This is a genomic window from Pacificispira spongiicola (assembly GCF_012926505.1).
Taxonomy (GTDB): Bacteria; Pseudomonadota; Alphaproteobacteria; order UBA8366; family Aestuariispiraceae; genus Pacificispira; species Pacificispira spongiicola.
In genome coordinates, this window is the sequence record NZ_JABBNT010000002.1 from 458,848 (window position 1) to 515,692 (window position 56,845).

At 61.2% G+C, this 56,845-nt stretch carries 54 protein-coding genes (1 of these 54 cut by a window edge); 25 read left to right on the forward strand and 29 right to left on the reverse strand.

What is annotated here, in order from left to right; translation table 11 throughout:
- Positions 1 to 98 precede the first annotated feature (98 nt).
- The 3 genes from HH303_RS07425 to HH303_RS07435 all read left to right on the forward strand — a co-directional run bounded on the left by HH303_RS07425 (position 99) and on the right by HH303_RS07435 (position 4,065).
- Positions 99 to 431 (forward strand): GcrA family cell cycle regulator, encoded by a 333-nt coding sequence (locus HH303_RS07425; RefSeq protein WP_169624595.1) that lies wholly within the window; start codon positions 99 to 101, stop codon positions 429 to 431.
- A gap of 60 nt (positions 432 to 491) precedes the next feature.
- Positions 492 to 1,616, forward strand: a complete 1,125-nt coding sequence (locus HH303_RS07430; protein ID WP_169624596.1) for an AI-2E family transporter — start codon at positions 492 to 494, stop codon at positions 1,614 to 1,616.
- Between the two features lie 586 nt (positions 1,617 to 2,202).
- The gene (locus HH303_RS07435; RefSeq protein ID WP_169625081.1) at positions 2,203 to 4,065 is read left to right on the forward strand and encodes a ribonucleoside-diphosphate reductase subunit alpha; all 1,863 of its coding nucleotides are present in this window, start codon (positions 2,203 to 2,205) and stop codon (positions 4,063 to 4,065) included.
- Between the two features lie 88 nt (positions 4,066 to 4,153).
- Here the strand turns inward: HH303_RS07435 and HH303_RS20265 are convergent, their stop codons facing one another.
- The 4 genes from HH303_RS20265 to rocF all read right to left on the reverse strand — a co-directional run bounded on the left by HH303_RS20265 (position 4,154) and on the right by rocF (position 8,625).
- A complete protein-coding gene (locus HH303_RS20265; RefSeq protein ID WP_169624597.1) occupies positions 4,154 to 5,464 on the reverse strand; it encodes a sensor histidine kinase in 1,311 nt (436 codons plus the stop codon).
- A 257-nt stretch (positions 5,465 to 5,721) separates the two neighbouring features.
- Positions 5,722 to 6,312 (reverse strand): D-sedoheptulose-7-phosphate isomerase, encoded by a 591-nt coding sequence (locus HH303_RS07445; RefSeq protein ID WP_169624598.1) that lies wholly within the window; start codon positions 6,310 to 6,312, stop codon positions 5,722 to 5,724.
- Positions 6,313 to 6,444: 132 nt separating this feature from the next.
- On the reverse strand, positions 6,445 to 7,650 hold the full coding sequence (gene rocD, locus HH303_RS07450; RefSeq protein WP_169624599.1) for an ornithine--oxo-acid transaminase: 1,206 nt from the start codon (positions 7,648 to 7,650) through the stop codon (positions 6,445 to 6,447).
- Between the two features lie 15 nt (positions 7,651 to 7,665).
- Positions 7,666 to 8,625 carry an arginase gene (rocF, locus tag HH303_RS07455; protein ID WP_169624600.1) on the reverse strand — a complete coding sequence of 320 codons (960 nt, stop codon included), beginning with the start codon at positions 8,623 to 8,625 and terminating at the stop codon, positions 7,666 to 7,668.
- 117 nt (positions 8,626 to 8,742) lie between these two features.
- Here rocF and HH303_RS07460 point away from each other — a divergent pair, with 117 nt between their 5' ends.
- Positions 8,743 to 9,213, forward strand: a complete 471-nt coding sequence (locus HH303_RS07460; RefSeq protein ID WP_169624601.1) for an Lrp/AsnC family transcriptional regulator — start codon at positions 8,743 to 8,745, stop codon at positions 9,211 to 9,213.
- Here the strand turns inward: HH303_RS07460 and HH303_RS07465 are convergent.
- Positions 9,210 to 10,379 carry a trans-sulfuration enzyme family protein gene (locus HH303_RS07465; RefSeq protein WP_169624602.1) on the reverse strand — a complete coding sequence of 390 codons (1,170 nt, stop codon included), beginning with the start codon at positions 10,377 to 10,379 and terminating at the stop codon, positions 9,210 to 9,212. The two genes, HH303_RS07460 and HH303_RS07465, sit on opposite strands and share 4 nt — an antisense overlap.
- A gap of 92 nt (positions 10,380 to 10,471) precedes the next feature.
- Here HH303_RS07465 and HH303_RS07470 point away from each other — a divergent pair, with 92 nt between their 5' ends.
- The 3 genes from HH303_RS07470 (at position 10,472) to HH303_RS07480 (ending at position 11,520) form a co-directional block, all read left to right on the forward strand.
- Positions 10,472 to 10,780, forward strand: coding sequence for a DUF1330 domain-containing protein (locus tag HH303_RS07470; RefSeq protein WP_169624603.1), 309 nt, complete (start codon positions 10,472 to 10,474; stop codon positions 10,778 to 10,780).
- A 36-nt stretch (positions 10,781 to 10,816) separates the two neighbouring features.
- Complete coding sequence (locus HH303_RS07475; RefSeq protein WP_169624604.1) at positions 10,817 to 11,014, forward strand: hypothetical protein; 198 nt, start codon at positions 10,817 to 10,819, stop codon at positions 11,012 to 11,014.
- 83 nt (positions 11,015 to 11,097) lie between these two features.
- Positions 11,098 to 11,520, forward strand: a complete 423-nt coding sequence (locus HH303_RS07480; RefSeq protein ID WP_169624605.1) for a hypothetical protein — start codon at positions 11,098 to 11,100, stop codon at positions 11,518 to 11,520.
- A gap of 21 nt (positions 11,521 to 11,541) precedes the next feature.
- Here the strand turns inward: HH303_RS07480 and paaN are convergent, their stop codons facing one another.
- Positions 11,542 to 13,227, reverse strand: coding sequence for a phenylacetic acid degradation protein PaaN (paaN, locus tag HH303_RS07485; RefSeq protein ID WP_169624606.1), 1,686 nt, complete (start codon positions 13,225 to 13,227; stop codon positions 11,542 to 11,544).
- A gap of 147 nt (positions 13,228 to 13,374) precedes the next feature.
- Here paaN and paaG point away from each other — a divergent pair, with 147 nt between their 5' ends.
- From paaG to aat, 10 genes are all read left to right on the forward strand, one after another.
- Positions 13,375 to 14,187: a 2-(1,2-epoxy-1,2-dihydrophenyl)acetyl-CoA isomerase PaaG gene (gene paaG / locus HH303_RS07490; protein WP_169624607.1), complete on the forward strand. Its 813-nt coding sequence runs from the start codon at positions 13,375 to 13,377 to the stop codon at positions 14,185 to 14,187.
- Between the two features lie 6 nt (positions 14,188 to 14,193).
- A complete protein-coding gene (gene paaI, locus HH303_RS07495) occupies positions 14,194 to 14,655 on the forward strand; it encodes a hydroxyphenylacetyl-CoA thioesterase PaaI (protein WP_319637340.1) in 462 nt (153 codons plus the stop codon).
- Between the two features lie 12 nt (positions 14,656 to 14,667).
- Complete coding sequence (gene pcaF, locus HH303_RS07500; protein WP_169624608.1) at positions 14,668 to 15,873, forward strand: 3-oxoadipyl-CoA thiolase; 1,206 nt, start codon at positions 14,668 to 14,670, stop codon at positions 15,871 to 15,873.
- 100 nt (positions 15,874 to 15,973) lie between these two features.
- A complete protein-coding gene (gene paaK, locus HH303_RS07505) occupies positions 15,974 to 17,269 on the forward strand; it encodes a phenylacetate--CoA ligase PaaK (RefSeq protein ID WP_169624609.1) in 1,296 nt (431 codons plus the stop codon).
- Positions 17,250 to 18,188 (forward strand): PaaX family transcriptional regulator, encoded by a 939-nt coding sequence (locus HH303_RS07510; protein ID WP_169624610.1) that lies wholly within the window; start codon positions 17,250 to 17,252, stop codon positions 18,186 to 18,188. The genes paaK and HH303_RS07510 overlap by 20 nt, the downstream gene beginning before the upstream one ends.
- Positions 18,185 to 18,928: a class I SAM-dependent methyltransferase gene (locus HH303_RS07515; protein ID WP_169624611.1), complete on the forward strand. Its 744-nt coding sequence runs from the start codon at positions 18,185 to 18,187 to the stop codon at positions 18,926 to 18,928. Before HH303_RS07510 ends, HH303_RS07515 begins: the two co-directional genes overlap by 4 nt.
- A 53-nt stretch (positions 18,929 to 18,981) precedes the next feature.
- A complete protein-coding gene (gene aroQ / locus HH303_RS07520) occupies positions 18,982 to 19,425 on the forward strand; it encodes a type II 3-dehydroquinate dehydratase (protein WP_169624612.1) in 444 nt (147 codons plus the stop codon).
- 94 nt (positions 19,426 to 19,519) lie between these two features.
- Entirely contained in the window at positions 19,520 to 19,975 is a 456-nt protein-coding gene (gene accB, locus HH303_RS07525) for an acetyl-CoA carboxylase biotin carboxyl carrier protein (protein ID WP_169624613.1), read from the forward strand.
- Positions 19,976 to 20,000: 25 nt separating this feature from the next.
- Positions 20,001 to 21,341: an acetyl-CoA carboxylase biotin carboxylase subunit gene (gene accC / locus HH303_RS07530; RefSeq protein ID WP_169624614.1), complete on the forward strand. Its 1,341-nt coding sequence runs from the start codon at positions 20,001 to 20,003 to the stop codon at positions 21,339 to 21,341.
- A gap of 72 nt (positions 21,342 to 21,413) precedes the next feature.
- Positions 21,414 to 22,061, forward strand: coding sequence for a leucyl/phenylalanyl-tRNA--protein transferase (gene aat, locus HH303_RS07535; protein WP_169624615.1), 648 nt, complete (start codon positions 21,414 to 21,416; stop codon positions 22,059 to 22,061).
- A 21-nt stretch (positions 22,062 to 22,082) separates the two neighbouring features.
- On the opposite strand, the gene HH303_RS07540 is transcribed toward aat, so the two are convergent.
- Both HH303_RS07540 and HH303_RS07545 read right to left on the reverse strand, forming a co-directional pair.
- Positions 22,083 to 22,733: an HAD family hydrolase gene (locus HH303_RS07540; RefSeq protein ID WP_169624616.1), complete on the reverse strand. Its 651-nt coding sequence runs from the start codon at positions 22,731 to 22,733 to the stop codon at positions 22,083 to 22,085.
- Complete coding sequence (locus HH303_RS07545; RefSeq protein WP_169624617.1) at positions 22,730 to 24,412, reverse strand: NAD+ synthase; 1,683 nt, start codon at positions 24,410 to 24,412, stop codon at positions 22,730 to 22,732. Before HH303_RS07545 ends, HH303_RS07540 begins: the two co-directional genes overlap by 4 nt.
- 163 nt (positions 24,413 to 24,575) lie before the next feature.
- Here HH303_RS07545 and HH303_RS07550 point away from each other — a divergent pair, with 163 nt between their 5' ends.
- Positions 24,576 to 25,403: a hypothetical protein gene (locus HH303_RS07550; RefSeq protein ID WP_169624618.1), complete on the forward strand. Its 828-nt coding sequence runs from the start codon at positions 24,576 to 24,578 to the stop codon at positions 25,401 to 25,403.
- A gap of 12 nt (positions 25,404 to 25,415) precedes the next feature.
- Here the strand turns inward: HH303_RS07550 and HH303_RS07555 are convergent, their stop codons facing one another.
- Complete coding sequence (locus tag HH303_RS07555) at positions 25,416 to 26,513, reverse strand: CobW family GTP-binding protein (RefSeq protein ID WP_169624619.1); 1,098 nt, start codon at positions 26,511 to 26,513, stop codon at positions 25,416 to 25,418.
- A gap of 90 nt (positions 26,514 to 26,603) precedes the next feature.
- Between HH303_RS07555 and HH303_RS07560 the strand changes: the two genes are divergently transcribed.
- From HH303_RS07560 to HH303_RS07570, 3 genes are all read left to right on the forward strand, one after another.
- Positions 26,604 to 28,013: an amidase gene (locus HH303_RS07560; RefSeq protein WP_169624620.1), complete on the forward strand. Its 1,410-nt coding sequence runs from the start codon at positions 26,604 to 26,606 to the stop codon at positions 28,011 to 28,013.
- 87 nt (positions 28,014 to 28,100) lie between these two features.
- On the forward strand, positions 28,101 to 28,568 hold the full coding sequence (locus HH303_RS07565; protein WP_169624621.1) for a MaoC family dehydratase: 468 nt from the start codon (positions 28,101 to 28,103) through the stop codon (positions 28,566 to 28,568).
- Positions 28,569 to 28,578: 10 nt separating this feature from the next.
- On the forward strand, positions 28,579 to 29,529 hold the full coding sequence (locus HH303_RS07570) for a bifunctional riboflavin kinase/FAD synthetase (RefSeq protein ID WP_169624622.1): 951 nt from the start codon (positions 28,579 to 28,581) through the stop codon (positions 29,527 to 29,529).
- Positions 29,530 to 29,538: 9 nt separating this feature from the next.
- On the opposite strand, the gene HH303_RS07575 is transcribed toward HH303_RS07570, so the two are convergent.
- The gene (locus HH303_RS07575; RefSeq protein WP_169624623.1) at positions 29,539 to 29,787 is read right to left on the reverse strand and encodes a DUF6356 family protein; all 249 of its coding nucleotides are present in this window, start codon (positions 29,785 to 29,787) and stop codon (positions 29,539 to 29,541) included.
- A gap of 151 nt (positions 29,788 to 29,938) precedes the next feature.
- Between HH303_RS07575 and HH303_RS07580 the strand changes: the two genes are divergently transcribed.
- Both HH303_RS07580 and HH303_RS07585 read left to right on the forward strand, forming a co-directional pair.
- Complete coding sequence (locus tag HH303_RS07580; protein WP_169624624.1) at positions 29,939 to 30,397, forward strand: Lrp/AsnC family transcriptional regulator; 459 nt, start codon at positions 29,939 to 29,941, stop codon at positions 30,395 to 30,397.
- Positions 30,398 to 30,443: 46 nt separating this feature from the next.
- Positions 30,444 to 31,106 carry a dienelactone hydrolase family protein gene (locus tag HH303_RS07585; RefSeq protein WP_169624625.1) on the forward strand — a complete coding sequence of 221 codons (663 nt, stop codon included), beginning with the start codon at positions 30,444 to 30,446 and terminating at the stop codon, positions 31,104 to 31,106.
- Between the two features lie 84 nt (positions 31,107 to 31,190).
- On the opposite strand, the gene nikR is transcribed toward HH303_RS07585, so the two are convergent.
- Positions 31,191 to 31,619 carry a nickel-responsive transcriptional regulator NikR gene (nikR, locus tag HH303_RS07590; RefSeq protein ID WP_169624626.1) on the reverse strand — a complete coding sequence of 143 codons (429 nt, stop codon included), beginning with the start codon at positions 31,617 to 31,619 and terminating at the stop codon, positions 31,191 to 31,193.
- 94 nt (positions 31,620 to 31,713) lie between these two features.
- Between nikR and HH303_RS07595 the strand changes: the two genes are divergently transcribed.
- Positions 31,714 to 32,298, forward strand: a complete 585-nt coding sequence (locus tag HH303_RS07595) for a HupE/UreJ family protein (protein WP_169624627.1) — start codon at positions 31,714 to 31,716, stop codon at positions 32,296 to 32,298.
- Between the two features lie 119 nt (positions 32,299 to 32,417).
- Positions 32,418 to 33,215, forward strand: coding sequence for an N-formylglutamate deformylase (gene hutG, locus HH303_RS07600; RefSeq protein WP_169624628.1), 798 nt, complete (start codon positions 32,418 to 32,420; stop codon positions 33,213 to 33,215).
- Positions 33,216 to 33,221: 6 nt separating this feature from the next.
- Here hutG and tssA read toward each other — a convergent pair whose 3' ends face one another.
- From tssA to tssB, 18 genes are all read right to left on the reverse strand, one after another.
- A complete protein-coding gene (gene tssA, locus HH303_RS07605) occupies positions 33,222 to 34,397 on the reverse strand; it encodes a type VI secretion system protein TssA (protein WP_169624629.1) in 1,176 nt (391 codons plus the stop codon).
- Positions 34,398 to 34,410: 13 nt separating this feature from the next.
- A complete protein-coding gene (locus tag HH303_RS07610) occupies positions 34,411 to 38,547 on the reverse strand; it encodes a type VI secretion protein IcmF/TssM N-terminal domain-containing protein (RefSeq protein ID WP_169624630.1) in 4,137 nt (1,378 codons plus the stop codon).
- Positions 38,548 to 38,550: 3 nt separating this feature from the next.
- On the reverse strand, positions 38,551 to 39,507 hold the full coding sequence (locus HH303_RS07615) for a DotU family type IV/VI secretion system protein (RefSeq protein WP_169624631.1): 957 nt from the start codon (positions 39,505 to 39,507) through the stop codon (positions 38,551 to 38,553).
- A 9-nt stretch (positions 39,508 to 39,516) separates the two neighbouring features.
- Positions 39,517 to 40,869, reverse strand: a complete 1,353-nt coding sequence (gene tssK / locus HH303_RS07620) for a type VI secretion system baseplate subunit TssK (protein WP_169624632.1) — start codon at positions 40,867 to 40,869, stop codon at positions 39,517 to 39,519.
- Positions 40,870 to 40,999: 130 nt separating this feature from the next.
- Positions 41,000 to 41,497, reverse strand: coding sequence for a hypothetical protein (locus HH303_RS07625; protein ID WP_169624633.1), 498 nt, complete (start codon positions 41,495 to 41,497; stop codon positions 41,000 to 41,002).
- Positions 41,498 to 41,502: 5 nt separating this feature from the next.
- A complete protein-coding gene (locus tag HH303_RS07630; RefSeq protein WP_169624634.1) occupies positions 41,503 to 42,585 on the reverse strand; it encodes an SPOR domain-containing protein in 1,083 nt (360 codons plus the stop codon).
- Between the two features lie 294 nt (positions 42,586 to 42,879).
- A complete protein-coding gene (locus HH303_RS07635) occupies positions 42,880 to 43,173 on the reverse strand; it encodes a PAAR domain-containing protein (RefSeq protein ID WP_169624635.1) in 294 nt (97 codons plus the stop codon).
- Positions 43,174 to 43,221: 48 nt separating this feature from the next.
- Positions 43,222 to 44,109, reverse strand: a complete 888-nt coding sequence (locus tag HH303_RS07640) for a toxin-antitoxin system YwqK family antitoxin (RefSeq protein ID WP_169624636.1) — start codon at positions 44,107 to 44,109, stop codon at positions 43,222 to 43,224.
- A gap of 4 nt (positions 44,110 to 44,113) precedes the next feature.
- Complete coding sequence (locus tag HH303_RS07645) at positions 44,114 to 46,297, reverse strand: type VI secretion system Vgr family protein (RefSeq protein WP_169624637.1); 2,184 nt, start codon at positions 46,295 to 46,297, stop codon at positions 44,114 to 44,116.
- Positions 46,290 to 48,956, reverse strand: coding sequence for a type VI secretion system ATPase TssH (tssH, locus tag HH303_RS07650; protein WP_169624638.1), 2,667 nt, complete (start codon positions 48,954 to 48,956; stop codon positions 46,290 to 46,292). Before tssH ends, HH303_RS07645 begins: the two co-directional genes overlap by 8 nt.
- An 86-nt stretch (positions 48,957 to 49,042) precedes the next feature.
- Complete coding sequence (locus HH303_RS07655; protein ID WP_169624639.1) at positions 49,043 to 50,368, reverse strand: NAD(P)/FAD-dependent oxidoreductase; 1,326 nt, start codon at positions 50,366 to 50,368, stop codon at positions 49,043 to 49,045.
- An 82-nt stretch (positions 50,369 to 50,450) separates the two neighbouring features.
- Positions 50,451 to 51,509 carry a type VI secretion system baseplate subunit TssG gene (gene tssG, locus HH303_RS07660; RefSeq protein ID WP_169624640.1) on the reverse strand — a complete coding sequence of 353 codons (1,059 nt, stop codon included), beginning with the start codon at positions 51,507 to 51,509 and terminating at the stop codon, positions 50,451 to 50,453.
- On the reverse strand, positions 51,473 to 53,287 hold the full coding sequence (gene tssF / locus HH303_RS07665) for a type VI secretion system baseplate subunit TssF (protein ID WP_169624641.1): 1,815 nt from the start codon (positions 53,285 to 53,287) through the stop codon (positions 51,473 to 51,475). Before tssF ends, tssG begins: the two co-directional genes overlap by 37 nt.
- A 6-nt stretch (positions 53,288 to 53,293) precedes the next feature.
- Positions 53,294 to 53,767: a type VI secretion system baseplate subunit TssE gene (gene tssE, locus HH303_RS07670; protein WP_169624642.1), complete on the reverse strand. Its 474-nt coding sequence runs from the start codon at positions 53,765 to 53,767 to the stop codon at positions 53,294 to 53,296.
- Positions 53,768 to 53,784: 17 nt separating this feature from the next.
- Positions 53,785 to 54,345, reverse strand: a complete 561-nt coding sequence (locus tag HH303_RS07675; RefSeq protein ID WP_169624643.1) for a hypothetical protein — start codon at positions 54,343 to 54,345, stop codon at positions 53,785 to 53,787.
- 33 nt (positions 54,346 to 54,378) lie between these two features.
- Positions 54,379 to 54,870 carry an Hcp family type VI secretion system effector gene (locus HH303_RS07680; RefSeq protein ID WP_169624644.1) on the reverse strand — a complete coding sequence of 164 codons (492 nt, stop codon included), beginning with the start codon at positions 54,868 to 54,870 and terminating at the stop codon, positions 54,379 to 54,381.
- A 68-nt stretch (positions 54,871 to 54,938) separates the two neighbouring features.
- Entirely contained in the window at positions 54,939 to 56,390 is a 1,452-nt protein-coding gene (tssC, locus tag HH303_RS07685) for a type VI secretion system contractile sheath large subunit (RefSeq protein WP_169624645.1), read from the reverse strand.
- A gap of 108 nt (positions 56,391 to 56,498) precedes the next feature.
- Positions 56,499 to 56,845, reverse strand: partial view of a type VI secretion system contractile sheath small subunit gene (gene tssB, locus HH303_RS07690; protein ID WP_169624646.1) — the 3' portion only. 178 nt of this gene lie beyond the right edge of the window; the window shows 347 of its 525 coding nt (coding positions 179–525); its start codon lies off the right edge, out of view — the gene reads right to left on this strand; it ends in the stop codon at positions 56,499 to 56,501.

Here is a 56,845-nt window from a genome sequence, read left to right on the forward strand (position 1 = left end):
ACAGGGGAACTGCATCCAAACCGAAGTGCGGGACGAGACCAACCCCCGACTCTGCCGGACCGAACCGGCTGCGGGGAAAGAGCAGGAAGAGGTCGGCAATGGACTGGACGGATGAGCGGGTCGCCCTACTCAAGGGAATGTGGACCAACGGATACACGGCTCGGCAGATTGCCGAGAAACTCGGCGGGGTCACCCGCAACGCCGTCATCGGCAAGGCCCATCGTCTCGGCCTGTCGTCCCGGCCGACGCAGGTGAAGCGCCACACGCCGCTGCCGATCCCCCATGTGGTCGAACGGCATTGCCAATGGCCGATCGGTCATCCCGGCACGGACGAGTTCCACTTCTGCGGCAAGAATGCGGTGCCGGGTAAGCCCTACTGCGAATCCCACTGCAACGTCGCCTATCGTCGGAAAGACGATAACGCCGCCTAAGCCGAACCATTCGGTTCGACACCGACGGCGCGCCGACGCGGTTGATGGAGGAAACGCCCCATGTCCGATACGAATGGTGCAGGGTCTTCCGACACGCGCGGCGCCGCCGCCCGGCGGAGTGGCAACCTTAGGGTCGTCACCGTCTTCGCCGGTTTCGCGCTGACCGCTCTATTCATCTATCTGATGGTAATCGCGGAAGCGATCCTTCTGCCCTTCGCCATCGCTGTCTTCTTCGTCATCCTGCTGGATTCGTTGAGCGAGAGAATCTGCCGCATCAAGATCGGCGGACATTCGCTTCCCGGATGGGTCGGCATGACGATCGCGGTTCTTATCCTGATCCTAGCCTTTGTCGCGCTTGCCAACCTGATCCGCAGCAATATCGCCGCGGTCAGCGCCGCTCTGCCCGGCTATGAAGAAAATTTCAAAGGCTATCTGGACCGCATCCTGGCCCTGGTCGGCGCGCAGGAATTGCCCAGCATTCGCGACCTCGCCAACCAGATCGACATGCGCAACACGCTGGGCAGCATGGTATCCGCCTTGGCGTCGGTAACCGGCAATACGATGACGGTGATCTTCTATATCGTCTTCATCCTGCTGGAACAGGTGACCTTCGGCCGCAAGGTCGATGCCTTGTTCAAAAACTCGGAAGACAGCCGCCGCGCAAAGGAGATGATCGCGCGGATTTCGAACGACATTCAGAAATATATCGGCCTGAAGACCTTCGTCAGCGCGATCACCGGGACCCTGTCCTATATCGTCATGTCGCTGGTCGGTGTCGACTTCGCCGCGTTCTGGGCTGTGCTGATTTTCATACTGAATTTCATTCCCTATATCGGCTCCCTCGTCGGGGTCGCCTTTCCGGCCGTTCTGACCCTGGTTCAGTTCGGTACGCCGATTCCCTTCATCATCACGACGGTCGTTCTGGCCAGCGTCCAACTGGCCGTCGGCAATGTGATCGAACCGCGCCTGATGGGCCGGTCCTTGAACCTCAGCCCCCTGGTTATCCTACTGTCTCTGGCTGTTTTCGGACAGATATGGGGCGTGGCCGGCATGGTCCTGTCCATGCCCTTCATGGTGATCGCGATGATCGTCTGTGCCGGGTTCGAGGCAACCCGTCCGATTGCCGTACTGCTGTCCGCGACAGGCAATATCGACGGATCGGAAGAGACATCGGACAAGCAATAGGCCGTGACGCCGAGGCCCCCTGCGGCCCCTAGCGAAGTCAAGTAAAAACAGGCCGATTCGTCTTCCCCAAAGCCATTTTTTACTTTTGACAGCGACTCCAGCTTCGCTATATCTTGTGCTTCGCAGCGATGGTGATCGATATCTAGTGGGTGTACATGAAAATGTACCGTGAACATTCGATCCCCAGCCTGTGGATAACGGGGATACAGACATTCGCATGCGGATGCTGACAGCGGGACACGGGACTTCCCCCGGCATGGCGCCAAACGGGCGCCGGGCGGTTTGGAAATCCCAGATGTGGATAACCCCGGGACAACCCCGAAACTGGGGCGAAATTCGAGGGGCGTGACGAAGAGACGATCGCCGGGTCGATATGCCATGACGAGATCGCGAACGATCCGAAGGCATACAGGCGACGCTGAGACATGGGGGTAAGTAGACAGTGCCGGACGGAACCATGAACACAGCGCAAGAAGACAATCTGCGCCAAAAGGAAATTGCCCGCGAAGCCGCCGCCAAATGGCTGGACGACGCCAAGGTCAATCGCGCCGCGACGGCTGAGGACGCCGTTGCCGAAGAGGCGGAGATGGACGCGGAGCTACGCGACCTCAAACAGAACGACCATGGCATCCGCGTCCATGTCGACCGAAGCCGCGACGCGCTGTTGACGGAATTCGGCAAGGCGACGCTGACCGACCGTTATCTGATGCCGGGCGAAAGCTACCAGGACATGTTTGCGCGCGTGGCAATGCATTACGCCGACGACTCCGCCCATGCCCAGCGCCTCTATGACTATATCTCCAAGCTTTGGTTCATGCCCGCGACGCCGGTTCTGTCCAATGGCGGGACGAAGCGCGGTCTGCCGATCAGCTGCTTCCTGAACGAAAGCAACGACAGCCTGGAAGGCATTGTCGGTCTGTGGAACGAGAATGTCTGGCTGGCGGCGCGTGGCGGCGGGATCGGCAGCTATTGGGGCAACCTGCGTTCCATCGGCGAAACGGTCGGCGGGAACGGCAAGACATCCGGCGTCGTGCCCTTCATTCGCGTCATGGATTCGCTCACCCTGGCGATCAGCCAGGGGTCCCTGCGGCGTGGCTCGGCGGCGGTCTATCTGCCGATCTGGCACCCGGAAGTCGAGGAGTTCATCGAAATCCGCCGACCGACCGGCGGTGATCCGAACCGCAAGGCGTTGAACCTGCACCACGGGATCGTCATCACCGACGATTTCATGCGCGCGGTGGAAAACGACGAAGAATGGAAACTGGTTTCGCCGAAAGACCGGGCGACGATCCGCAAGGTCCGCGCCCGCGACCTGTGGATCCGCATCCTGACGGCGCGTATCGAAACCGGCGAACCCTACATCCTCTACGGCGATCATGTGAACCGGAACCTCCCGGAACATCAGAAGCTCGCCGGTCTGACGGTAAAGACGTCCAACCTGTGCTCCGAAATCACGCTGCCGACCGGCATCGACCATCACGGAGAGCAGCGTACGGCGGTCTGCTGCCTGTCCTCCCTCAATCTGGAAAAATATCTGGAATGGGAAAAGAACGAAGGCTTCGTGCCCGACGTCATGCGTTTCCTGGACAATGTACTGCAGGACTTCATCGACAACGCGCCGGACGATTTCGCCCGCGCGCGATATTCGGCCATGCGCGAACGCTCCGTCGGCCTCGGTACGATGGGTTTCCATTCCTTCCTGCAAGCCATGATGATTCCGATGGAAGGGGTCATGGCGAAGGTATGGAACACGCGCATGTTCAAGCACATCCGTGCCCAGGCCGATAAGGCCTCCCGCGATTTGGCGGAAGAGCGCGGCGCCTGCCCGGACGCCGCCGAATTCGGCATCATGGAACGCTTTTCCAACAAGATGGCGATTGCGCCGACGGCATCCATTTCCATCATCTGCGGCGGTACGTCGCCCGGAATCGAACCGATCGCGGCCAACAGCTTCACCCATAAGACGTTGAGCGGTTCGTTCACCGTCCGGAACCGGCACCTGAAGGCGTTGCTGGCGGAAAAAGGCCAGGATAACGACGACACGTGGTCCTCGATCTCCGTCAACGAGGGATCGGTTCAACATCTAGACTTCCTCTCCCAGGAAGAAAAAGATGTCTTCAAGACGGCGTTCGAAATCGACCAGCGCTGGCTGATCGACCATGCCGGCGACCGCACCCCCTTCATCTGCCAGGCGCAGTCGCTGAACGTCTTCCTGCCGGCCGATATCCACAAGCGTGACCTGCACCAGTTGCACTTCCGCGCCTGGAAACAGGGCGTGAAGAGCCTGTATTACTGCAGGTCCAAGTCGATCCAACGCGCGGAAGCGGACAGCACCGTTCGGATTTCCGCCTCCGGTTCCGTCACGGTCCCCTTTGCCGGGCGCGTCAATTCCGGCGACCTGCCGAAGGCGGTTCAGCCTGACTATGAGGAATGCCTGAGCTGCCAGTAACGCTCAGGCCTACCAATCCAAACAGAAACCCCGCGCCAGCCGCGGGGTTTTCTTTTTCTACTTGGCGACAGGATTCGCGGCGATACATTCAGCGTTTCGGAAAGGCGGCCTTCACCGTTGTTCCCTCACCGACTTGGCTGTTGATGGAAATAGTACCGCCGTGCAACTCGATCAGGCGCTTGGAAATGCTGAGCCCCAGACCGTTGCCCCGTTCACCGCCATCCGGCACCTGCTTTCCGGATACAAAGGGATCGAACACCGTCGCCATACGGTCGCTGGAAATCCCCGCGCCGGTATCGATCACTTTGAAACCGACGGTGCCGTCACCCAATTCCCCAAGAATAACCCGGACTTTCCCGCCATTCGGTGTGAACCGCAGGGCGTTCGCGATCAAATTGATCATGATCTGTTTCAGCTTGGTCTCGTCGCCTAGAATCCAAGCGCCGGCCCCAAGCGTTTCAATGCGCAGATCGATCTCCTTCTCAACAGCCAGCCCACCAAGGATATCGATACAACTGTCGGCGACCGCGCGCAGGTCTACCCGCCGACTGTCCATCCGCTCAAATCCCGCATCGCTGCGGCTGATATCCAGAATACTGCCGGCCAGTTCATTCAGGTACCGGGCGCTGCGCGAGATCGTCGCCGCATAGTCCTTGTAGCGCGGGTCCCCAAGCGGGCCCCAGATTTCAGCCTCGATCGACTCCGAAAAGCCGGTGATCGCATTCAGTGGAGCGCGCAGGTCGTGTCCCAGCATCGCAAAGCTGTCGGATTTCAGCTTTTCGGCCAGCAGCGCGTCATTCCTGGCCTGTTCCAGACGTTCCGCCAGGGCCTGCTTTTCATAGCCCAACCGTGTTTCCGCCAATCGGGACTTCGCCGTAACATGCCCCCATGCCCAAACGACGATAAAATACACGCAGCCCATGCCCGCGACGGCCCAATATTCCGGCGGGTCGTAAAGAAGGAACCCCGAAATCGCGCCGATCCCGACCGGAATCGAATAAAGCCGAAAGGCGACGATATCGCTGGTAAGCGTAAACACTGCCCCCGCGAGCATGCCGCACGTCGCGAGACCGATGACCATCAACTGATCCTGCGGAACCAGCCCGGATACCGTCGACAACCCAAGACTGCACCACAGGATACCGCTGAACAGGACACTGCCCCGAAGCAGAATGTCACACAGCCTGTTGTCGCCAGGCTCCTCCGGGGCAATAAAATATCGGGCTGCGAGGCGCCTGACGATCGTCGCCCCCCCCATTGCCGCCAACCATGCCAGGATAACCGGCGCGGGAAAGACGCCCCAAACCGATATCGCCACGAATCCGGCCACCGCGACATTCGCCACTGCCGGAAGCGACGACCCATGCAACGATTGTCTCAGTTTGTATTGTACCCTCACTTCAAGATTTTCCTGATCCAGGTTCCGAATGGAACCCGGTCCAAAATCTGTCGTGTCTTGGGGGTCAGTCGTCATTAACCACGTGCTTCCGGCGGGCTGTCCCAGATAGATACGAAACCTAGCGTAGCAGTCCAATGTCCGGGAACGGAGTCTATTTTCTAAAAAACGTACATTTGAACCATCTGAAATAATAATCGCAAAACGAGTATTTCATAGTGCAAGGACACCGCCGAGGCGATAAGCAGCAGATTGTTATGTTAAGGGGACGGCACCAAACCCAGATCGATTTCCAACGCCCCGCACAGCATTTGCCCGATCAGGATGTGCATCTCCTGAATTCGGGCCGTGGTTTCGGAAGGAACGACGATCATAGGATTCGCAAGCCCTTTAAGATCGCCGCCGTCCCGACCGGTCAACGCCGCCGCGACAAGGCCGTTATTCCGAGCCGTTTCAAGCGCACGGGTCACATTTGGGCTTTTCCCTGAGGTCGTAATACCGAAGGCAATATCGCCTTCCCGACCAAGCGCTTCAATCTGACGGGAAAAAAGATGTTCAAAACCGAGATCGTTGCCCGCGGCGGTCAGGGTTGATGTATCCGTCGTCAGGGCGATCGCCGCAATGGGCTTGCGGCTGCGGCAATAGCGAACGGTCAGTTCCGTCGCCAGGTGTTGCGCGTCGCCGGCGCTGCCGCCGTTCCCAAAGAAAAGGATCTTACCACCGCGCCGAATGCAGTCGGCCCAAGCGCGGCGCATTTTTTCAATATCGTCACGACATGCGGTACGGGTCCTTTCGAGGACCGCAGCATGTTCGGAAAATTCATCGTCGAAATAAGTAACCGGAAGCGTCATGGCGCGCAGACTACGCCGACGCCACAAGCCGTACAAGCGCCTAATGGATAGACACAATCTGGCCCATATACGGACGTGCGATCGACCGAAATCCGGTGCGTTCCGAGCAAACCATACACCCCGAAACGGCGGTTAGCGCACCAGGACCTGTTCTATCCGTTCCAGCGCCCAATCGACCTGATCGCGGGTGATGATCAACGGCGGCGCGAAGCGAATCGTATGCTCATGCGTTTCCTTGGCCAGCAGGCCCTTTTCCTTCAGGCTCTGGCAATATTGGCGTGCCCCGCCCGCTTCCGGGTGGAACTCCACCGCGAGCATCAGGCCGCGCCCGCGGACCTCCTTGATCGCGTTGTTCCGGATCGATTCCAGGCCCTGCTTGAAATACGCGCCCTGGTCGGCGGAATTTTCGATCATGCCTTCCTCAACCAGAACCTTCATCGCTTCCCGCGCAATCGCGCAGGCCAGCGGGTTGCCACCGAATGTGCTGCCATGCTGCCCCGGTTGCAGAACGCCCAGAACCTCCGAATTCGAGAGCACAGCCGAAATCGGATAGAACCCGCCGGAAAGCGCCTTCCCGACCAGGGTCAAGTCGGCCTCAATGCCCTCGTGTTCTTCAGCCAAAAGTTTCCCGGTCCGCCCCAGGCCGGTTTGAATTTCATCCAGGATCAGAACGACGTTGTTGCGCGTGCAGATGTCCCGCGCGGCGCGCAGATAGCCTTCCGGCGGGATCACGACACCGGCCTCCCCCTGGATCGGTTCGACCAGGAAGCCGACCGTATTCGGGGTAATCGCGTCTTCCAGCGCTTGCGCATCGCCGAAGGGCACGACCTTGAAGCCCGGTGCGAAGGGGCCGAAATTCCGGCGTGCCTCCGGGTCCGTGGAGAAACCGACGATGGTCAGCGTGCGGCCATGGAAATTGTCGGAACAGACGATGATTTCCGCCTTGTCCGCCGGGACGCCCTTCACCTCGTAGCCCCATTTGCGCACGCATTTGATCGCGCTTTCCACGGCCTCCGCGCCGCTGTTCATCGGCAGCACCTTGTGGGAATTCGTCAGTGCGCAGATTTCTTCGTAAAACGGCGCCAGTTGATCGTTGCGGAAGGCCCGCGACGTCAGCGGCAGGCGCGACGCCTGTTCCACCATCGCCTTCAGGATGCGCGGATGGCAATGCCCCTGATTGACGGCCGAATAGGCGGACAGGCAATCCAGATATTTGTTCCCGTCGACATCCCAGACGTGAACGCCTTCCCCTTTCGACAGGACGACGTCCAGCGGCTTGTAGTTATGCGCGCCGAGTTCGTGTTCGACGGAGATGAAGTCGGTGGGGATCGCGTTCATGAGGGTCACTTTCTGTCAAAGCGCCGCGTCGTGGCGGCTGAGAATCTGTTGGCCAAACAGGCTTTCGACCAAATCGACGGTCAGGTCGGCCGTCGCGTTGCGAATGTCGTAGGCCGGGTTCAATTCCATCAGGTCGAGAGACCGCATCAACCCGCTGTCATGGATCATTTCCATACAGAGCTGCGCCTCCCGGTATGTCGGGCCGCCGGGAACCGTCGTCCCCACGCCGGGCGCGATGGACGGGTCCAGGAAATCCACGTCGAAGCTGACATGAACGTGCCCGCCCAGACCTTTCAGCAGATACAGCGCCTCTTCCATCGTATGGCGCATGCCGTTTTCGTCGATGCGGCGCATGTCGTGCACTTCCATGCCGGAGGACACGACCAAGCGCTTTTCGACCGCATCGACGGAGCGAATACCGATCTGAACCACGCGTTCCGGGTCCAAAAAGGGCGTGGCAGGCCCCAGATCGACCAGACCTTTCGGGCCGTGTCCCGTCGCGACCGCCAACGGCATGCCGTGGATATTGCCGGACGGCGAGACCTCTGCCGTGTTGTAATCCGCATGCGCGTCCAGCCAGAGGACGGAATAGGCCTCTCCCCGCGCCGCACAATATTGCGCCAGACCGGCCAGCGATCCGATGGCGAGGCAGTGATCGCCGCCCAACAGAATCGGGAACTTGTCGTCCTCCAGGATGCCCCGCACCCCGTCCCGGACGGAAGTACACCATTCGACGACCTCAGGCAGGTGACGGTAACCGTCGACCGGCGGCTGGTCCGGATTGACCGGTCCGTTCAGATTGCCGCGATCCTCGACCGAGTAGCCCAGGCGTTCCAACGCCTGCTTCAATCCGGCGACACGCAGCGCCTCCGGCCCCATGGACCCGCCGCGATGACCCGCCCCGATATCCGTCGGCGCCCCGATCAGCGCCAGACTGGGTTTCCTGACGACAGATTCTTTTGCCAGATTATCCATGCTTCTTTAATCTTCCTTCCCGGATTTCCGAGAATATGCCAGAGAACGCCCGAAATTTCCCATTTTTCTAGGGGCTTTCTTCAGCAGATTCTGCTGCACACAAAAGGTACCCAAACCATGAGCCTAGACCGGACCGATCTAAAGATCGTCACCGCCGTGCACCGTGATGGGCGGATCACCAATCAGGCCCTTTCGGATACGGTCGGGCTGTCCCCCAGCCCCTGCCTGCAACGGTTTCGTCGGCTGGAACGGGAGGGCCTAATCGGTCCGTTCCGCGCCGATGTCGATCTCGACCGCCTGTGCCCCAATGTCATGGTGCTGACGACGGTCAGCCTGGACGCGGCGGATCATGCGGACTATCGCGCCTTCGAAGCGCAAGTCGACGCGATCCCCGAAATCGTCCAATGCTTCAAGGTCAGCGGCGATTTCGACTATATGCTCTGGTTCGTCTGCCGCAGCGTCGCAGATTACCACGAAATCAGCGAAAAGCAGATCGAGGATGGGGTGGTAAAGGTCCGTATCTCCAGCCATGTCGTGCTGGACAGAACGAAAGATTTCGACGGCTTCCCGCTGGAGAAACTGCTTTAAACCGCCGCCAAAGCCCGATCCAGATCCTGGATCAGGTCGTCCACCGCCTCGATACCGACGGAAATCCGGATCAAATTGTCCGGCGTTTCCGTGACGATGTCGCCTTCCGATGTCTTGCGATGTTCGATCAGGCTTTCCACGCCGCCCAGCGAGGTGGCGGGTTTCAGCACGCGGCAGGCCAGGACCAGACGGATCGCGCTGTCCCGGTCACCCGCCGGTTGAAAGGACAACATGCCGCCGAAGCCGCCCAGCATCTGTTTCGACGCGACCGCATGGCCCGGATCGCCCGGCAGCCCGGGATAGCGGACGCGATCGACCTTGGGGTGTCCGGCCAGGAACTCCGCGACCTTCATCGCGGATTGGCATTGCCGTTCGACGCGCACGAACAAGGTGCGCATACCGCGGGTCAGCAGGAATGCCTCCATCGCGCCCAGAACCGGCCCGGCGAAGGTCCGATGTTCCCGAATGCGCCGCCACAATGGTGTGTCTTCCCGTGCGGCGACCATACCGGCCAGAACGTCGGAATGCCCGCCCAGATATTTGGTCGCCGCATGAACGACGAGATCGGCCCCCAGCGTCAGCGGCTTGGTCAGGACCGGCGTCGCGCAGGTCGAATCGACAGCCAGTTGCGCCCCGGCGGCATGGGCGATTTCCGCCGCCGCCGCGATATCCGTCACGGTCCATAGCGGATTCGCGGGGGTTTCAATCCAGACAAGCTTGGTCTTGCCGGGCTGCATCGCGGATTTCAGCGCCGTCAGATCGTCATTCGGCACAAAGGTAAAGGTCAAACCGCGTGCGGGACCGAAGCGTTCCAGCCAGGCCTTCACGCCATGATAAACGGTCTTGCCGCAAACGACGTGATCACCGCTTTCCAGCGCATGGAACGCCGCCGTGCAGGCCGCCATGCCGGACCCGAAGCTCATCGCGCCGACGGCGTCTTCCAGGGTGGCGAGCACGTCTTCGGCATGTTCGGCATTCGGCGAATCCGGACGGATATAAACGTGATCGCGCGGTCCGTAATCGTCGCGCCGGGTGAAGGTCGTGGAAAAGTGGATCGGCGGAACGACGGCACCTGTCGATTCGTCCTCGCGCCCCAATGCCTGGGCCGCCAGGGTCCGGGGATCCAGCTTTTCCCCTTCCGAATTCGAGCGTCGAGAGCCGGTCATGGGCATCCCCTCCTTCAATAACCTTGTTCTGGCAATCCTGGGAGGAGAAACTGATCCCGGCAATAAGGAATGACAAGTGAAAGGACAGAGGAATGCCCGCCTATATCGTCGGCAACATCACGGTAACCGACCCCGAAGCCTACAAGGAATACGCCGCCAAGGCGCCTGAAACCATCTATGGCCATGGCGGCAAGTATCTGGTGCGCGGCGGGGCATTTGAGGTCCTTGAAGGCGACTGGCAGCCGGACCGTCTGGTGGTGCTGGAGTTTCCCGACGCGGAAACCTTGAAGACATGGTATTATTCGGACGCGTATCAGGCGATTCTGCCGATCCGGCAGAAGAATTCCAAAGGGTCCATCGTCTTCGTCGACGGCTTCAACCCGCCGCAAAAACTGGAATAGGCAACCGGGCCCGAATAGAAGGATCAGGAGGATTTCATGGGATACTATGCTTTCGCCAACCTTCCGGACACGGACCTGTCCGCCATCAAGGAATTGGAAACGCGGATCGGCAAGCCCTTGGTGGCCTTGAAGCCGGTCGAACTTGAAGCCGCACCGGTGGACGACGGGACCTTGAGCGCCATTCGCGACCTGGAATCGAAATTGGGGGTCGCGCTGGTCGCCGTCGCCTCCTGATCGGGTCCGTTTCTGGCCCCTTGCCCCGGCCTGAGTCTCCGTTATTCTGAATCCCGTTCCGTTTTTGGGGGAGGATAACCTATATGTTCCTGAACGAGCTTACCGATCCGCAGAAGAAGATGTTCATGGCGCTGGCGAAGCGCATGGTCTTGGCCGATTGGCAGTTGGAGGAACATGAGAAGACCGCCATAGCGCGGGTCGAAGCGGAACTGGGGCAGTCCCTCGACGTCGATCCCCAAGATTTGATGAGCAACGACAATCTGACCGTTCTGGATACCGACCGGGCGCGGCGGATCGTCTATTACGAATTGCTTGTCCTTGCCCATGCCGATCTGAAAATCGACGCGTCCGAACGTCACGTCTTCGACGACCTCGCCGTCGAACTCAAGATCAGCCAGCAGATCATGAACCAGTTGGAAACACTGTCCGCCGACGGCTATTCGCTGATGCTGGTCAACGGACGGGACGACGATCACCGCGCGGCGGTCGACGCCGTTCTGGGCTAAGCGACCGACGCGTCCGCGTTATTATTCCACTGGGTCCGGGTCGACATGCGTGCGGGTTTCCGCGACGCGGAAGCGACCTGCGACGAAGGCCGTGTCGACCAGGGACGCATTCGCCGCCGGGTTGGCGCCGCTGGCGTGATAGTCGCTGAACGCCGCCGTCTGGTTGACGAAGGTCCCGCCCGTCAGATTCAGGCTCATCAACACGCCCAAATTCTCGCCCATTTCAATCGCTCGGGCCTGAACGTCCGGATTGTCGGAATACAGCGCCGCGGTGATCGCACCCTTTTCCGTCACCGTTGAACGCCATGCTTCCAGCGCCCCGTCGATCCCGTCGCAGGCGACGATGAAGGTAATCGGGCCGAACAGTTCGCTTTCGTATTTCTGCCGTTCGGAAGAATCGATTTTCAGGATCAGCGGCGTATGTACACGCGCATTCGGGAAATCGGGGTGATCCAGTTTCTGGCTGTCCAGCAGGATGTCGCCCAGCTTACGGGAATCCGCGATGCGGGCCTCCGTTACCTCCGCCTGGATCGCGCCCAGGACGTGCACGGCCTTTGCCGGATCCGAATTGAATTTCCCAACCGCGCCCGCGATCGCGGCGGCGGCGTCATCGAAGCTCATATGCGTGTCGCCGCACTTTATCCCATCGCGCGGGATGAAAATGTTCTGCGGCGTCGTGCACATCTGCCCCGAGTAGAGCGACAGCGTGAAGGCTAGGTTCCGGCACAGGCCTTTGAAATTCGCAAAGTCGTCCACAACGACCGCGTTAACCCCGGCCTTTTCCGTATAAACCACCGCCTGACGGCAATTGTTTTCCAGCCATTCGCCGAAGGCATTGCCGCCGGTGAAGTCGATGACCTTCACTTCTGGCCGTGTGCACAGGTCCATGCCGACGGCCGCCGCCCGTGTATCCGTCTGCAACAGGACGAGGTTCGGATCGAACCCGGCATCGGACAGCACGTCGCGCATGATGCGCACAGAAATGGCCAGCGGCAGCACCGCCGTTGGATGCGGCTTCACGATGACCGGGTTGCCGGTCGACAGGGACGCCATGATCCCCGGATAGCCGTTCCAGGTCGGGAAGGTCGATACGCCGATGGTGACAGCAACGCCCTTCGGCATGATCTTGAAACTCTTATCCAGGATCAGCGGCGGGTTCTTGCCCTGCGGTTTCGTCCAGCGCACGGCGCCCGGTATGGCGGATTGCAGAGAATAGGCCTGGGCAACGGCTTCCAAGCCACGGTCCTGGGCATGCGGCCCGCCCGCCTGGAAGGCCATCATGAATGCCTGCCCGGTCGTGTGCTGAACCGCATGGGCCATTTCGAAACTGCGTTTATTGATCCGGTCCAGTATTTCCAGGCACACCCCCGCGCGGACATCCGGTCCGGCGTCGCGCCATGCCGTCATCGCCGCCGTCGCCGCCGCGATCGCACCGTCTACCGACAGTTTCGGATAGGACAGGTTCAGGTCGATGCCATAGGGCGATACTTCGTCGGAAGACACGATGCCTTCACCCGGATGCCCCGGCAGATCGAAGGTCTTGCCCAAATAGGACTTGAACGCAGCCTCCCCATCGGCGGCGGCGGTTTCACCATAGACGGACGCACTGGCGCGTTCCGAATAGGGGGTCCAATAATCACGGGCTTTCAGGGCGGAAAGCGCGGCGTCGAGCGTTTCCCGGTGGGTATTGATGTAGGCGGTCGCCATGGCTTGTTCCTCCCGATACACTATGCGCCGTGGCGCGAAGTGATACCTAAATTCTTGCAGCCTGTCTAATCTTGTATCATTTTCGCCGACAACAACCGTGCCGCCGGATGAAAATCGCGGCCGCATCATCGATGGGAGGAACACATAATGTCCGAAGCCGGGTCCTACGAAACCATTCTGTTCGACGTCGCGGACGGGATCGCCACGTTGACCCTGAACCGTCCGGACAAGTTGAATTCCTTCAACACCCATATGCACAGTGAAATCGCCGACGCGCTGATCAAGGTGGAACACGACGACGATATCCGCTGCCTGATCATCACTGGTGCCGGGCGCGGTTTCTGCGCGGGACAGGACCTGTCGGACCGCCGCATGGATCCAAGCGACCCGAACGCGACCCCGCCGGATTTAGGGGAGACAATCGAACATCTCTACAATCCGCTGGTCCGCGCGCTAACGGGTATGCCGAAACCGGTGATCTGCGCCGTGAACGGTGTCGCGGCCGGGGCCGGGGCGAATGTGGCGCTGGCCTGCGATATCGTTCTGGCCGCGAAATCGGCGAGTTTCATTCAGGCCTTCTGCCGGTTAGGCCTCGTCCCCGATGCCGGCGGCACCTGGACCCTGACGCACCGGATCGGCGTGGCGCGGGCGAAGGGTCTGGCGCTGCTGGGCGACAAGCTACCCGCGCAAACGGCGGAAGACTGGGGCCTGATCTGGAAGGCGGTCGACGACGACAGCCTGATGGACGAGGCGAAATCCATTGCCGAAACCTTCGCCAAGGGGCCGACGCTGGGCTACGGCACGATCAAGCAGATCATTCAGTCGGCGGCGTCGAATAGCTTTTCCGCACAACTGGACCTGGAACGGGACAGCCAGCGCAAGCTGGGTCATTCCCACGACTACCGGGAAGGGGTTTTGGCCTTCCTGGAAAAGCGGCCGCCCGCTTTCAAGGGAAAGTGATCCACCGTGACCGACACCCCCTCCCCCCAGGAAATCGCGGAACGGTCGGCGTCGGCGATGTTCGATGCCGACGGCGCGTCACAGGGCCTCGGCATGACGGTCGATGCGGTCGGGCCGGGCTATGCGAAGCTGTCTATGACGGTGCGCGAAGACATGCTGAACGGTCACAAGACATGTCACGGCGGCTTCCTGTTCGCGCTGGGCGACAGCGCCTTCGCCTTCGCCTGCAATGCTTATAACAAGGTGACGGTGGCCCAGGGCTGCGAAATTACCTATATCAAGCCGGGTCGCCTCGGCGATACGTTGACGGCGGAATGCCGGGAGCAGGCTTTGGAAGGCCGCAGCGGCGTTTACGACGTTCGAATAACCAATCAGGAAGGCACGACGGTCGCCCTGTTCCGCGGCAAATCCCGCCGCATCAAGGGCGACATCGTGCCGGGTCTCACGCCCCCGGATTCTATCGATTAGGAGAGTTAGTTAATGACCGACGCTTTCATCTGCGACGCCGTGCGCAGTCCCATCGGCCGTTTCGGCGGTACGCTGTCGTCCATTCGCGCCGACGATCTGGCCGCCCATCCGCTGAAGGCATTGATGGCGCGCAACCCGAATGTGGACTGGTCCAAGGTTGATGACGTCATCTTCGGCTGCGCCAACCAGGCGGGGGAAGACAATCGCAACGTCGCGCGCATGGCCGCGCTGCTGTCGGGCCTGCCGGACAATGTGCCGGGGTCGACCGTCAACCGCCTGTGCGGGTCGGGCATGGACGCCCTGGGCACCGCCGCGCGCGCCATCAAGGCGGGCGAGGCCGAATTCATGATCGCCGGCGGCGTTGAAAGCATGACCCGTGCGCCCTTCGTCATGCCGAAGGCCGAAAGCGCCTTTTCCCGCAGCAATGAAGTATACGACACGACGATCGGCTGGCGCTTCGTCAACAAGCTGATGAAGGCGCAGTACGGTGTCGATTCCATGCCGGAAACCGGCGAAAACGTCGCCGCCGACTTCAATATCAGCCGCGAAGACCAAGACGCCTTTGCCCTGCGCTCTCAGCAGAAGGCGGCAGCGGCGCAGGAAAACGGCCGTCTGGCCGCGGAAATCGCACCGATCGAAATCCCGCGCCGCAAGCAGGACCCGCTGATCTTCGACCGAGACGAACATCCGCGGCCCGACACGACGATGGAAGCCTTGGCCAAACTGGGTACGCCGTTCCGTGACGGTGGGTCCGTCACCGCCGGTAACGCATCCGGCGTCAACGACGGTGCGGCGGCGCTGATCGTCGCGTCGGAAAAGGCCGCTCTGGCGCAAGGGCTGACCCCGCGCGCCCGCGTTCTGGGCATGGCGACGGCGGGTGTGCCGCCGCGCATTATGGGGATCGGTCCTGCCCCGGCATCGGAAAAGCTGCTGGACCGCCTGGGCTTGACCATCGGCGATATCGACGTGGTCGAGTTGAACGAGGCCTTTGCCTCCCAAGGGCTCGCCGTGATGCGCCGTCTGGGTCTGCCGGACGATGCGGACCATGTGAATCCGAACGGCGGCGCGATCGCCCTGGGCCATCCGTTGGGAATGTCCGGCGCGCGTCTTGTCCTGACGGCGGTCGAGGAATTGCATCGTCGGGGGGCGCGTTATGCGCTGTGCACCATGTGCATCGGGGTCGGCCAAGGCATCGCCACGGTGATCGAACGGGTTTGATTGACGTAGATCGGCGGACCTTCGGGTCCGCCGATTTCGTTACGCGCGCTGAAAACAAAAGAAAAAGCGAAAGACAATATAATGTTACGAGGAAACGGGGATGAATACGCACCATACGGGCCTGCACCCGATCGAGACGGCAAGCATTGACGAGATTCGCGCCACGCAATTGGCGCGGATGAAGCAGACCCTGCTTCACGCCTATACGCGCATTCCGCATTACAAGCAGCGCTTCGACGCGGCGGGCGTCCATCCGGACGATCTGAAAGACCTCGCCGACTTGGCGAAGTTTCCCTTCCTTGTGAAGGACGACCTGCGCCAGAATTATCCGTTCGGCATGTTCGCCTATCCGACGGAACAGCTCGCACGCATCCATGCGTCTTCCGGCACGACCGGCAAACCGACCGTCGTCGGCTATACCAAGAACGATATCGAAATGTGGTCGGACGTGATGGCGCGGTCGATCTATGCCTCCGGCGCGCGGCCCGGCATGAAGGTGCATATCGCCTATGGCTACGGCCTGTTCACCGGCGGTTTGGGCGCGCATTTCGGTGTGGAGCGGCTGGGATGCATGGCGATCCCGATGTCGGGCGGCCAGACGGAAAAGCAGGTCCAACTGATCCAGGATTTCCAACCCGACGTCATCATGGTGACGCCGTCCTATATGCTGGCACTGGCCGACGAAATGGATCGTGTCGGTCTGTCCGCCGAAGACTGTTCCATCAAATACGGCATCTTCGGCGCGGAACCCTGGACCAACGAGATGCGCACCTCCATCGAGCGGCGCACCGGTCTGTCGGCGGTCGATATCTATGGCCTATCGGAAGTTATCGGCCCCGGTGTCGCCAATGAATGCGTCGAGACCAAGGACGGGCTGCATATCTGGGAAGATCACTTCTATCCCGAAATTGTCGATCCTGAGACCGGCGCGGTCCTGCCGGACGGGGAGTTCGGGGAATTGGTCTTCACCAGCCTGACCAAGGAAGCCCTGCCGATCATCCGCTACCGGACGCGCGACCTGACGCGCCTGCTGCCCGGCACGGCGCGCAGTATGCGCCGCATGGAAAAGGTCACGGGCCGGTCCGACGATATGTTGATCATCCGGGGCGTGAATCTGTTCCCGACGCAGATCGAGGAACTGATCCTGAAGGATCCCCGTCTGGCACCGCATTATCAGTTGGAACTGGGTCGCAAGGGACCGCTGGATACGCTGACCGTCCGCGTGGAAGGCACACCCGGCGCGGATGCCGATACGCGGACCGCCGCCGCCGCCGACCTGACCCATCACATCAAAAGCTTCATCGGCATCAGCGCCAAGGTGGATGTGGTGGCGGAAGGCGCGGTCGAACGGTCCGTCGGCAAGGCGAAACGGGTCGTTGACCGGCGAAACGAATGAAGGGTATGAACGCCGGGTGACACTTTCGGACCCTCACGATACCGCTGCGCCGGATTGCGGCAGCCGTTCCGCGGAAATCGACCGACCCCGGGCGAAATCGCTGATCGTTACCGTCTACGGCGATGCGATCCTTCCCCATGGCGGATCGTGCTGGTTGGGGGAGTTGATTGAGCTGGTCCGCCCTCTAGGGCTGAATGAGCGGGTCACGCGCACCGCCGTTTTCCGTCTGGTGCAGGACGGTATCCTGGAAAGCGAACGACACGGTCGCCGCAGCCGCTATACCCTGACTCGTGTCGGACGGCGGCAATTCGATTCCGCCCAGGCGAAAATCTATGCCTCCGAAGCGCCCTTCCGCGACGGTCGCTGGACCTTGATCCTGCTGCCGGACGGGGTGTCGGCGTCGGAACGCGACGCCCTGGCCCGCGATCTGGGCTGGGAAGGCTATGCCCGGTTGGGGCCGAACCTTCTGGGCGCGGCGCGCGGCGACGCCATCGCCCCGGCCAAGGCGGTGTTGAGCGAACACGACCTCGCCGATGCCTGCACGATCTTTTCCGCCAGCACGGAAACGGATTCGGCCCTGGGCGGCCTTGCCGCGCTGGCCTGGCCGCTGGACGAGATCGCGGCGGACTACAACCTGTTCCTGGACCGGTTCGAAGATCGCGGCCCCCCGCCCCGAACCGACGAAGACGCCTTCGTCCGTCGGGTGCTGCTGATTCACGGATACCGCCGCGCCCTGTTGCGCGACCCGGCCCTACCGGACGCATTGCTGCCGCCGGATTGGCCCGGCTATCGCGCGCGGAACCTTGCGCGCACCCTTTATCGTGCACTTTTATCGGCCTCCGAACGGCACCTGACGCAAGTGTTGGGGGCTGAATCCAAACCAGGCGATCTTGCTGCCCGTTTTCCGGAGACGACATGAACGACCTCGACAAGTCCTATACCGACCGGCGTCTCGCGTCGGTGTACGATTCCTTGAACCCATGGGCTGCGGACAGCGACTTTTATTTCGACCTCGCCGGCAGTGAACCGAAACGTATCCTGGATGTCGGCTGCGGCACCGGCCTGTTGACCGTCGCGCTGGCTGAACATGGGCATACGGTAACCGGTGCAGACCCGTCGGACGGCATGCTGCGGATTGCCCGCAATCGGCCGGGCGGCGACAAGGTCACATGGGTGCAATGCCGAGCCGACGAACTCGACCTGACCGACAGGTTCGACCTTATCATTATGACGGGTCATGCATTTCAAGTTTTCCTAGACGATTCTGCGGTTCAGGCGGCCTTGGCGGCTTTCCACGAACATCTGGTGCCTGGCGGCATCGCTGCTTTCGAAACCCGCAATCCGGCACTCGAAAGCTGGCGGCATTGGAGTCCCGAGGAATCGGAGAAAACCGTCGATGTTCCGGGAATCGGTCCAGTGCGCGTATACACTTCGCTGGTCGATGGCAGCCGGAACAAGGTAACCTATCGTACCCATTTCCACTTCCCGGACGGGACCGACCATATCGGCGAAGGAACGCTGAGGCTGCTGGAAGTCGACGAACTGAAAGAACACGTTACAAAGGCCGGATTTTCGATCGCCGCCCTCTATGGGGACTGGGACAAGCGCCCCATCGGCGAAGCCGAGAAAGAGATCATTGCCCTGGTTGTTCGCGACTAAGGCATGCGGTAGTCTGAAACCTGATTGTCATTCAGCGGGTTATAGAAAAAAGCATGGCGGAAAATTCGGTTCTGGTCCTGAACGGGCCAAATCTCAATATGCTGGGAAAGCGCGAGCCGTCGATCTATGGCGCGACGACGCTGGCCGATGTGGAAGCCATGTGCCGCGATGTCGGACGCGATTTGAACCTGGATGTGGACTGCCGACAGTCGAACCATGAAGGCTATCTGATCGACTGGTGCCATGAGGCGCGGGAGGCGTTCGACGGCATCGTCATCAATGCGGGCGGGTTCACGCATACCTCCGTCGCATTGCGCGATGCGTTGAGCGCGTCGGAAGTCCCGATTATCGAAGTGCATATCTCCAACATCCATGCGCGTGAGGCCTTCCGGCATACCAGCATGATCGCGCCCGTCGCCGTCGGCATGATCTGCGGCCTGGGGCCCATCGGCTATCGGTTGGCGTTGGAAGCGATGGCGGAGATTTTGGAAGGCTGACCCCAATCCGGGGGGTAGAGGCTTTCCTGACAGGGTAAACACGGTTAGAAGAGCACCAATTCCAGTCAATCCTTGCAACAAGGGCAAAGGTTCCATGGCGAAAAATTCCGTCGATATCGAGCTGATCGAGAAACTGGCCGACCTCATGGAGGAAAAAGGCCTGACCGAACTGATCGTTGAAGAAGACGACAGCAAGCTGCGCCTGTCGCGCGGCGCGGTCGTTGCGGCGGCGCCTGTTGCCGCGGCACCCGCCCCGGCGGCCCCCGCTGCCGTTGGGGCCGCCCCTGCCGCTGCGCCCGCGGATGCCGCGAAGCATCCGGGTGCGGTCACCTCCCCCATGGTCGGGACCGCCTATCTGGCCCCGCAGCCGGGTGCGGCGAACTTCATTTCCGTCGGCGCGAAGGTTGCCGCCGGAGATACGCTGCTGATCATCGAGGCGATGAAGGTCATGAACCAGATTCCGGCGACGAAGGCCGGTACAGTGACCGAAATCCTCGTCGCCGACGGCGCGCCCGTCGAATTCGGCGAAGCCCTCGTCATTATCGAATAACTCTGGCCAGGCGGTATACGACGCGATGTTCGAAAAAGTCCTGATCGCCAACCGTGGTGAAATCGCGCTGCGCATTCACCGGGCCTGCAAGGAAATGGGCATTCAGACCGTGGCGGTTCATTCCACGGCCGACGCCGATGCCATGCATGTCCGCCTTGCCGACGAAGCGATCTGCATCGGCCCGCCCGCGCCGAAAGATTCCTATCTGAACATTCCGGCAATCCTGACCGCCGCGACGTTGACGCGCGCGGATGCGATCCATCCGGGTGTCGGTTTTCTGTCGGAAAACGCACGTTTCGCACAGATGGTGGAAGATCACGGCATCGCCTTCATTGGCCCGACGCCGCATCATATCCGCGTCATGGGCGACAAGGTCGCCGCGAAAGACGAGGCCAAGCGTCTGGGTATCCCCGTTGTTCCAGGGTCGGACGGCGCGGTCGAGACCGAGGAAGAAGCCCTGAAACTCGCCAAGGAAATCGGCTTCCCGCTGATCATCAAGGCGGCGGCGGGCGGCGGTGGACGCGGCATGAAGGTCGCGTCGAAAATGGAAGAAGTGGCGCAGGCTTGGGCCATCTGCCGGACGGAAGCAAAAGCTGCCTTCGGCGACGACACCGTCTATATGGAACGGTATCTGAGCCGTCCGCGTCACATCGAAGTCCAGGTCCTGGGCGACGGTAAGGGCAGTTGCATCAACCTCGGCGAACGCGACTGCTCCATTCAGCGCCGCCACCAAAAGGTAATCGAAGAAGCCCCCTCGCCCGCCCTGAATGCGACTCAACGGGCGCAAATCGGCGAAACGGTGAACAAGGCGATCTCTGAGATGGGCTATCGCGGGGCCGGGACGATCGAATTCCTGTATGAAGACGGCGAGTTCTTCTTCATCGAAATGAACACCCGCCTGCAGGTCGAACACCCGATTTCGGAAATGGTCTGCGGCATCGATCTGGTGCGTGAACAGATCAAGGTCGCGGCGGGTATACCGCTCGCCTTCTCGCAGGAAGACATCACCTTCAACGGTCATTCGATCGAATGCCGCGTGACCGCCGAACACCCGGAAACCTTCATGCCGACGCCGGGAAAGATCACCGACTATCACGCGCCGGGCGGCTTGGGTGTGCGCGTCGACAGCCAGCTTTACTCCGGCTATTCGGTGCCGCCCTATTACGACAGTCTGGTGTCCAAACTGGTCGTGCACGGCGCCAATCGCAACGAATGCTTGATGCGGCTCAAACGCGCCCTGGACGAATATGTGATCGGCGGAATCCAGACGACGATCCCGCTGCATCAGAAAATCATTGCGCAGAAGCCGTTTATCGACGGAGACTACGATATCCACTGGCTCGAAAAGTGGATGGGGCTGAAATAGGGCGGCGATCCGCGACGCTCACGGTCTTGTCCAGAATCGGGTCGGCGGAACGGGGACCTGTTTCGGTGCATCATGGAACCGCTTGATCTAACGCCGGACATGCTGCTTCGGGCCTATGCCATCGGGGTCTTTCCGATGGCGGAGGATCGGGACGATCCCGACCTTTTCTGGATCGATCCGCGCATGCGCGGCGTGATTCCGCTGGACGGGTTTCACATCCCCAAACGCCTGCGCAAGACGCTTCGATCCAATCGCTACCGCGTCACCTTCGACCGTGATTTCGAAGGTGTCATGGACGGCTGCGCGGAAGCGACCGATCGACGGCCGCGTACCTGGATCAACGACAAGATCCTGACCCTCTATACCGCCTTGTTCCGCATGAACCATGCCCATTCGGTGGAGGTCTGGGACAACGGGCGCCTGATCGGCGGCCTGTACGGCGTCACCCTGGGCGGCGCGTATTTCGGGGAAAGTATGTTTTCGCGCGAACGGGATGCCAGCAAGATCGCCCTGTGCCATCTGGTCGCCCGGCTGACCTTCGCCGGGTACCGTCTGCTGGACACCCAGTTCGTAACCAAGCATTTGCAAAATTTCGGCGCGCAGGAAGTCCCGCGTAGCGACTATCGCGCCAGATTGTCGGAGGCCCTGAACCACGACGTCGATTTCTTCACGTCTTATTCGGACGGCGAGATGCTGCGTTATCTGGACAGCATGGACTAAGGCGTCGCGGGCCTACCGGCGCTAGACCCAGCCGACCCCGATGTACCGTGCGACGGCGTCCATGCCGGTGACGACATGGGTTGCACCCGCATCTTGTAGACCGTCCGCCCCTTCCCCATCGCGGGCATAGCCGATGACCCGCATCCCCGCTGCGCGCGCCGCCTTCACGCCGGTGGACGAGTCTTCCACCACAATCACGGCTTCCGGCTGCCACCCCATCGTTTCCGCCGCATGCAGGAACAGGTCCGGGAAGGGTTTCGGCTTTGGCACCATATCGGCGGAAAAGATACGCCCGTCGAAACGATGCCATAGATCGGCAACGCCCAATGTCACACGCATCTTCGCAACCGACGCCTGACTGGCGACGCAGAAGCCGATACCGGCCCCCTCCAGACCGTCCAGCACCCGGTTGATATCGGGGATGGGTTGGGTTTCCCTTTCCAAGGCCGCGAATTGGCGCTCGAAAAAGCGGTCCAGCCAATCATCCGCGAGGTTCAGACCATGTTCCTCGCTCAAGGCCGGAACGATCGTCTTGAAACGACCGCCTTTGAATCGATCATGGGCCTGTTGCGGCGTGATCGGATAGCCGGACTCGGTCAGCATTTCCGCGAAAACGCGATTCGAAATCGTTTCCGTATCGACCAGAACCCCGTCGCAATCGAAAATGATCATAAAATCTTCCTGAAGGAATTTGTGATCGGGTAACGCCGTTCCCGACCGAAGGCGCGGGCGGTGATCTTCACGCCCGGCGGGGCCTGTCGACGTTTGTATTCCGCCGTGTCCAGCATGCGCCAAACGCGCTGGATCAGTTCCGGCGCATGACCGTGCGCGACGATCTGATCGACCGACATTTCCTTTTCGATCAGGCAATGCAGGATATCGTCCAGAACCTCATAGGGCGGCAGCGTGTCCTGATCCTTCTGATCCGGCTTCAATTCCGCAGAGGGCGGTTTGGTGATGATCCGTTCCGGCATGACCGCGCCGACAGGCCCCTTCAACAAGGGATCGCCCGTTCCCGGCAAGCCGCCGTTCCGCCAACGGCACAGCGCGAAGACATCGAGCTTGTAGATATCCTTCAACACCGAAAAGCCGCCGCACATATCGCCGTATAGCGTGGCGTAGCCGACCGACATTTCCGATTTGTTGCCCGTCGTCAGGACCATGTAGCCCTTCTTGTTGGAAATCGCCATCAGCGTCACCCCGCGGGCGCGCGCCTGGATATTTTCCTCCGTCACGCCGGGCGGACTGTCCCCGAAGATCGGGGACAACATCTCGCCGAAGGCCGCCATCGCAGGACCGATATTCACCGCATCCAGATGCACGCCCAACAACCGGCAAGCCTCTGCCGCGTCGTCCAGGCTGTCCTGGCTGGTATAAGGCGACGGCATCATCACACAATGCACGGCATCCGGACCCAGCGCGTCCGTCGCCACGGCGGCGGACAAGGCGCTGTCGATCCCGCCGGACATGCCGATGACCACACCGGGGAACCCGTTCTTATGCACATAGTCGCGCAGCCCCAGCACCATGGCGCGATAGATGGATTCCATCCGATCCGGCGGTTCGACCATTTCACCGGGCAAACAGACCCAGCCGTTGTCGTGACGTTCGAAGGTCACGACCTGGAAGTCGTCTTCGAAGGACCGCATCTGGACCGCCAGGCTGCGGTTCGGGTTCAAGACGAAGGAACAGCCGTCATAGACCAATTCGTCCTGACCGCCGACCTGATTGAGATAGGCCAAAGGCAAACCGCTTTCGACCACCCGGGCCAGCGCGATTTGCAAGCGTTCGTCGTCCTTGCCGTCCTCATAGGGACTGCCGTTCGGGACCAGGAACAGTTCCGCCCCTGCCTCCTGCAGACATTCCACGACATCCGGGGTCCAGATATCCTCGCAGATCGGAACGCCGACACGCACGCCGTTGATATTGATGGGACCCGGCATCGGCCCCGGCTCAAAGACACGCTTTTCGTCGAACACGCCGTAGTTGGGCAGGTCGAATTTCGCGCGCACGGTTTCGATCGCGCCGTTGCGCAGAAACAGGACACTGTTGCGCGGCCGGGCAGATCCCTCCGGCCCGCGCCAGGGCGTGGGCAGCAATATCGCCGGGCCACCGGCCTCCGTTTCCGCCGCCAGGGTCTGCGCCGCTTCCTCCAGCTTATCCAGGAAGAAGGGTTTCAGGACCAAATCTTCCGGCTGATAGCCGGACAGGAACAATTCCGGCAACAACAGGACATCCGCCCCCGCCTCCCGCGTGCGGCGCAAGGCATCGCGGGCAAGGTCGACATTTCCCCGAATATCGCCGACGGTCGGATTCAATTGGGCCAGGGCGACGGTCAGGCGATCGGTCATGGAAAGGGTCCTTACGCTGTCGGGGCGGCTTATTTCGCCGTTGGAAGGGACTATCTTGTCGGCGCGGCTTGAAATCAAGCCCGCACAACCGATACCTTTGAAGTCACGCGTCGAAGGCAACCGCTGGCAGGGTGCCGATATTGCAATGGTAAAGGATACGGGGATGACACAGGACAAAACGAATTCGGAGGAAGGGCCCGCGCGACTGCACGGCTTCGTCCATGATGTCCTGACCCTGTTCGTCGCGCGAATCAACGACCACGCCGCCAAGGGTGCGGGAAAGCTGGGGCCGCGCGATCTGACCGCGCTCGCACAGAGCTTCACGCCGGAAACCGACCACGACCTGCACGACCTGTGCACATCCAGTTGGGCATCCTTCCAACATGCGTTTGAGGAAGCGTTCTACTCCCAGATGCGGAAATTTCCGCTGGAACGGCTGATGGTCGCCAAATTCGTGCATCTGCTGCCCGAACGCGGCGAAGACCCGGTACCGAACCGGACCCTGTCCCGGCGCATCATCCCGGCCTTCATCCAGGCGCTGCAACAGATGGTCGGGCCGGAACTGTTCGAGGAATACGAAAACCGCGCCCGCAACTTCATCGACTCCGTCCGGGCGAAGCAGGGTGCGGCCATGGATTGGGAACAGCTGCCGAGTCACCCGGTCGCGGAAATCCTAGTGAACGATATTCTGATTTATATCAGCCGCTATTTCATCGACGCCCAAAAGCGCCGACACTGGATGACCAGCTTTTTCGAACGCACCATGCCCGCCGCGAAGACGGATGCCGAACGTGCGTGGCAATTCGGCGATCTGGAATTCCACAAGCTGATGTCGTCGCTGTACAAGACCCTAGCGGAAACCCTGTTCGACGAGGACGGTCGCCGCCATCTGGAACAGCGGTATGACGCCGCCAGCCTGTCGCAGTTGGAACAGATGCTGGCGGGTCTTGCGCAGGATCAGCGGCGGGTTCTCGCGGAATTGAATTCCTGATCCGATTTCGCGCTAGTCGCCAACGAAGGCGCGGAACATCTTTTCGACCGGTTCCTTGTTCAGGTCGCGGGCGATGATGACGACGCGACTGGACGGGACTTCCCCTTCCGGCCAGCGATCGAGCGCGGCGGGCGGGTGAAAGACATGCTGCACCCCGTGGACCGCGACCGGGCCGTCCACCTGCTGCACCCACAAAATACCCTTCATGCGCAACAGGCTGGCACCGTGCGTGGCGATCAGCGCCTCTATCCAATCGACGAATTTGTCCCAATCGATCCGACATTCGGCCCGCAGGACGAAGGCGCGAATGCGGTCGTCATGCCGGTTGGCATCGTGATGGTGATGCCCGTGATCATGATGCCCTTGATCATGATGGTCGTGGTCGTGTGCCTGTTCGTAGGCTTCTTCCGCCAACCATGCGGCGACATCGGGATGTTTTGAACTCGGATCGTACAACCCGGCCCCGAACAGCGCATCCGGATCGACGGCCCCCTGCACCACCGGCAGGATTGGCGCCGCGGGATTGATCGTGCGGAGCCGGTCCGTCAGCCCCGCGACATCCGGCGCGATATCGGTCTTCGTTAGGAGAATACGGTCGGCGACCGCCGCCTGTTTGACGGATTCCGGTTGGGTATCCAGCGTCGCATCGCCGGTCGCGGCATCGACCGTCGTCACCACGCTGTCCAGGCGGTAGCGCGCGGAAATCACTGGGTCGGTCATCAATGTGTGCAGGATCGGCGCGGGATCGGCCAGCCCTGTCGTTTCGATCACCAACCGCTCAAAGGCCGGAATTTCGTCGCGCCAACGGCGGCGGATCAGATTGCGCAGGGTTTCGATCAGGTCGCCGCGAATGGTGCAGCACAGGCAACCTGAATCCATGACGACCATGTCTTCCGTCGCCGTTTCGACCAACAGATTGTCGATCCCGACTTCTCCGAATTCATTGATGACGACCGCCGTGTGTCCCATCGCCGGATGCTTCAGCAAGGCGTTCAGCACCGTGGTCTTGCCGGAACCGAGGAACCCCGTCAGGACAGTCACCGGGATACGGCCCCGTTCCGGGTCCAGCCCTGCCTGCGCCGCATCGCCCGCCGCCGTATCATCCGTCATGACGTTTCCCTCTGGATTGGTGTCATGCCCACCGTGTAGGGTCTCCCGGCCACCAATTCAACACCGCTTGGAAAACAGTGAGAGACCGGCATGAACGAGTTGATTCGCCTGACCGCCTGCGACGCCGTCGATCTTTTGAAAGCGGGGGACGTTACCCCGACCGAAATGATCGCTGCCGCCTTCGACCGAATCGCGGAAACGGACCCCAAGGTCAACGCCATGCCGATCCTGTGCCGGGAACGGGCGGAATCCGCCGCCGGGTCGGTGTCGCGGACATCGATGCTGGCCGGTTTGCCCATCGGGGTGAAGGATTTGAACGAATTGGCCGGGGTCCGTTGCACCTACGGATCGCCGATTTATGAGGATTTCGTGCCGGATTACAGCGATATATCCGTTGCCAATCTGGAAATGCAGGGCGGACTTGCGATCGGCAAGACGAACACGCCGGAATTCGGCGCGGGCGCGAATACGTTCAACGCCGTCTTCGGCATAACGCGCAATCCCTGGGACATCTCGAAAAGCTGTGCCGGGTCGTCGGGCGGGTCCGCCGTGGCGCTGGCGACCGGTCAGTGCTGGCTGGCCACCGGCAGCGACCTGGGCGGCAGTCTGCGCACCCCCGCCAGTTTCTGCGGCGTGGTCGGTTTGCGTCCCAGCCCGGGCCGCGTACCGCGCCTTGCGGGAAATCCGTTCGAGACGATGAGCGTCGAAGGACCGATGGGCCGCTGCGTCGAGGATGTGGCCCTGATGCTGGATGCCATGGCGGGCCGCGACCCCCGCGATCCGATCAGCCAGCCGCTGGAACCGGTATCCTTCCGCCAAACCTGCCGCGACCATCGCGCGCCCCGACGTATCGCCTTTAGCCTGGACCTGGGCCGGATCATTCCCGTCGACCCGGCCGTCGCCGCCGTCTTCGAGGCCACCTTGAAGCGGCTGGAAGACATGGGCGTGGAATTGATCGAGGCCTGCCCCGACTTCTCCCATGCGATCGAGGCCTTTAAGGTCATACGCGGTCTGGGATTCCTGACCGGGCATTGGGATCACTACCTGAACCACAAGGACAAGCTGAAGCCGGACGTCATCTGGAATATCGAATTCGGCAAGAGCCTGACCGCCGACGATATCGCCCTTGCGACCCGTCACCGTGGGACCATCCGGGAGAGCACCATGGCCTTGTTCCGGGATCGCGAAATCGACGCCTTCCTGTGCCCGACCGCCATCGTGCCGCCCTACCCCGCCGACCAATTGTGGGTGGAGGAAGTGAACGGCGTGCGCTTTGACAATTATATCCATTGGCTCGCCATGGTATCCGCCATCACCCTGACCGGCCTGCCGTCGGTGTCGGTGCCCGCCGGTATGACGGAAGACGCCCTGCCGGTCGGCGTTCAATTCGTCGGTCGTCCGATGGGGGAAGGCCCCCTATTGGGCATCGCCCGCCATTTTGAAGAAGCGACGGGGCTTTCGACCCGCGTTCCCCTGGACCCTATCGACAAGTCCGCCTAACAACGCAGCCCCATAGCCCTTGCCGCGCTGCACTGCGGCATATACCGTTCACCGACCTTGCGCAGGACGGATAAGGAGTACCGAGGCATGGACAGTCCCCTGGTTCACACGGACCTGAATGGGTTCTTTCTGGAAGATTTGTCGGTCGGCATGTCCGGCGTCTTCGCAAAGACCATCACGGAAGCCGATATCGTGCTGTTTTCCGGCGTGACCGGCGATATGAACCCGGTTCATGTGAACCAGGAATATGCGCAGGACACCATGTTCAAGGGCCGCATAGCCCACGGCATGCTGACCGCGAGCCTGATTTCCACCGTTCTGGGCATGAAGATGCCGGGTCCCGGCGTCATCTATTTGGGGCAGGATCTGAAGTTCCTGGCTCCCGTCCGGGCGGGAGACACGGTGACGGCACGGGCCGTCATCACCGACATCATTCCCGAAAAGAAACGCATCATCTGTAAAACCACGGCATCCGTCGGCGACAAGGTGGTCTGCGACGGAACCGCGAAAATGATGGTCCGCAGCCGCGCGGAACTGGACGAAAAATCCTCATAGGCGCGCGTTGATGCAGATTTTCAGGGAGGTTTCAGAATTTCCGGGCCATTGCCGTGGGGCCGTGATCGCCTTGGGCAATTTCGACGGCGTGCATCGCGGCCACCAATCGGTGATCGGTCAGGCAGGCGAAATCGCCGAAGAAAAGGGCGTGCCCCTGGGCATTCTGACCTTCGAACCGCATCCGCGCGTTTTCTTCCGCCCCGACGATCCGCCGTTCCGCCTAACGCCGATGCAGAACAAGGCGCATCACCTGCAGGCGCTGGGCGTCGATTTCATGGTCTGTCTGAACTTTGACGCACCCCTGGCCGGGTTGGACGCCCAGGCTTTCATCGACCGCATCCTCGTGGATTCCCTGGGGGTCGGCACGCTGGTCGTCGGTTACGACTTCAAGTTCGGCAAGGGCCGCGGTGGCGACACGGAAATGCTGATCGCCGATCCACGTTTCGAAACCAAGGTGATTTCCCCGGCGACCTCCGCCAATGGAGAGGTCTATTCATCGACGAAAATCCGCGACTACCTGGCGGAAGGCGATCCGGGCCGGGCCGCCGCCCTATTGGGCCGCCCGTTCGAAATCGAAGGCGAGGTTTTGAAGGGTGCGCAATTGGGCCGAACCATCGGGTTCCCGACCGCCAATCTGGAGCTTGGCGATTATGTTCGTCCGGCCTACGGCGTCTATGCCGTGCGCGCCGGGGCGGAAACCGGTCGGGTCGGCGAAACAATTTGGTGTGACGGCGTCGCCAATCTGGGCAAGCGCCCGACCGTCGATGGGCTGGCGGAGAAGTTCGAAGTCCATATCTTCGACTTCAACCGCGATCTTTACGGCACGCATCTGCGCGTCGCCCTGATCGAGTTCATTCGGCCGGAGCGAAAGTTCGACGGATTGGATGCGTTGAAGGCGCAGATCGCGAAGGATACACACACCGCGAAGGTTATCCTGGATACCCGTGCCGCCGGTGCGTAACGAAATCCCTTATTCGGCGGGTTGCGCGACCATCCGGGCTTCGTTCCCCGGTTTCACGCGATGCGCGACCATCCGATCGTAAAGCCGCGTCACCATCTTGCTGCCCGTCCGTTCGAAGGCGAAAGGCAGGATCGCGTGGACCAAACAGCACAGGCCCGCCACCAGCAACGGCCCGGCAAAGCTGAGCGCCGTGCCGAAGTGTTCGCCGTAGCTTTCGCCAACGGAAGCCGGATGCCGGGTGAAGAGGTTGGAAGCCATGGACCTGTCCTTCGCAATCGTGATCTGATACGCATCATAATGCCGGTATATCCGGCGAAATGGGTTTCGTTATTCCACTAAAATTGCCTCTTGAACCGCATTCTATTTTAAGAAACCATCAAAATACCAAAAATTATTCCAAAGACAGATCATGGATTCGATCGACCGAAAGATCCTCGCCGCCCTGCAAGCCGACGCGTCTCTCTCAAGTGCGGAACTGGCCGACAAGGTGGGACTGTCCCCGACGCCGTGCTGGCGGCGGGTGCAGAAGCTGGAAGCGGCCGGGCTGATCCGGAAACGGGTTGCCTTGCTGGACCGGGATAAGCTGCGTGTCGGCACTACAGTCTTCGTGTCGATCCGCACCCGCACCCATTCCGGCGATTGGCTGGGACGTTTCGCCGCGGTTGTGCAGGATATGCCGGAAGTCGTGGAGTTTTATCGGATGAGCGGTGATGTCGATTACGTCATGAAAGTCGTCGTTCCGGACATCCCGGCCTATGATGCTTTCTATAAGCGATTGATATCAAAGATTGATCTGTCGGATGTCTCGTCCAGCTTCGCGATGGAGGAAATCAAGGCGACGACGGCGCTGCCGCTGGATTATCTGTAACCGCCGCCTATGTTACTATTGTCCAAAATGGAGGGAGGATTGACCCATGGGTAGCATGATCGAATTCAAACGCCCCGACGGCCAGACGAGCCCCGGTTATCTGGCGGAAGCCGCAAACGCGAAGGGCAATATCGTCGTCCTCCAGGAATGGTGGGGGCTGAACGACCAGATCAAAAAAACCGCCGATCGTTTCGCCCAGGCTGGCTTCAACGCGCTGGTACCGGATCTGTATCGGGGGCGCCTCGCCTCCGACCAGGACGAGGCCAGCCATATGATGAACGGCCTGGACTTCATGGATGCCGCCCTTCAGGACGTGCGCGGTGCGGTTTTGTACCTGAAGCAAGGCGGCGGCAAAACGGCGGTCGGCGGGTTTTGCATGGGCGGCGCGCTGACGATCATCGCCGGGGTGAAGGTCCCCGAATGCGATGCGGCCGTTTGCTACTATGGTATCCCGCCGAAGGAAGCCGCCGATCCGGCGCAGATGAAAGTCCCCTTTCTGGCCCATTTCGCGACCCAGGACGACTGGTGCACGCCGGAAGCAGTTGCCCAATTGCGCAAGGACATGCAGGGTCTGTCCGTCCCCGTAGATATCCACGAATACGAAGGCCACCATGCTTTCTTCAACGAAGCTCGGCCGGAGGTGTTTAACCGCAACGCGGCGGAACTGAGCTGGGATCGCACGATTTCCTTCCTGGAACGCACACTTTAGCACCCAACGAATGCCATTTGCGGTCCGAGGGCGCGGCATTGACCGCGCCTCGCTGCGCCCGGTCGCATGCCGGACGACGGAATATCAGTACTTTTTGGTTGTTGCCGGTGCGTCCCCAATGGGAATCAAATGCAATCGCCCATGTTTTACGCCTGTCTGGGACGTGATGTGATCGGCCATGTTTTGAACGTCCCGCACAGTACCGTTCAACACAGTGGCTTCCACGCAGTTATCGGCATCCACATGCAGGTGGAGCGTTGCCGCTGAAATATCGTGATGATGATGTTGCGTTTCGACCAGTCGCGACGACAACGCTCTTTCATTGTGATTGTACATATAGACGACGCAGCCAACGCATTTCGCATCCTCATCGGTTTCGATCGTCTGGTCGGTGAGCATCTGTCGGACCGCATCCCGAATACCTTCGGACCGGTTCGTATAGCCTTTCCGATCGATCAATTCGTCGAACTTTTTTAGCAGTTCACTATCGATAGTAACGGTGACGCGTTCCATGCGGGTTCATCCAATATTGCGTTGGCGGGGCAGTATGATAATATTTTAATTCGTCATACTATCATAACATGCCCATCCTACAGGGGATTCAGAAATGCAACGACCCTTCTTTCTCGCCAGCATTCTGGCAATGATCGCCTCCCCCGCATTCGCACATACCGGCGTTGGAACGGTTTCCGGCTTCTCCGCGGGCTTCGGCCATCCTATCGGTGGCCTTGACCATGTCTTGGCCATGGTTGCCGTCGGCATCTTGGCGGCACAGCAGGGCGGGAAGTCCTTGTGGACCGTTCCCGCCGCATTTGTCGGCATGATGCTGATCGGCGGGATGGTCGGTATTGCCGGTATCTCAATGCCTTTCGTCGAAATCGGTATCGTTGGCTCGATCGTCGTGCTCGGCGGCGTCATTGCGTTCGGTCGGCAACTGCCGATGGGGGTTGCAATGGCCCTGGTGGGTGTTCTGGCGATTTTCCATGGTCACGCGCATGGCACGGAAATGCCAGCCGACACCAGTGGTGTCCAATACGCAATTGGGTTCATCCTGGCCACCGCATTGCTGCATGCGGCCGGTATCGGTCTAGGGGTCGGTGCCCAGAAGGTCGCGGAAAAAATCGCCCCGATGCTCGTTCGGGTCAGTGGCGGCGCGATCGCGGCGGGCGGTGCGCTTCTGTTCATCGCATAGCCCGAAATTTGGAAGGCGGCCTTTGCCGCCTTCCGATTTCCCCACTGTACGTTTGAATTCGATTCCCGTTCCGCTTCTTCCGGCTTGCGCGTTGGGGGCGATCGGATAGTCTCTCGCGCATGTCGGAAATCTACACGTTACATCGTGGCCACGCGCCGCTGTTGGTCAGCGTTCCCCATGCGGGAACCGCCGTCCCGGACGATATCGCTTGTCGCCTGTCGGAAGAAGCCAAACCGCTTGCCGACACCGATTGGCACGTTCACACGCTCTACGATTTCGCAGCCTCGCTGGGCGCGTCTGTCCTCGTCGCGCATTATTCGCGCTACGTCGTCGATCTGAACCGTCCGCCCGACAATGAAAGCCTGTATCCGGGGCAAACGACCACGGGTCTTATCCCGATCGACACATTCGACGGCAATCCCGTCTACCAAAACGACGTGGACCCGGACCTATCCGAAGTCGTGGGCCGGGTCGACGGATTCTGGCGCCCCTATCACAGCGCCCTGCAGACGGAACTGGACCGGATCAAGGCGGAACACGGCCATGCCGTCCTGTGGGACGCGCATTCCATCGCATCGAAAGTCCCGCGCCTATTCGACGGGCACCTACCGGATTTCAATCTGGGGACCAATGGCGGGAAAAGCTGCGCCGAGGATTTGGCCGATGCGGTCTACGCCAAGGCGCAGTCGGCGGAAGGCTACACATCCGTCCTGAACGGACGTTTCAAGGGCGGATACATCACCCGCCATTACGGCAAGCCGCAAGACGGCATCCATGCGCTGCAACTGGAACTCAGTCAGGCGACCTATATGCAGGAATCAGCGCCCTGGCCCTTCCGGATCGATCTGGCGAACAAGGTCCGCCCGCATCTTCGCGAGATGCTGGAAACCTGTTTGGCTTGGAAAGCCGGCGCATAACGGGATTCAGTCGTCCAGATTCTTACCGACCGAATCCAGGCCGAGAAGGCGCAGGACGCGGTGGTGGTCGCCACCGCCTTCGATCAATTCGACCAGCAATTCGCCGAAGCCCATATTCCCCCAGGCGACCGCGCGTTTGATCAGATAGGGAACCGGACTGTGCGGTTCGGTGCGGATCAGATAATCCGCGACCTCGCTCAACCGTTTATACGCTTCGGCGCGGCTGCGGATTGGCCCGGATGCGACCGCGGGCTGGTTCGGTGCCGCCGCGGCGGTATCCGCTGAAGTGTCGTCGCTGACCGTTGCCATGGTATCGGTCTCCTCTTCCCCGGAAAGGTCGGCGGCGCCGTCCTCTTCGGTTTCCTCCTCGCCCGGCAGGACCCCGCCCTTCTGTTCCAGCCAGGCGCGCAAACGTCCGTCTATATCCGTCAACGCCGCACGGATACGGGACATGGACGGGGCTTCCTTGGGGCATTGTTCTTCCAGAAACAGGTCCAGGCGTTCCAATTCGCCCAGGCATGCCTCCGCCACGGGGATCAAATCCGCGATCCGGTCAACCGGCGTCAGGTCGACGGATGCCTCGAATGCCTGACGCGTCGGATAGCGCCGCTGCTCCCGCTCCGCTTCTTCCGCATCGCGCTGGCGCAGATTGTCGATGCGCAAGACATCCTGCCAATCCTTCAGGCGCATCGGTTCCGCATCGCCGTTCGGCGCCGTGATCGGGACGAGGCGCAGCATGTTCGGGAATTGCTCCGCCGCCCAGCGCAACGGCCCCAGGCGATAATCCAGATCGCCGTCCTCGTCGATGCGCGGGAACATATCCCGCCAGTATTCCTCGCTGAAGGACGATATCAGGTCCAGCCCGCGCCGGAATCCGTGCAACCCTTCCAGATGCGTCCAGGCTTCCGCCAGCCAGACCGCCAGATGCAGGTCCTTGCTGCGCTTCGACAAAGCCTCCGTCGTCAGCTTCTCCACCGCCCGCCAATCGGCACGCTTTACGTCCTTTTCCCAGACGCCCTGCGGCAGGGTGGGGTCTTCCGCACGACGGGCCTCGCGAATTCGGTCGAAAGTCCCTTCATAGCGTAGCGGCTCGCCGCAACGATCCTCACCGTCCAGCGGCGCCAGCAACGCTTCCGGCACCATATCCGTGTCCATGATTTCCGCGTCGGCGGCTTTGCTCATTCTCTGCGCTCCGTCACGGCGACAACCTTGGCGCCTCATAGGGGAACGGCGTCATGATGAGCGGAACCGGCTGACCGTTCAACTGCCCCGCCAATTCGACGCGCAGGTAAAGCCTTGCCGTATCCAGCGTACCGCCGCCTTCCGGACGGGTGCTCAAGTCGATGCGCAGCGTATGCGGGCGCGGATCGACGAATTCGGCGAAATCCTCAGACCCCGACCGGTGCCGCCGGATCAAATCCATCAGCGACCAGACATTGTCATAGGCAATGGTAACCTTGCGTCCATCGACGCGGACATTCGGCCTGTCGGCATTCGCTGCCGGGACGACCGTGGAGTTTTCCGCCCAACGCAGACCGATTTCCACCGGGTCGCCCAGCCCCCAGCGCAAATTTCGTTCCGTATCGCGCAAGGCCACCGTTTCCCCGCCAGACGAGAACTGCCAATCAATCACCTGATCGCCGCCCAATTCGCGGTCCCGGTTCACCCGGAAACTGACGGTCAGGTCGAAGGAAGGCGCGTCTTCGCCCGAGTTCTGAAGCCAGGGATCGAAAAGCTGACGCACCCCGTCCATCCGGGCGATAAATTCCAGCGCCCGGTCACGCTCGAAGCCCAAGTCGTCCGCTTGTTCGAGCGCCCGGCGTGCGCCTTCCGCTTCCCGGTCATACCTTCCAAAGAAGGCACGCAGGTCGCGCGGCGCGATTTCCCGCATATCGGTTTCATAGGGCGTGAGGGTGAACGGATACCGCCCGGCCAGATTGTCGTCGAAACTGTCGGCGATGGCGTTATAGGCCGCTTGTGCCTCCACCCCGGCGAGGTTCAAGCATCGCGCCCGAATACCGCGCGACAGTCTGGAAATCCGATCCAGGAAATAGTCGCTGCTGCGCCGTTCCAGAGCGGCCTCGTCCAGTATCTCCGCACAGGTGGCGAAGGTGACGTCCATCATCGGGCCGGTGATGAAGCGTTCCAATTCGGCGACCGTGTTGTCCGCCTGCTGCAATTCGTATTTTGTCAATTCATCGACAATCCGACGCCATTTATTCAGCAAGACCGCTTCCCCGTCGGACAGACGCATATCGGAACTGCCTAGGAAATCGACGATGGGTTTCGCATATCCCTTGGCAATGATGCTGATACGCCCGCGTTGCTGTGCCAGGACGTCGCGTAATTCGAAAACGTCGCGTGCCCGGAATGCCTCGAGCGAGAGGCCTGAACCGCCGTCCCACCACGTGAAGTCGCCACCACGCGGGGTATAGAGAGACCCGGCGCTGAACAAATTGTCCGCTTCCTGCAACAGCGAGAAAGCGGAGGTAATGCCGATATCCGTCAGATCGAGAAAACTGTCTTCCAGCCCCAATTCGTCATAGGCATTCAGAATCTGCGACAGGATCGGCCCCGCCTCCGAAAAGGCGGCGACGGCGCGGCGCAGGCCTTCTTCCGTTTGCAGGGCATTCGACGACCGGCTGCGGGAGGATAGCAGCGATGCCGCTACCCGGTCGTTGACCGCGCGTTCCACACGCTGCGCCGTTGCCGTCCGGATCAACGATTGAAGGCCACGCGGCACCCGTGGGATTTCGTCCTTCAGAAAGGCGTCGTGTTCTTCGATCAGGTCGAGGCCTTCCTCCAGCGTCTCGCTGTTCCATTCGGAAACCGCGCTGGGCGTCAGGGCCGGAAGGGGCAGATAGCGCGCGTCCCGCATATAGGTCTGGCCATACAGGACCTCGACGACCGATGAAAATTCCAAGACGGTCGGGGACAGCCGCAGCACGGTCCGTTCTTCGTCACGGGCCAGCATCGGCCCGACCGCTAGGGCATCGATATCCGGCAGGATTTCACGCAGCGTCGCCAGCCCTTGCAACATGGCATCGTCGAACTGTGCGGACAGCTCCGGTCCCAATATCCGCGACCCGCCGATCCGTTGGGACATATCGGCATAGGCCGTTGTCGGATCGAATCCGGGATCATCAATCCAAGAAAATTCCGGCTGGCCCAGCATATCGCGTACCTTCACGATACGTTTGCGAATATCGTCCAGTTCCTCGATGCCCGCCGTCCGGCGGCTGGATGCCTCATCGATCGCCGCCGCCAGGGCGCGTATTTCCTCAACCAGCGGATTCCGGCCATATAGCGAGGCGATGGCGGCCTGCGCGACCTGTTCATACTGTCCGCGCATATCGCGGCGATAAGCTTCCAAGGGCACAACGCGGTAATTGGAATCGCTCAAGGCCTTCAAATAGAAATTCGAATTCTCGATAAAGCTTTCAGGCAGATGCACGGCGAAAAGATAGTTCACCAAGCGCCGCAGATCTTCCAGGTTCACCGAATCCCGCAACGCGTTGTAACGCTGCACCGCGGTTTCATAATCGCGCACGGCGGCGACATACCGGCGAAGCGCTTCATATTCCGGTCCGCGTTCAATCGTCTGGGGGCGGTCCGCTTGCAGGATCGCCGTCGCGCCCGGCAACTCGTCGAACACGCTTTGATCCGGATCCCCCGCCGCCGACAGGCGCCCCGCCGCAACACTGCGTCCCCGTTCTTCCAGGGCGGTTCCCATGGTTTCCAGGATGAACAGGTTGAAGGCGTCGGTGGTCATCGCCACGACACGGCTGTTTACATCGGCGAACCAGGATGTCGGGATGAACAGGGAAAACAGCGATCCGGTTTCCAATCCCGCCATGCCTTCCAGCAGGGTCAGGGCCCGTTCGCGGTTGAAGTTACCGGCGGTGCCGTCGTCGGGATTTGCGCGACGAGACGCTTCCACTTCCTCCATATCCGTGCGAACGGTTTCCACGAAGGGCGTTACCGTCGCCACGCGCGGTTCCAGGTTGCTGTGCAGGTACCACAGCATCAATCCGCCCAACACAACGACGCCCGCCGCGCCCGCCTGGGCCACGGTCGCGACACGGTTGCGCGACAACAAGGCCCGGCGTACCGGACGGGCGGAATTCTTTTCCGGGAAAATCTTGGTTTCGAACAGATCGCGCAGAAAGACCGGATAAGCGCCCCTTGCACGCGGCCCACCATAAACGCCAGAAAGGACCGGCGTCGGCCGGTCCAGGGACCGGTCTTCCATCCCGCTGTCGCCGGAGAACCAGACGCCACGCAGCGAGAAACTGTCGTGATAGACGCTGGGCTTGAACAATTGCCGTAAATAGATGCGCAACGGCTCGCGCAGGCCTTCAAACGCTTCCGTGAAGGCGAAAATATCTTCCGCCGTCGCGGGATCGTCGCCGGTCGCGAAGATTTCCATCTGCGCTTCCTCAAGCCCCGCAGAGGTCGTCTCGATCACCTCATCGGCCCAGGGCTCGCGGAATTCGGTTTCGAAACTGTAAGGGCTGGACCAGCCCAGCATATCGGCCAGGGCATGATCCGGCAGGTTCCCGACCAACGCCTTGAAACCGGGCAGGCGGTCCAGCTTCGTCACCACGACATAAACGGGGAAGGCCAACCCCAGTCGCGCCTGCGCCTGCCACAGCCGCTTGTAGAGCGCATCCGCGCGCTGGGCGATGTCTTCCGGCGGACGGATCGCGCCCTGTTCGTCCAGAAAATCCTCAATCGGAACGGTCAGAATGATCCCATCGGCGGGACGGCGCGGACGGAACCGGTCCAGATAGCCCAGGAAATGCCGCCATCCCTTCGAATTGGCGCCGCGCGTATCGCGCTGACGGACCAGACCGCCTGCCACGTCCAAAACGACGCCCCGGTCGAAGAACCACCATTTGCAGGCCGGGCGCAGGTCTTCGAAATCTTCCGCCGGCTGACCGATCGGCAGGTCCATCCCGGCATGGGAAACCAATGTCGATTTCCCGGACTGTTCCGGCCCCAACAACAGAAACCAGGGAATGGCATAAAGCCAATCCCGGCCCGCGACGTGACTGCGCAGCAGCGACAGCGCATGCTTGAAGCTTTTGCGCATCGGCAACAGCGGGATATCGTCCGGTTCCGCGGCGAAGGGTTCGTAATCCGGGTCCGCCTCGCGGTAGCCCTCGCCGTCTTCGTCCGCGTCGTCGGCTCGGCGTTTGCGGACGCGATAGACGACGACCATCAAAACACCGAACAGGATCACCGAAAGAAAGATCAAAAACCCGACGATCCCCGGCAGATACGGGGTCAGTTGGAACAGCAGGTTGCGGATCGAATCCCAAAAACCCATCGCTTAATGCCCGCCCCGTTCGAGGACAGCCAACAGCGGCGCCAACACGTCCATATAGACGAAATGCGCGACCACGATATAGGCAACGACCGCCGCCGCGAACAACCAGATCCAGCGCGTCGGCGACGGTAGCAACCGGGCCGAGGACATGGATTCCGTATGCTGGTAGGCTTCCGGCACCATGCGATGGCTGACTTCCGCCAGATCCGGCCGCTTCTGATAGATGTAATAGTACAATTGGCGCTTATAGTCCGCGATACGGCCCGTATCCCGGTTTCCGGCATAACGCCCCCGGAAGCCCAGCGTCAGCGCCAATAGATAGACGACGGCGACTTCCGCCTGTACCCGATCGCCGGAATGCAGCAAGACGTCCAGGCGCTTATAGAACGCCTCCCCCGCATTGTACGATCCGAAAAGCCGGGTTTCCAAAAGGTCGTTGCGCCAGGCGGTGCGTCCCGGCCAGTCCAGGGACAGGAAGATTTCGTCGGCCAGGGCGGCCATGACGTATTGGGCTTCCTTGTAGTAGAGGACGCCGTAGTCGCCGCCGCGGCGACCGGCCTCCAACGCCTGCATCTCCAATAGGGTTTGCAGCTTCCGAAGCGCCTCTTCCGCCGTCAACCCGCCATGGCGAGCATAAAGATCGGCGTCGAAGTCATCCGCCGCCTCCTCTTCCGGCGCAGCGTCCCCCGGCAAGGGCGGCGGGGCGGCGGACAGGCCCGGCAGCGGCGGCGGTTTCGCACCGCCCAACGGCATCGGCTTTTGAAACGGCTTTTTCGCCTTCGGTTCCGGCATAGCGCGGCCGCTGATCAGCGCGGCGTCGCGCAGCCGTTTCAATTCTTCATAGAATTCGCGGAATTGCTCGACGACATAACCACCGGCGCCGCGCGCAGCGGCCCCCAATCCGCCCCCGCCCGTCATGCCCTGTCCGGCGTTGCCCATGCTCCCCGTCGGCGCGGCCATCACCCGGCCCTACCGATTGTCGCTCGACGGGTTGCGGATATAGAGGACGATTTCCTGCGGTCCTTCCCGCCGGCCCTTGTCGCCGGACAGGATGGACAGGTTTTCGCCCGGCACGATATCGTCGAAATTCATTTCGATCTTGAACAGCACGACACCGCGCGTCGGCACGAGATCCAGCGCCTGTTCCCGGTCGATGCGGTGACGCGGCGCACCCAGGACCCGACGCTCGCGCATCGGCGTGATCACGGATTCCGACCCGACCAGCGCGCCTTCCATCCAGGCAATGACGTCGCTTTCCGTCGCTTCCGGACGCGCCCGGACACCGACGGTCAGGTCGTCGTCGCACCAATCCTGCTCCAGCTTCAGACTGAATATGCCGTCTTCCTCGATAAACGGAATGGCGGTGTAGGATTCAGAAATCCGATCCAGCATCTGGACAATGAAATCGCAGGCGGCGGCATAGGAGATACGCGGATCGTCGTGATCATAGGCGGCCAGCACCGGCGGCACCAAGGCCCCGCCAACCGCCGTCATCGACCCGACGATCTGACACAACGCCAGATACAGGCTGAACGGATGGGTTCGGTCGGTCTTCAACATCGCTTCCAGAACCGGCAGGCCGGATACGATGCCCTGCAGGGTCGCCTGCATTTCGCGCATCATGGGGCGGTCCGACTGCCCCAGGGGCGTGCGTGCGCGTTCGGCCAAGTAAACCGCCTTTTCCCGCAGCCGCGTGGCAAGCGTCTGGCACATTTCACCCAGAACCGACATGCGGGTTACGAACAGTTGCGGCGGCACGAAATTCGTCAGCGTGAACGCCTCTTCCCGCACCGCGACACGAGCGACCGGCAGACCGACATATTTGGCGGGCAACGTTTCCACCGCATGCAGAGACAGGCGGGGTTTCAGTCGGGGAATGGAAATTTCGGATTCCCCCGTTTCCTCGTCGGAAACCGGCATGCCTTCAACGGCGCCATAGCGCGGCAAGTCGCCCCGCGTCGCCTGCCCGCCCAAACGGCGAACCGGAACGGACAGATAGACGGGCAAGCCGTCGCCCGCCAAATCCGACTGTATCGGGGTCAGATCGATTTCCAGCGGCTCTTCGTCGCCCTGCATATGCGACACGATCAGCCCGTCCGGCATCACGGCCTCAAGCTCCAGCACGCGCAGAACACCGCTGACGAGCTGTACCGGGTCGATTTTCAGATGGCGGATACCCCAATGGAAGGGGCTGGCGGTCAGGGCGTGATAGGCGACCAGTTCCTCGCCGCGCACGGCAAGCTGCTGAAAATGCTGCGGCGCCAGCAGCATGCCTTCGTGCCATTGAATGGCATCCGGCAACTCCCGTGCGGATCGCGGCATTCCCCTTCCTTTCCCCTGCTTTACCCGGTTCGGTGACTATCGCCACCCGATCGGCGGCACAGTTGGAACCAGTCTTTACACCTTCCCGATTCCTGCAGAACGGTCAAGGAATCCAAGCCGATCCCATCCCCTAAAGACCGGTATCCGCCGCCCCGACAACGAAGTCGTCGCGTTCCAGTTCGATCCGCATGGCACGGCGCGATTCCAGACGCGCCCGGTGATCGCCGGGCGAGAAATAACTGGCGAACAAAAAACCCGCCACGGCGTCATCGCCGCCGGCGTTTTCCAGCAGATTTTCCGGGACTTCCCAGTTCGACACCACCGAATTCGGCACGATCTCCCAGCTTTTCACGCCGATCCCGTCCGGAAAATCCCGACGTATTTGGGCGCGGCGCGCGAACCAGTCCGACGCGGTCAGGTTCTGCAGGATCGGCACCGCCGTTTCGTCATAGACGAAAACCAGATCGACCGCCGTCGCCGATTGGGCATTGGCGTCTTCCGTCGCAACGATCGTCACCCGTTCCAGAAGGAACACCGTGGACGGCCCACCGCCAAGCCCGCATCCGGACAGCAGCAGCGCCAGACCAGCGGCGCTGGCCGCCTGCGCTATGACCGCTCCGATCCTCATACCTGTCAGCCCGACAGCCGGTTGGCGTGCACGAAGGTCACGATGCCCGATTTCTGGCGCAGGACCTTCACCGCCTCCAGCGCATCCAGACGTGTTTCGAACGACCCGGCGCGCACAAAGAACAGCGACGTTCCGCTCGCTCCGGTTTCCTCGATCACGCTGGCCTGTGCCACACCGCCGAGCTCCCGGACGAGGACATCGGCATTTTTGCGATCCTTGAACGCCCCGAATTGCACGGAATAATTCCCGGCGGCGGGGCCGAGGATTCCCGTCACCGACGCGGAGGCGGTCCTGACCGGTACTTCCGGCTTGGCCGTCGGACGGAAGAAGTTTTCAATCGCGGCAGCTTCCGGTTCCGCCGCAACCCGGACCGACGGCGCCGTCACGGTTTGATCGGGTGCCGGGGCCATGGCCGCACGGCGCGCCTGTTCCGCAACCGCGATTTCCGGGTCCGGCGGCGGCAGAACGTCACGACCGGCCTCCGCCGGAGTGACGAAGCTGTCGCCGGACGTTGCGGCGCGATCCATTTCAGGGGACACCTGTTGCGGGGTTTCCACCGGCGACACCGGCTCGACCTGCGCCGCCTCGACCTGAGCTGGGGGCATGGTGCGGATCGCCAATTCCCCGCCTTCATTCGGTTCGCCGAACATCAGAACGGCGGACAGGAACCCGGTGAAGAAAACCAACAGAACCGCCACGACGCTGCCGGCGATCAACGCGCCTTTCAGGCCCGGCGACGTCGCCGCGCCGAACAAACCGCCCGAGGGCGCCGCATGCCGAATGCGGGGCGCCTCGTCATAAGCATCGGGGCGATAGCTGCGCGGTTGCGGATCGAGATGCTGAAACAGTTTCGCGACGGTCAGGGCGTCGGCACGCGGCGTCCGCCATGCGTCGGACTCGCGCGGACGGGGGTCGGCGACAAGACCGCCCATATCGCGGCCAGTATCCCGGGCCATGTCTCTGGCCGGCTCGCGATTACGATCGGCATAGGCTTCGACACGCACGGACCGGCCGTTCCCCTCGTCCAGGGGAAGCCCGATCCGCGGCCCCGAGCGACCGATCATTCTACCGCCATAGCGTCCGGCCATTCCGCCACCCGCTCCTCAGAAAAAGGCTACCAACACAACATGTTGGCCTAAACCTCGCAACCATCGCCAGATATCGTTCAAGTGGATCGATTGTACCATTATGGCGATTCGATGATCAAGCCGGTAAATATAATAGAATCAAGTAATTACATATCAATATGTAGCGTCCACTTTAAGCGCCTATACAAGATTTCCCATGGCCGGAAAGAGGACAAGTAGAATCAAATGGAGAAGACCGGTCACCGCGTCACGGCCCCGGATTCCACCTATCGATACTTAAAAATGAGTGTTTGCTCAGGGCAGCAGAACCGTCGGAATCGGGACGACCACAGCCCCGCCATGGGCGCAACTGTCCCCGACGCGGGTCATCGGAATACCGCCCGCGAGGGCGGTAGGGGACCCCATAACGACACTGTCCGGCGGCCCGACGCAGACCGCGACGGACCCCGGCCCGATCGCCGGCATTCCGCCGACCAGCACCGTTGGCGCGGACGGCGACACGACCGGTCCCCCGACATGCGGAATGCCGGGGGGCGTCACTTGCGGACATACATGCATCGCGGTCAGCGCCGCAGCGGGCATCGCCATGGTAAGCTCCTTTTCGATCGACAGACTCGCACGGAACGGTCCCCGTTTCTACTCCTCTTCGTCGTCTTCCAGTTCACGGCGGCCGAAGCGGGTTTTTTCCAGCTTCGGGCCTACCGGTTCACCGTCACGAAATTCCTGGCGAAAAGATTCGCGGCCCTTATGGCTGAACTCGACGACCCAGCCTTCCAGCTTGTCGTCGCGATAGGGGCTTTCCTTCACAACCGTGCCGTTGGGCAGCATATCCCAGGCCGGTCCGTTCAGCTTGCCGCCGACGAAGGTTTCCCGCCGCACGACATTGCCGTCCATGTCGTAGTACCGGGCTTCTCCCTGCTTCACCCCATCGACATAGGGTATGCGCGCCATCGGTTTGGCCGTCGGGGAATAGGTCGTCAGCCAGCCGTTTTGAAGGTCGTTGCGAAATTCGACCTCCATCAACCGCCGTCCCTTTTCATAGAAGACGGAGACACCTTCCTTGCGCCCCTGCACGAAGGTGACTGTCTGCTGCACATCGCCGTTATCGTCGAAGAACACGGTTTCCCCATCGACATAACCGCCGACATAGATCGTTCGCTGCACCAACTGACCGTCGCGGTAGAATTCGGACGGGCCGTTCAAAACGCCGTCGGTGAAATAGTGCCGCGCGGAGACGACGCCGTTGTTGTATTCGACATAGTCGCCATGCAGGACGCCGTCCTTGTGGTTGGACAGAAGCGTCACTTCCCCATCCGAATAGAACCGGTTTTCCCCATGCAGGCGCCCATCGACGAATTGGCCGACCTGGGACAGTTCACCGGCGTCATAGAAGCGGGCCTCTCCCTGAATCTTGCCGTTGGAAATCGTGTATTCGCCGCGCAAACTGCCGTCCGGCGCGCGATCGGTATAGATCCCGTCCTTGGGCCGGGGCTTTTTCTTGGGTTTAGGGGCGTCGTCGGTCATCGCCCTATCCCAGTTTCGCGATCGCGGCGGACAGCATGGCCATGACGCCGCCTTTCAACGTGCCGTTCAGGCCGCCTTCAAAAGTGCCGGACAGGCCCCCCTTGGAAGATAGCGACAGGCCGCCCTCTTCCTTCAGGCTCATCCCGCCCTTGATTTCGACCGACATGCCGCCCTCTTCCTTCAGCGACATGCCCGCCTTGCTTTCCGTCGTCATGCCGGATTTCAGGGACAGCTTCATCCCCGCATCGTCGGTGACGTTCATTCCGCCCTTATTGGTCAGGTTCATCTCCGCCTCGTTATCGATATTCATACCGGCGGAATTGCTGATATTCTGGCCTGCGGTATTGGCGATGTTCATCCCGGCGTCGCTGCTCATGCTCTGCCCGGCGGTCGTGTCGTGGTTTTGGCCCGCCTCCACCGTGATGTTCTGCCCGGCCTTGATGGAGATATTGCCGTCGACATCGATGGTCAGATCGCCGGAAACCTTCAACGTGTAATCACCCGTGACCGTATGCGTGAACCCGTCGCCGGTCGTATGGGTCTGCGACCCGTCGATTTTCAGCGTCCGGGTTCCCTTGACGTAGTGATCCTCGTTTCCGGTGTTGATCTTGGACGTCCGGTTGCCCTTCTCGACGGTCAGGATATCGTCGGATTCATTGATCGTCGTCGTGCGTTGATTTTCGACGACGCTATTCCAGTCCTTTTGAGCGTGAAGGTAGACTTCCTCGTCGCCCGCCTTGTCCTCGAAGCGGAATTCGTTCGATCCGCCGCCCCCTTTGGAGGAATTGGATTTGATCGTCGCCTTCGTCTGGTCGTCCGGCAGGGTATAGGGCTGTACTTGTTCGCCGTTATAGACACAGCCGGTGATCAGCGGGCGGTCGGGGTCGCCTTCTAGGAAGGACACTACGACCTCCATCCCGATGCGCGGCAAAAACCAGCTGCCCCAGCTTTTCCCGGCCCAGCCTTGCGCCACCCGCACCCAGCAGGAGGTATTTTCGTCCTTCTTGCCTTCGCGGTCCCAGTGGAACTGCACTTTCACCCGGCCGAATTCGTCGGTCCAGATTTCCTCCCCCGCCTTGCCGGTCACGACGGCGGTCTGACTGCCATGGATGCGCGGACGGAAGGTCCGTCGGGACGGCCGATAGGCCAAATCCTTCGGGAAGGCCGTGAAATCGTTTTCAAACCCGTTTTCGGAGGCATTGATCGTCACCTCCCCCAAAACGTAATCCGCGTTCAACGATTCCCGACCGTGCCAGATCAGGGAAAAACTATAGCCCGCCGTGAAGGACTTGTGACTGCCGGACCCGGACAGGGATTTGGACCGGGCTTCGAATTCCTGAACACGCAGATTGGCCCGCGTGTCCCCCAGCGTCTTGGCCGCATAGCCGCCCGGATACTCGTAGACTTCCATATCCGACCCGGTACCGTCGCCGTCCGCCGTCGTGGCCAGTTCCGTCGACGGCGTTTGAAAATTGTAGTCGTCGGCGGCGTAGTGGTCCGTCACCACCCGTTCCGAATAGGACAGCGAGAACAGCGCGTCCTCGTCTTCCCGCCCTTGGTGGCTGGTCGGGCGGTAGGTCGCGAAATCCAGGCCGGGACAGCCTTCATGCACATCGGCATCGTCGGCCAGAACCAGCGTATGCTTCCCGTCTTCGTGCCGATGGAAGAAGAAGATGCCTTCATCCTCCATCAGGCGCGACAGGAAGTCGTAAACGGTTTCATTGTATTGCACGCAATAGTCCCGCGTCTCATAGGCGGAACTGGTCTCCAGCGCGTAATCCGTGACGCCGATTTCCCCCAACAGCTGTTCGGCGATATCGGTGACGGACATGTCCTGAAAGATGCGGCAATCCATCTTGCGGGTGCCGAGCCACAGCTTGGGCCGGATCACCGCGCGGTAGGTCCAAAACCGGGCGTCGTAACCGCCTTGCGAGAATTCCGTGACCAGACCGTCGATATAGCGCGTGGTCGATCCGTCCGCGTGGTGAATCGCGACCGTGACCGTCTGCCCCACAATAGCGGTGAAATCCAATTCCCCGTCTTCCGACACCATGTCGAGTTCAAAGACGAACAGATCCGACAGCGCCTCCCGCCCGCGCACCGCGCGCAGGATCAGCGCGTCGTCGCCCAGCGGCGTGGTGACGGCCAGATACGCATTCTCCTGGGAGAAACCGGCGGTCTCAGCCATTATCGAAGCTCACCACGAAGCCGGATCCGTCCAGGGTGACTCGCGCCGCCGTGAAGGGCGCGTCTTCCGCCATACGCGCGAGAACCGCGTCGGCCAGCTTGGGCAGCAGGTTTTGGGTCAGGATGGAATCGATGGCCCGCGCGCCGCTTTCGACCTCGCCGGAACGGGCAACGACCGCCTCCTTTACCGTCGGGTCCAGGATCAATTCCGCGCCGTTGTTTTCCGCGAAGCGCTTCGCAATACGGTCCAGTTTCAAATCGACAATCCCGGCGATCTGGTCCTGGCCCAACGGCAGATAGGGAATGACCGTCAGACGGCCCAGGAAGGCAGGTTTGAACCGGGTCAACAATTGCGGGCGGACCTTCGCGATCAAATCGTCCAGCGATGTCGGCTGGTCGGAGAAAGCGGCATCCAGGATCACCTGATCGCCCAAATTGCTGGTCAGGATCAGGACCGTGTTCCGGAAATCGACCTCGATCCCCTCCCCGTCTTCCATCTTGCCCTTATCGAAGACCTGGAAGAACAGTTCCATCACGTCGGGATGGGCCTTTTCCACTTCGTCCAGCAGGACGACGGAATAGGGATTTCGGCGCACGGCCTCCGTCAGGACGCCGCCCTGACCATAGCCGACATAGCCCGGCGGCGCGCCTTTCAAGGAGGATACGGTATGCGCCTCCTGAAATTCGGACATGTTGATGGTGATCAGATTGCGTTCCCCGCCATACAGCAATTCGGCAAGGGTCAGCGCGGTTTCGGTCTTCCCCACGCCGCTGGGCCCCGCGAACAGGAAAACGCCGACCGGCTTCGTCGGGTCGTCCAGTCCGGCCCGATAGGTACGGATACGCCGCGCCACCATGTCCAATGCATGGTCCTGACCGACGATGCGTTGCTTCATACGCTGTTCCAGGTCGATCACGCCCTGGATGTCGTCGCGCATCATCCGGCCCACGGGAATACCGGTCCAGCCAGCGACGACGGAGGCGACGGTATCCCCATCGACCTCGACCGGCACCATGGCGGTTTCGCCCTGCAGGCCCTTCAACTTATCGCGCAATTCGGCATAGGCCGGTCCCGGCGGTTCTCCCTCCAGGCGTTTGGACAGCAGGCCGGTCATTTCCGACACGATGTCGCGTTCCGCCTCCCATTCGCCGGTCAGGCGGGCAAGATCGCCCTCCGCGTCCTTGCGGTCTGCTTCCAACGCCGCCAGACGGACCGCGTGATCGTCTTCCAGCACCCGTTCGCGGCGCAGGATATCGATTTCGACGGTCAGGCGTTCCATGCGACGGGCCGCGGCCTCGACTGCCGCCGGACGGTCCGCCTGGGCGACCGCGACACGGGCGCAGGCGGTATCCAGCACACCGATGGCCTTGTCCGGCAATTGCCGCCCGGCGATGTAGCGCGCGGACAGGGACACGGCCTCCGATATCGCCTCATCCAGGATGCGGACCTTGTGGTGTTCCTCCAGTCGCCTTGCGAGGCCGCGCACCATGGCGACGGCGCGAACCGGGTCCGGTTCGTCCACCTTCACGACTTGGAAACGGCGGGCGAGCGCCGGGTCCTTTTCGATGTATTTCTTATATTCCGCCCAGGTCGTAGCCGCGACGGTCCGCAATTCACCCCGCGCCAAGGCGGGTTTCAGCAGGTTCGCCGCATCGCCCTGCCCCGCCGCGCCGCCCGCGCCGATCAGGGTATGCGCCTCGTCGATGAACATGACGACGGGACGCGGGGACGCGCGGACCGCGTCGATCACGGATTTCAGGCGTTCCTCAAATTCCCCTTTCATGGAGGCACCCGCCTGCAACAGGGCGAGGTCAAGGACGCGCAGATCGACTTCCTTCAACGGTTCCGGCACGTCGCCATCGGCGATGCGTTGCGCCAGACCTTCGACCACGGCGGTCTTCCCGACCCCCGCTTCCCCGGTTAGAATCGGGTTGTTCTGGCGCCGTCGCATCAGGATATCGATCATCTGCCGGATTTCGCCGTCGCGCCCGACAATCGGATCGATCGCACCGACCAGGGCCTGATCGGTCAGCGATACCGTAAAGAGGTCGAGCGCATCCGCGCCCTTGTCTTGGGTGCCTTCGGTTTCCGCCGGGGCTTCGGGGGCCGCCTTGGCTGCCTCTCGCCGCCGTTCGCGGGCCGCCTTCGCGTCGGCCTTGCTGGCCTCCACGGCGCTGGGCATGGCCTCCTTGGACGCGCCGATGATCGACTTCCAACTGTCGCGCAAGCCGTCGCGGGGAATACCGGTAAAGGCGGGAGCCCCCTCGACCAGAGACCCACGGATCGATTCCGTATCCAACGCGGCTTGCAGCAAGGCCGCCGACCGCGTCGCCGCCTGCCCCAGCGTCAGGGAGGAAAACACCCAGGCTTCCTGCAAAAGATCGGCAATCTGCGGCGACAGCGACGGAGTGCGGCTGTTCCCGCGCCGGAAATGGTCGATCGCGTCCTGCAGGTCGGCCATCACGTCGGCGATTTCGACGCCATGCGCCTTCAGTCCCTGGACGGCGTCCGTATCCGGCTGCTCCAGCAGTTTCAGGAGGACGTGTTCAACCTCCACATTGAAATTGGTTTGCTGAACGCAGAGTTGCGCGGCCCCTTCCAGCGCCTTCTTGCAGGCGGGGTTGAGCTTCCCCACCAGCGTCTTCATGTCGAGCTGCATCGCCCCGAAACTCCTCACCGTTCAGGGGAAAGAGTCCGGCGCGATTCGACGTTCGATGCAAGGAAACCCTTGGTTACTGTCCGGCCCTAAACCTCCGCCGGGGCCAGTGACGTGCCGTCGAAGAAACGCCCGTAGCGGAAGGGCGACGGGTCGACGCAGGACGCATGCCCGGTGACCATATCGGCGGCCAAGCGCCCCGCCCCCGGCCCGATGCCGAAACCGTGCCCGGAGAAACCGGACGCCAGGAACAGGCCGGGCAGTTTGTCCATCGGCGCAATGCAGGGAACGGCGTCCGGCGTGGCGTCGATCATGCCCGCCCAATATTCCTCCACGCCCAGATCCTTCAGCACCGGGAAGCGTTTCTTGAAATCCGCCAGACCAGCATCCAGGATTCCGCGATCCGCCGCCGGGTCCAGGACGCGGACCTTTTCGAACGGGCTTTCGCGATCCAGGGACCAATTGGACCCCCGGAACAGTTCCTGAAAGAATCGGCCATCCAGACGCAGCTTGATCGTGTCCTTTTCCGCCTGGAAGGACTCCCAGAACTTTCCCATCCAGCGAATCGCGTCCGGCACGATGTAGAAGGTGGAATCGAAACCGCGCGACAGCGAATATTTTCCGTCTTCCCGGCGCCGGATCGAAAATTCCGGCGTGGACAGGCCGCCCGCCAGAACTTCCGGCCCCGCCGTCGTGCGCATGACGGACGATTTCACGCTCAATTGCGGGAAGGCGATGCCGTGGCGCTTCAGGAACAGGGACGACCACGCGCCCCCGGCCAGCAGCACCGCATCGCAGGCAATCCTCCCCCGTTCGGTTACGACGGCGGAAACATGTCCGGCGGCGGTTTCCAGCCCCCGCACGGCGCAGCCCGTCAGGACGGAAACGCCCTGCCGCTGGGCCGCCGTGGCGATGGCCGGCGCCGCCTTTGACGGTTCCGCCCTGCCGTCGCTGGCGGTCCAGAGCCCGCCTGGATAGTCGCTTTCATATCCGGGGATATGGGCTTTCAATTCGTCCCGGCTTAACACGCGGGTGTCGAGCTGATATTCCTTCGCGATCTCGGCCCATCTTTCGTACTGCGCCAGTTGCGCCTCGTCTTTCGCGACATAGGCGACCCCCGCCTGCCGAAAGCCTGTATCGCCCTCAATCTCTTTGTCCAGACCGCGCCAGATGCGCATGGATTCAAGGATCAGCGGCAGTTCCTTCGGATCGCGGCCCTGCTGACGGCAATATCCCCAATTTCGCGAAGACTGCTCGCCACCGATCACGCCCTTTTCGCACAGCGCCACACTGAACCCACGCCGCGCCAGGAACCAGGCGGAAGAAACGCCGATAATGCCGCCGCCGATAACGACGACATCGACTTTCGCGGGAAGGGTTTCTGACGAGTGTACAGGATCGACCGGCGGGGACATGTTGTCTCCAAAACTGTTACGGATTGAGGAATTGCCGCAAGATGGCGGGACTCATTCTCTTTCGCAATGGTTTGGTGATGGATCAGGTGGCGGTAAGTGCGGCCTTGCCCCGGACACGGACGATGACCTGTTCGTCCTGGTCCGATGCCGCCTCGCTCCGCAGCCAACTTGTCCAACCCAGGCGCAGATCGCCGCCCAGGCGGCTTCGCGGTACCGCCTCCTTCTTCGCCACCAGACGGGCGGTGAAATCGTATTCCGGCGAGACATAGAACATGATGAGCGCCAGAAGCGGCGCATGACGGCTGCCGCCCGGAAGGAAGCTTTCGAAGATGTCTCGATCCAAAGGCCCGATGCGCAGTTCCAGCCCTGCCTGCTGGTTCCAGTAACGCCGTCCCAGAAAGGCGGATTGCCCCAGGACGTTGTTCGATCCGGTCTTCGTGCCGATCCGGGTTTCGTCGCCCGGTTCGATTTCCATCCAATTGCCGACGAACTGGCGCAACGTCACCGGCAGACCGTAATAATCGGATACGATGCGCTCCAGTCCCAGGGCGGTGCGCGGACGGTGCACGAACAACCCGGCATATCGCAGCAACGCCCTATCATCGACGGACATTCGATTGCGCAGCCCATCCGTCCCCAGCCCCAGAAAGGCCCGCAGATAGGACGCGATCCTGGTTTCATGCGGCGGATGCGTATCCAGACCGATACGATGCGCCTTGCGCACCCGCACCATGATGGAGGCCAGCCGATGATTGAAAATATCCAGAAAGGCGCGCCAAGCCGTGTCCTTTTTGGAAATCCGGCGTAGCAGGCGTTCAGTGAAAGGGCGCGGCAACGGTCCCATCGCCCCCGCTAGCCCCATGAAGCGGACGGTCATATCGTCCGGCACCTTTTCCGATCGGGGGAAGTAGGACTTGATGGAACTGGGTGGAAAGGCCAGCGACGGATCGGCCTGAAAATGCACGGCCTCCTTACGCGGGTCGTTCCCCTCGCCGACCGGCACGGATCGCGACGCCGGATCGATACCCACCCCGCGCATCATCTCCACCAGCCGCACCGCCTGATAGAAATCGAAGCGGTAGGGTCGATTATGCAGGTCCTCGATCAGAGGAGGACTTGATCGCCGGCCCTTGGCGGCCATCGCTTCCACTCCCCGTCACGTTGTTGGGACTTCACGGTCAGGCGCGAGAAGGCATTGACCGAGGCATAGAGGCTCAAGAACCGGTCGAGGACGGAGGCCAGCAGGATTGCGCTGGACCCGACGAAGGCGCGTTCGTCGACGGTCAGTTCGACATCGACGCCACGCGCGAAACCGCGCCAGACATCCTGCCCCATGCGGGCGACCGCGCGGCGGCAATCCATACCGACCAGCCCGTTGATCTGCTGTTCCGTGCCGGGCGCCGCGTCATTCGCATACAGGCGCAGAATTTCGCGCAGGGCTTGAAGCGACCCGTCGAACTGGCTGAGCGACAGATAGTTCAGCGACAAATGAGAGATCAGCCGCCACAGGGTTTCGCCCCCAACCGGCGGTTCGACCTGCGCCGTCGGTTTGTAGAGGACGGATATCCCGGAAACCGGCGCGCTGACTTCCGTCTGCAATTCCGCCCCGGCGCGCAATTGTTCGGCAAGGCCGCGATTGGTGCAAAGCGTATGGGCGAACAGCGTCGTCGTCGCGGGCTGGGTCGGCCGGTAGTCCAAATCGACGAAGGATAGATAGACATCCGTCCCCTTTAAATCCGCCCGCGCCGTCGCGTCGCGCCGTGCGAACCAGAATGCCTGCGCATCGCGGCCCTTGGCTTCATGATTGAAGGAAAAGAACGGTTCGACGCGGAAGGAATCCGCCTGTTCCTGGTTGCTGGCCGTCACACTGACGATGGAATGGATTTCCGTCACCGTTTCCCGCCGCCGGTCGCCGACCAATCTGTATTCCGGTTGCCGCCCGTCGATGCGGATCGGTTCCGACGTCTTGCGGAACAGGTTGACGATCGGCGTGGTGAAGGGTCGGAACATATCCGGTTCGACGGACAGGCTGCGCGGCGGCGCGCCTTGCAACAGGATCAGAATATCCAGCGTCTTTTCGGCCCTCGCCTTGGACAGGCCGTCGATATCGAAATACAGGAACTTCTCCGGGAAGGTGAAGTATTCCCGCAGCAGGTGATAGGCGGGCTGGCCATGGTCCGGCACGGGGATCACCGCCTCGTCCCGTTCGAAACCGACCTGGCGGATCGGATTGCCCGGCAGGATCGTTGGCGCGTCCCGTCGGCCGTCGGCAATCAGCGCCACGCCCTTCGCATTGACGAACAGAAGCTCGTAGAGCGCGTCGCTGACAACCTTGTCGCCATGCAGATGCAGGCGCAGGCTATCCATGCCCAACGTGGACAGGGCATCCGCCTGCGTCCGGATCCGAAGGCGCAAGACCGAATGCACATCGACACGGTCGTCCAGAAAATCGTACCGGTCGGTCGATTCAATCGCCGCCTCGTCGATTTCGATGGGCCATAGGGTGACCGGATAGACGCTGCGAAAACGGCAGGTCATGCCGTTCGGCGCTGTCGCGAAAACCTCGCTGCCCTTCGGCAGTTCGTATCCGTCGGTCAGCTTGCCGCGCAGGCTGTCGACATTGAACTGCGCGATCGAAATCGATGGGATCGGCTGCGTGAATTGGGGATACAGGATTCCCAACAATGCCTGCGGGATTTGCGGAAATTCCGCGTCGATATTCTGCTGAATGCGCCCGGTCAGGAAGGCGAAGCTCTCGATCAGGCGTTCGACATGGGGGTCGGGCGATTCCGACCCGCCGATATCCAACCGCGCCGCGATCTTCGGATAGGTATCGGCGAAGGCCTGCCCCATACGGCGCAGATATCCCAGTTCCCGCTGATAGTGGGTGAGTTGCGCATCCCTGCTGGACCCGGCCATGGTGCCCTATCCTTCCATATCCGGATCGGCGGTGCCGTCGATCCTCGCCGGGAACGAAATCGGCTCTATCGTCTCCCCGAAGCGAAGCCCGCCCGACACGACGAGGTCGAGACGCCCCGTCCGGCTCTGAACCGCCTCCACCGTCACGGCGACCTTTGTCAGGCGCGGTTCATAGGCCGCGATGGTCCGCGCGACGTGACGCGCGATCTTTTCCCGGTCGCGCATATTGTTGGTGAACAAGTGACTGAGGTCGACCAAGCCGAAATCGGGCACGCCGCGGTCGTCGTAATCGATTTCGTCTTCCGTCCAGCCGCAGCGCGTATTGATGATCGTATGAACTTCACGGCGAACGGACGTCGCCAAACCATCCAAGTCCAAGACGCGTCGGGGGACGGGTTCGCTAGGCACGCCGGGATTGTCGTCGGTCAATCGGTCGAACAGGGGAACCGGGGCACCTGTCGTTTTCCGCAGGGAAGCCATGCGTCCTCCCAATCCGGTCAAAGGTTCATAAGGTCGTGCTTCTTGACCCGGACTATGTCCTTTTCGCCGTCCAATCCCGGAATATAGAACTGGAAGCCGATTAAATTTGCGGAGGAGGCCGCTACGCCGGGCGCCGTGTTCGCCGCCGCGCCGCCGGCGCTACCACCGCTGGTCGCCGCATTGATCTGCGCGGCAGATTTGTTCTGCCGCCGGATCGGCCCGAAAAACGCATAGGCCGGACGCTTAAGCTTGCCGACAATGGCATATCGTCCGCCAGGATGTTTTCCGAAAAAGGCGGACAGGTCCGAAAAGATATCTTGAGCCGCGCCGGACGGTCCCTTTTTGGCGGCGGCGACCCGGGCATCGAAACCCGGATCGTTCTTGTATTTCTTGTAGGGTGACCAGAAGCTCGGCACACCGTCCGCCGTATTGCCGTTGAAATTCGCTTTCCGGCTAACAGTAAATAGAAGCGTGCCCGCGGGCAGGCGCACCTGTTTCAGGCTGCCGTTCTTGAACGACCGCCGAACATAGCTCGGCAGGTCGCCCTTGTTGGTATTCGCGTTGACTTCGGCGTCCATCCGCGTTCGCCCACCCTATACTGGGGCGACCGATTAAGCGTCGGCGCCCTTGTTGACCGTAACGTCCCATTCGGAAGCGATGGAGCCCGGCTCCTTGTTCTTCTCGTCCTGGACCTTCACTTCCCATTTGATCTTGGTGTAGTTGAAGCTGACGGATTCGACCGGGCTATCGCCGCCGCCGCCGGAAATCGCGATGTTGGAAACGATCGCGTTTTCCATCGTGTAGATCATCTGCGGGGTATGGGCCGCTTCACCGGACGACCGCAGCACCGTGAAGGTGATGGTCCCCAGATTGGCGCCGATGCAGCATTTGTAGTTCAGCAACGGCGAGGATTTGTCCGCGTATTTCGTGACCGTGAAATCCGTGTGTTCGACGCGCCCACGGGACCGGCCGACATTCGACACGTCGGTATGCAGATGGTTGTGCACGGAATGCGAAAAGCTCTGGCAGCTGATCTGCTTTTCATACTTTTCGATCGTGGCTTCACCCTCGATACCCGTGATTTTCAGAACCAATACGTCCATTGTGGTCTTTCCTTATCCGATCGTTGCCGTTTCTCAAGCGCCCCTCGAAGCGCTGCTGCCGGTTGCAATTACGCAGCCGGCGGCGGCAGTTCGGCGACCAGCCGCACGGACGCCGTCAGTTCTTCCAACTGGAAATGCGGCTTCAGGAAGACGGTCGCGTTATACGCACCCGGCTTGCCCGGAATTTCACGCACATCGACGCGCGCTTCCCGCAGCGGGAAACGGGCCTTGGTGCCCTGCGGCGCATCGTCCGTAAGCAACACATAATTGGCGATCCAGGTGTTGAGGTATTCCTCAACATTCGCCGCCGTCAGGAAGCTGCCGACCTTATCGCGCATGATCGCCTTCAGGTAATGGGCGAAGCGCGACGCGGCCAGAATGTACGGCAACCGCGCGGACAGGGCCGCGTTGGCATTCGCGCTGTCCAGATTGTACTTCTTCGGCTTCTGGGCCGTCTGCGCGCCGAAGAAGGCGGCATAATCCGTGCCCTTGCAATGGCAGAGCGCGATGAAGCCCAGGTCCGACAGTTCCTTTTCGCGACGGTCGGTAATGGCGATTTCCGTCGGGCATTTCAGCGCGATATCGCCCTCGTCCGTCTTGAACGTGTGGGTCGGCAGGCCCTTGACGACACCGCCGCCTTCGACGCCGCGGATCGCCGCCGTCCAGCCATAGAGCGAGAACGCGTTCGTGATCCGCTGGCCCATCGCCCAGGCGGCGCTGCCCCACAGATATTTGGAATGGTCGCGCCCGTCGACATCCTCGACGAAATCCATGCCTTCAACCGGAACCGTTTCCGGACCGTAGGGCAGACGCATCAGTGTGTGCGGCAGCGTCAGCACCATGTAGCGGCTGTCCTCGCTGTCGCGGAAGCTGCGCCACTTGATCATTTCGGCGCTTTCGAAAATCTTCGCCAGATCGCGCGGCGTCCCCAAGTCGGTGAAGCTGTCCATATCGAACAGGCGCGGCGCGGCAGAGGCGACCATCGGCGCATGCGCCGCGGCGGCGACTTCGGCCAGTTTCTCCATCAGGGCGAAGTCCTGCGGATGGCGCGAAAATTCGAAATCCGTCACGAGGCAGCTATAGGGATGGCCGCCGAAGGTGCCGTATTCTTCTTCGTAGATCATCTTGAACAGCGCGGATTGATCGAATTCCACCGCCTTTTCAAGATCGCCCAGCACGTCCTTCTTGGAGGCGTTCAGCAGCCGTAGCTTCAACTGGGTGCCCGTCTCCGTATTCATCACGAGATAGTTGAGGCCACGCCAACTGGCTTCCAGTTTCTGGAAGTCCGGATGGTGCATGATCTCGTTCAGCTGTTCGGAAATCAGCCCGTCGATTTCCGCGATCTTCTGATTGATCGCCGCCACCGTGTCGCTGGAAACATCCGTTCCCTCGCCGACGACGGAGTCGATGAACTCCCCGATCAAGTCGCGGGCGTAGGCCTGCTGGCCCTCGTCGCGCGCCAATTTGCCCTCGACCATGATCTGCTCGAGAACGTTGAGCTCTTGGGTTTCGTCCGCCATCCTGTTTCCCCTTCGCCGGGTTCCCCATTACGGGGTTGGACCTAATCGTCCAAACCGTCCAACTACCGTCACTGTTCAAGATCGGCGCGCAGTCCGCGCAGCCGAGTGTTATTCTTCGTCGCCCTTCGAGGCTTCGAGCAGTTTCTTCACTTCCGCCTGCTTGTCGGCGTCTGAGACCATGTCGCGCAGCAGCGCATCCAGATCGTCATTGCCATCCAATTTGGTCAGCAGGTCCGTCAGTCGCTGACGCGCGGCATAGAGCTTGCGCAGCGGCTCGATCTGATTGACGACTTGAACCGGCTCGAAATCTTCCATGGACCGGAAGTTCAGTTCGACATTCATCTTGCCGCCGTCTTCGCTGTCCTCGCCGGCCATGGTGTTGTCCACCTGGAATGCGAGGCGCGGTTTGATGCTGGCCAGAATATCGTTGAAATTGTCGCGATCGATCTCGACGA

Excerpts from the sequence above, each read along its gene's own strand:
- HH303_RS07430 (WP_169624596.1), top strand. The coding sequence starts at position 492 with ATGTCCGATACGAATGGTGCAGGGTCTTCCGACACGCGCGGCGCCGCC.
- HH303_RS07640 (WP_169624636.1), bottom strand. The coding sequence starts at position 44,109 with ATGACCGACGACGCCCCTAAACCCAAGAAAAAGCCCCGGCCCAAGGAC.
- rocD (WP_169624599.1), bottom strand. The coding sequence starts at position 7,650 with ATGAACGCGATCCCCACCGACTTCATCTCCGTCGAACACGAACTCGGC.
- HH303_RS07565 (WP_169624621.1), top strand. The coding sequence starts at position 28,101 with ATGGACAGTCCCCTGGTTCACACGGACCTGAATGGGTTCTTTCTGGAA.
- HH303_RS07470 (WP_169624603.1), top strand. The coding sequence starts at position 10,472 with ATGCCCGCCTATATCGTCGGCAACATCACGGTAACCGACCCCGAAGCC.
- HH303_RS07675 (WP_169624643.1), bottom strand. The coding sequence starts at position 54,345 with ATGGACGCCGAAGTCAACGCGAATACCAACAAGGGCGACCTGCCGAGC.
- HH303_RS07595 (WP_169624627.1), top strand. The coding sequence starts at position 31,714 with ATGCAACGACCCTTCTTTCTCGCCAGCATTCTGGCAATGATCGCCTCC.
- HH303_RS07570 (WP_169624622.1), top strand. The coding sequence starts at position 28,579 with ATGCAGATTTTCAGGGAGGTTTCAGAATTTCCGGGCCATTGCCGTGGG.
- accB (WP_169624613.1), top strand. The coding sequence starts at position 19,520 with ATGGCGAAAAATTCCGTCGATATCGAGCTGATCGAGAAACTGGCCGAC.
- rocF (WP_169624600.1), bottom strand. The coding sequence starts at position 8,625 with ATGGATAATCTGGCAAAAGAATCTGTCGTCAGGAAACCCAGTCTGGCG.
- HH303_RS07655 (WP_169624639.1), bottom strand. The coding sequence starts at position 50,368 with ATGTCCCCGCCGGTCGATCCTGTACACTCGTCAGAAACCCTTCCCGCG.
- paaG (WP_169624607.1), top strand. The coding sequence starts at position 13,375 with ATGTCCGAAGCCGGGTCCTACGAAACCATTCTGTTCGACGTCGCGGAC.
- HH303_RS07575 (WP_169624623.1), bottom strand. The coding sequence starts at position 29,787 with ATGGCTTCCAACCTCTTCACCCGGCATCCGGCTTCCGTTGGCGAAAGC.
- HH303_RS07635 (WP_169624635.1), bottom strand. The coding sequence starts at position 43,173 with ATGGCGATGCCCGCTGCGGCGCTGACCGCGATGCATGTATGTCCGCAA.
- HH303_RS07550 (WP_169624618.1), top strand. The coding sequence starts at position 24,576 with ATGACACAGGACAAAACGAATTCGGAGGAAGGGCCCGCGCGACTGCAC.
- paaN (WP_169624606.1), bottom strand. The coding sequence starts at position 13,227 with ATGGCGACCGCCTACATCAATACCCACCGGGAAACGCTCGACGCCGCG.
- HH303_RS07425 (WP_169624595.1), top strand. The coding sequence starts at position 99 with ATGGACTGGACGGATGAGCGGGTCGCCCTACTCAAGGGAATGTGGACC.
- HH303_RS07555 (WP_169624619.1), bottom strand. The coding sequence starts at position 26,513 with ATGACGGATGATACGGCGGCGGGCGATGCGGCGCAGGCAGGGCTGGAC.
- HH303_RS07460 (WP_169624601.1), top strand. The coding sequence starts at position 8,743 with ATGAGCCTAGACCGGACCGATCTAAAGATCGTCACCGCCGTGCACCGT.
- hutG (WP_169624628.1), top strand. The coding sequence starts at position 32,418 with ATGTCGGAAATCTACACGTTACATCGTGGCCACGCGCCGCTGTTGGTC.
- accC (WP_169624614.1), top strand. The coding sequence starts at position 20,001 with ATGTTCGAAAAAGTCCTGATCGCCAACCGTGGTGAAATCGCGCTGCGC.
- HH303_RS07540 (WP_169624616.1), bottom strand. The coding sequence starts at position 22,733 with ATGATCATTTTCGATTGCGACGGGGTTCTGGTCGATACGGAAACGATT.
- HH303_RS07585 (WP_169624625.1), top strand. The coding sequence starts at position 30,444 with ATGGGTAGCATGATCGAATTCAAACGCCCCGACGGCCAGACGAGCCCC.
- paaK (WP_169624609.1), top strand. The coding sequence starts at position 15,974 with ATGAATACGCACCATACGGGCCTGCACCCGATCGAGACGGCAAGCATT.
- tssA (WP_169624629.1), bottom strand. The coding sequence starts at position 34,397 with ATGAGCAAAGCCGCCGACGCGGAAATCATGGACACGGATATGGTGCCG.
- HH303_RS07545 (WP_169624617.1), bottom strand. The coding sequence starts at position 24,412 with ATGACCGATCGCCTGACCGTCGCCCTGGCCCAATTGAATCCGACCGTC.
- HH303_RS07615 (WP_169624631.1), bottom strand. The coding sequence starts at position 39,507 with ATGGCCGCGCCGACGGGGAGCATGGGCAACGCCGGACAGGGCATGACG.
- tssC (WP_169624645.1), bottom strand. The coding sequence starts at position 56,390 with ATGGCGGACGAAACCCAAGAGCTCAACGTTCTCGAGCAGATCATGGTC.
- tssF (WP_169624641.1), bottom strand. The coding sequence starts at position 53,287 with ATGGCCGGGTCCAGCAGGGATGCGCAACTCACCCACTATCAGCGGGAA.
- HH303_RS07515 (WP_169624611.1), top strand. The coding sequence starts at position 18,185 with ATGAACGACCTCGACAAGTCCTATACCGACCGGCGTCTCGCGTCGGTG.
- HH303_RS07580 (WP_169624624.1), top strand. The coding sequence starts at position 29,939 with ATGGATTCGATCGACCGAAAGATCCTCGCCGCCCTGCAAGCCGACGCG.
- HH303_RS07680 (WP_169624644.1), bottom strand. The coding sequence starts at position 54,870 with ATGGACGTATTGGTTCTGAAAATCACGGGTATCGAGGGTGAAGCCACG.
- tssG (WP_169624640.1), bottom strand. The coding sequence starts at position 51,509 with ATGGCCGCCAAGGGCCGGCGATCAAGTCCTCCTCTGATCGAGGACCTG.
- aroQ (WP_169624612.1), top strand. The coding sequence starts at position 18,982 with ATGGCGGAAAATTCGGTTCTGGTCCTGAACGGGCCAAATCTCAATATG.
- pcaF (WP_169624608.1), top strand. The coding sequence starts at position 14,668 with ATGACCGACGCTTTCATCTGCGACGCCGTGCGCAGTCCCATCGGCCGT.
- HH303_RS07480 (WP_169624605.1), top strand. The coding sequence starts at position 11,098 with ATGTTCCTGAACGAGCTTACCGATCCGCAGAAGAAGATGTTCATGGCG.
- tssE (WP_169624642.1), bottom strand. The coding sequence starts at position 53,767 with ATGGCTTCCCTGCGGAAAACGACAGGTGCCCCGGTTCCCCTGTTCGAC.
- HH303_RS07645 (WP_169624637.1), bottom strand. The coding sequence starts at position 46,297 with ATGGCTGAGACCGCCGGTTTCTCCCAGGAGAATGCGTATCTGGCCGTC.
- tssK (WP_169624632.1), bottom strand. The coding sequence starts at position 40,869 with ATGCCGCGATCCGCACGGGAGTTGCCGGATGCCATTCAATGGCACGAA.
- HH303_RS07445 (WP_169624598.1), bottom strand. The coding sequence starts at position 6,312 with ATGACGCTTCCGGTTACTTATTTCGACGATGAATTTTCCGAACATGCT.
- HH303_RS07465 (WP_169624602.1), bottom strand. The coding sequence starts at position 10,379 with ATGACCGGCTCTCGACGCTCGAATTCGGAAGGGGAAAAGCTGGATCCC.
- HH303_RS07630 (WP_169624634.1), bottom strand. The coding sequence starts at position 42,585 with ATGGCCGGACGCTATGGCGGTAGAATGATCGGTCGCTCGGGGCCGCGG.
- HH303_RS07435 (WP_169625081.1), top strand. The coding sequence starts at position 2,203 with ATGGACGCGGAGCTACGCGACCTCAAACAGAACGACCATGGCATCCGC.
- aat (WP_169624615.1), top strand. The coding sequence starts at position 21,414 with ATGGAACCGCTTGATCTAACGCCGGACATGCTGCTTCGGGCCTATGCC.
- HH303_RS07610 (WP_169624630.1), bottom strand. The coding sequence starts at position 38,547 with ATGGGTTTTTGGGATTCGATCCGCAACCTGCTGTTCCAACTGACCCCG.
- tssH (WP_169624638.1), bottom strand. The coding sequence starts at position 48,956 with ATGCAGCTCGACATGAAGACGCTGGTGGGGAAGCTCAACCCCGCCTGC.
- HH303_RS07560 (WP_169624620.1), top strand. The coding sequence starts at position 26,604 with ATGAACGAGTTGATTCGCCTGACCGCCTGCGACGCCGTCGATCTTTTG.
- nikR (WP_169624626.1), bottom strand. The coding sequence starts at position 31,619 with ATGGAACGCGTCACCGTTACTATCGATAGTGAACTGCTAAAAAAGTTC.
- HH303_RS07625 (WP_169624633.1), bottom strand. The coding sequence starts at position 41,497 with ATGAGGATCGGAGCGGTCATAGCGCAGGCGGCCAGCGCCGCTGGTCTG.
- HH303_RS07475 (WP_169624604.1), top strand. The coding sequence starts at position 10,817 with ATGGGATACTATGCTTTCGCCAACCTTCCGGACACGGACCTGTCCGCC.